The organism is Runella sp. CRIBMP (assembly GCF_009905605.1).
Classification (GTDB): domain Bacteria; phylum Bacteroidota; class Bacteroidia; order Cytophagales; family Spirosomataceae; genus Runella.
The window spans coordinates 864,325-921,995 of the sequence record NZ_JAAAKZ010000002.1 but is presented as its reverse complement, the minus strand read 5'-3'; the positions used below and the strand labels follow the sequence as shown (position 1 = coordinate 921,995).

Genomic DNA, 57,671 nt, shown 5'->3' with positions numbered 1-57,671 from the left:
TGCTAGATTTGGGGTACCAACCCAACGTAACCCTCGACCGCTGGCGATTGTACATTGACGGTGAAGTTGAAAATCCTGTTGTTTTAAAATGGGAAGATTTCATGGCGTTGCCCCAAACCGAAGATACCTCTGATTTTCATTGTGTAACCACTTGGTCAAAACTCGATATGTCGTGGGTGGGGGTTCGTTTATTAGATTTGGCGGCGCTGGTGCAGCCCAAAGAAACCGCTACCCACCTGATGTGTTATGGATATGATACGTATACCACCAACGTGTCGCTAGAAGAAGCCCTCAAACCTGATGTATTATTGGCGCATACGGTGTATGGGGAGCCTTTGCCCAAAGAGCACGGTGGCCCCGTTCGGATGATTACACCGCAGCTATATGCGTGGAAAGGTTCAAAATGGATTAAAAGAATCGAGTTCTTGGATAAAAATAAACGCGGTTTTTGGGAAGAACGCGGATACTCAAATACGGCCTATCCTTGGAGAAATGACCGTTACAGCTAGAGATATGAATAATTGATTCAATATTGTTTATGGAAATTCAAATTGTTGGTATGCTTCATCCCGAAACCGAAGCGATTATTTATTTATTTCGTCAAAGTGATGATTTAGGCGACCGATTAAACATCTTTTCGAACGCTATTTTCCTGAAAGAAGATTTTAAAGCGGAAGCCAAACAAGTGGTAACGATTTACGAAAATGGTCGAAAAGTATATTTAGTAGGGTTAGGTAAAACACCGAAAGAGACCGATTTTATTAAAGCGCTTCGTTCGTTTATTTATAAACAAAAAAGGAACCTGCCCAACGTCATTGCGATTGAACTCCAAACTGGCGGAATTGAGAATGAGTGGGTAGAGGTGATTGCAAATGGCTGTATTTTAGGTGATTATGATTTGGATTTGTACAAAACGAAAAAGAAAGAGGGGCTGACAATCTTTGATAAAGCCGCTAAATTGCAAATCATTGTTGCCGAAGATGCCATCGAATCGGCTACCCAACAAGCGCAGCGAGGTGAAGCAATTGCACAGACTCAAATCCGAATCATGGATCTGATGAATGCGCCTTCCAATAAAAAATCACCCCAAAGTTTGGCCGAGTGGGCCGTTGAGTCTGGTCAGAGATACGGTTATTCTGTCACCGTTTGGGATGAAAAGCAGTGTGAAGAAGAAGGATTTCAAGCACTTTTAGCCGTGAGTCTGGGCAGTAAAAATCCGCCCAGATTTATATTATTGGAATACAAACACCCGCAGGTAACTGAAAAAATAGGTCTGGTTGGCAAAGGTGTTACTTTCGATACGGGAGGAATATCGCTGAAGCAATCGACCAATATGCACTACATGAAATCCGACATGGGCGGGGCGGCGGCGGTATTGGGTACGATTGAAGCCGCTGCTAAACTAAAACTCCCCGTTCATTTGATAGGAGCAATTCCCGCCACCGAAAACAGCATCGACGGATTGGCCACAAAGCCTGGTGATGTGGTGGGAAGTTATTCGGGCAAAACCATTGAAATTATTGATACCGATGCCGAAGGACGGGTTATTTTGGCCGATGCGCTCAGTTATCTTGTGCGAATCGCAAAGCCAGATGCCATGATTGATTTGGCAACGTTGACGGGGAGTTGTATTGCCACCTTAGGTTATTCGGCGGCGGGATTGTTTACCAACAACGAGCAGCTTGCCAAAGATTTGTACGATTCGGGGCAACAAACGGGCGAAAAGCTATGGCGTTTGCCGCTCTGGGACGATTATAAAGAAGAGTTGACTTCTGATGTAGCCGATGTCAAAAACTTTCATGGGAAGCCTTTTGCGGGAGCGATTGTTGCGGCAAAATTTTTAGAAGTATTCACAGAAGAGCATCCGCGCTGGGCACATCTGGATATTGCAGGAACAGCTTTTGCGGACTCTGAATTTGGCACCATGAAATCGGCTACTGCATACGGTGTTAGATTGTTGTTGCGATGGCTGCAAGGAAAACGCGGATGATTTATCCAGTGGACGTTTGGTAATTCAGCCGTGTTCTATTAGCTTTAAGCCTTGATTTTACCCATTAAAAAAGCCATTAAGCTACCTTTTCAATTTAATTTGACGAATTTCTATGAAGCTAACTGTACGATTTGCGCTTATGGCCATGTTAGTGGTTGTCGGCCCAGCTTATAGTCAACAGGTTTACAAACGGTGGGAACTAGGCGCTGGAGTGGGCTGGTCTGGGTATCTGGGCGACCTCAATAAATCTGATTTTTTTTCACAGGAGCCTAAAATGAGCGGTGGCTTTTTGGGCCGCTATCATATCAGTCGCAACTGGGCATTGCGGGGCGCTTTGACGTTTGGTACTTTATCTGGCAACGATGCCAATTTCGAAGACCGGAAAGTCAGAGGCTTCAAAACGCGCTCATCGCTTACCGATTTGTCGGCGATTGTGGAATATGATTTCTTGGGTAAAAACCGTTTTAAATACGATTCTACAGCCTTTCAAGTGCGCTTTAAACGCAAGTTATCTCCTTATTTATTTACGGGAGCAGGGGTTGGATTCACCAATCCTAAACCTGATTTTACGGGTACAGCATCCACTCCCGCTAATTTTCGTCAGGGAGCAATTGCCGATCAGGCCGCCGATTATTCTAAATCCAACTTTGTCATTCCTTTTGGAATTGGGGTTCGATACGATTTGTCTGAAAAGTGGGTAGTGAGTGCCGAAGCTGGTTTCCGGTTAGCTTTTTCTGATTATTTGGATGGGATAAGCCAAGGCGCTAATCCCAATCGTGACGACCGTTATAAGCTTTCAACGCTTGCCATAACATACCGCTTTGATCATCAAGATAAAGACCGTGACGGTATTCCTGATGAAAAAGATGCGTGCCCTAATGAGCCTGGTTCGGTTAGAATGAAAGGATGCCCAGATAAAGACAACGACGGCGTTGCCGATAAAGACGATGATTGTCCAGACGTAGCAGGTTTGCAATCCATGAAAGGGTGCCCTGATACCGATGGTGATGGAATCCGTGATAAAGACGATAGCTGTCCTACCGAAGCGGGTATTGCGTCATTGCAAGGCTGCCCTGACAAAGATAAAGATGGTATTGCCGACAAAGACGACGCTTGTCCAGATGTGGCTGGTTTGGCCAATCTAAAAGGTTGTCCTGACCGTGATAAAGATGGTATTACCGACAAAGACGATACCTGCCCCGACGCCGCTGGTTTGGCCCAATTTGGTGGTTGTCCTGATACGGATGGAGATGGTATTCCTGACAAAGATGATACCTGTCCAAATGTTGCTGGTAAAGCAGATTTGAAAGGCTGCCCCGATGCAGACAACGACGGCGTGGCCGACAAAGATGATGCCTGTCCGACGGTGGCTGGAGTAGCTCAATTCAACGGTTGCCCAGATACGGATGGCGACGGTGTCGAAGATTCCAAAGATCGTTGCCCAGAGGTAGCTGGTAAGCCTGAGTTTGAAGGTTGCGTTGATGCCAAAGCGTTGCAGGTTGTTATCAAAGCGGCTGAGAAAAAAGCCCGCTTAGAAGCTGAATTGGCTAAAAAACAAAAAGTAGCTATTGACCCTGCAAAACTAGTGGTTGACTTCAAAGTGGAGTCGATTCTCTTTTCGACCAACAGCGCGGTGATACAAGACAAATACAAATCAATTCTTGATGGTTTGGTGGATGTACTTGCTAAGAATCCATCGTACATGCTGCGTTTGTCGGGACACGCCGACAGTAGAGGCTCCAAAGCTTATAACGAAAAGCTGTCAGAAGCGAGAGCGAAGGCTTGTTTGGAGTATTTATTGCTGAAAGGAGTAAGTGCTCCACGGATTGTGATTCAAGGCTTGGGTGAAAGCTTACCTGCGGCTGAGAATACCAACGAGGCAGGCCGCAAAATAAATCGCCGGGTGGAAGTGGAAGCATTTCGACAATAACCAAAATTGATAAATCGTTTTCTAAGCCGAGCAGGAGATTAACTTCTTGTTCGGCTTTTTTTGTACGGCTAAAATACAGTAACTGGCATTTGTAAATGCGCTATTTATACGTCCGTTTTTTATTGCTGCTTTTTATCAACTCGTTCATTGTTAACGCACAAGACCGATTTGAAGTTGGGGTATTTGGAGGTAGCTCAGGGTATTTGGGGGATTTAAACAAGTCAGATATTTTTTCCAAAGAGCCAAAGCCTTCGTTTGGGGTGATAGGCCGCTATAATTTTTCTGATTATATCGCACTTAAAGCTGGTTTGAGCAACGGTAGGCTTTCGGGCAAAGACAGTCATTATCCCGACCGTGCCTTTCGTAATTTTACAACGACCACGCCATTGACGGAGGTTTCTGCCCAATTTGAGTGGCACCCTTGGCCGCTAACCCAACCGCGATTGAGATACAGGTTTTCACCGTCATTTTCTCCCTTTCTCTTTGCAGGCCTTGGATTTGTGCGAACAAAACCCAAGGCTGATTTAGAAAATATGATTGTTGAAAAGCCCCAATTTGTGCAAGGAGCTGCCATTGACCGTAGCGCGGTGTATAAGTCAATTCACGGGGTTGTTCCTTTCGGGCTAGGGGTTAAGTACCGATTCCATCCGCAATGGACCCTCGCCGCTGAGGCAGGTTTCCGCATTACTTTTTCTGACTATTTGGACGGAATCAGTTTTGCGGGTAACCCTGCAAAAACGGATAGGTACATCATTTCGGGAATAAGTGTTGTCTATCGCTTCAATAAAAGACCCTTTGGGTTTAAGATTCGTAACCCAACCAAGTGTGATTTTGTGCAAGAATGAGTACTTTTAGCTTCTATTTTCACAACTTTGCATGAAAAACATTCTCCTTCATCTTCGAATTCCGTTTTCTTTTTTCTTACTACCCATTTTTTTGTTTGCGCTCAGTCAGTCGCCGCATCCCGATACCGCTAAAGGTTGGTGGGTATTTTTTATCCTGCATTTTTTGCTCTTTCCAGCAAGCAACGCCTACAATAGCTATTACGATAAAGATGAAGGGAGTATTGGTTTGCTTGAAACGCCTCCGCCCGTCACTAAAGAGTTGTATTACGTCGCGTGGGTGTGTGATATTCTGGCGTTGGTACTGGGATGGTTGTTTGTAGGAGAACTATTTACGGGGTATTTGCTGATTTATGGTTTAATTTCAAAGGCATACAGTCACCCGTTGGTTCGGTTGAAGAAGTACCCGATTTTAAGTTGGGTTATAGTCACCATTTTTCAGGGTGCGCTTACGTACTTGGCCGTGTTTCAATCCATCAATAACCTACAAACCTTTGCGTCACTTATTCCGCAATTACTACCCGCATTGGTTTGTACATCCAATTTGTTGGCTATTTATCCGCTTACGCAAGTGTACCAACACGAAGAAGATGCCAAACGCGGCGATATGACCATGAGCCGACTGCTGGGAATTAAGGGAACATTTCTCAATGCTTGTTTTTGGCTTCTGCTGTCGGGGGGAGGGTATTTGGGTTATTTTGGGTTTACGTTACCGTTATTGCTTTTGGTCATTTTGCTCTTTCCGTTGTTGGCCTTTTTTGGATGGTGGACTTGGAAGACGTGGGATGACGAACATAATGCCAATTTTAGAAATACTATGAGGTTAAACCTATTGGCGAGCGTATGCCTCAATATTTTTTTTGGAATTCTCTGTTTTCTATAATGGTCCTAACATTCTGATAATCATGTATACAGGTTAAAATGGGCTTTTTATTTAAAAAAAAAGCCCATTTTTTTTGAATAAAAACTTGCATCATATACACCAAAAGACTACTTTTGCACCACCAAATCACGGTAAAACATACGCGAAAGTAGCTCAGCTGGTAGAGCGCGACCTTGCCAAGGTCGAGGTCGCGGGTTCGAACCCCGTCTTTCGCTCCACAAAGTCCCGTTCACGCGGGACTTTTTTTATTTTGGGCCACAAAAAAATCCCCCAACTAACTGAATCGGGGGATTTTTGTGATAGTTGTGCGTGATTATTTGATCACTATATCATACGGTAGGCGGGCTTGCGTTCCTTGCATTTGTTGCAGTTTCTTTAAGACTTTGAGGTAAGGAGCAAAATCACCTAATTTTTGTTGCATCAATTGCTCTTCGGCGTTACCTGTAAGTTTATTGATGAACTGTTCTACCATATTTTTCTCCGCAGGGTATTTGATACGGTAATCGCCTTCTTTCAATTTAGCGGCTTTGGCGGCTACCTGAATGGCTTTATCCAACCCACCAAATTCGTCAATTAACCCATTTTCTTTTGCTTCTTTACCCGACCAAACCCGACCTGAAGCCAAAGCTTGAAGTTTTGCAAGGGGCATTTTGCGCCCTTCGGCGGCTTTGCGCGTAAAAGTGGCGTAAATGTTTTCGGTACTCTTTTGCAGACGATTGTTCTCGAAAGGAGTCATGTCGCGGGTTACCGAAGGCCAATCGGCGTGGGCGTTGGTGTTGACGCGGTCGAACGTAATGCCCAATTTATTGCGGAAGGTATCTTCAAAGTTGAACAGCACGCTGAACACCCCGATAGAGCCAGTAATCGTGTTGGGTTGAGCTACAATTTTATCGCAGCCCATCGCCATGTAATAGCCACCAGAGGCTGCTACGTCCGACATGGAAGCAATCACGGGTTTTTCCTTGCGGGTCAGCTGCACTTCGCGCCACATAACATCAGAAGCCAAGGCGCTGCCTCCTGGAGAGTTGATTCTGAGGACTACCGCTTTTACTTTTTTGTCTTTGCGCGCTTTGCGAAGTTCCTCCATGATGGTTTCAGAGCCAATATTTCCGTCGTTGCTTTTGCCTGACATGATGGCGCCTTCTCCTATAATGACCGCAATTCTGCGGTCAGATGGCCCGTCTTTAATGAGCTTATCGGCTTTGATGTATTTGCCAAGGCCAACAAATTTGATTTTATCGTCCTCTTTCAGTTTTAGCTCGTTTTTCAGGGAATTTTCTACTTCGTCATAATAACCTACGTGGGTGATGAGCTTATATTTGAGGGCATCTTGAGGGGCATCTATGGATAAAGAATCGGCCAAGTTTTTGAGCTGGGCGGCAGAAATGCCTCGCGATTTTGCAATATTTTCAACGGCATGATTAAAAATGGTGTTAATCAAAACCTGATTCTGCAACTTACTGGCGTCGCTCATATTTTCGCGGAAGAAAGGCTCCACGGCACTTTTATATTCACCCACCCGAAACACCAACGGCTTTATCTCAAGTTTGTCAAGGGTTCCTTTATAGAAATCATATTCGGCACTGAGACCGTTCCATTCCATTCCTCCAGCGGGGTTGAGGTATATTTTGTCGGCAACAGATGCCAAGTAATAGGCTTTCTCGGTCATTACCTCCCCGTAGGCGTACACAAATTTCTTGGATTTCTTGAAATCAATGATTGCATCGCGAATTTCTTCGGCCGAGGCCCAGCCCACCATCGGGTATTGAACGTCCAAGTAAACACCCTTGATGTTGGGGTCGAGTTTTGCATTGGCCAAGGCAGATTTTATATCAAGCAGGCCAATGACATCTCCCTGTCCGCCAGTGAACTCTGCAAAAGGGTTGTCAACGGAAACTTCCTGAATGGAATTGTTTAAATTTAATTTAAGAACGGAGTTTTTCTCAACGTTGGTTTTTTCTTCCGATGAGCCGAGCGCCGCTGCTAAACCGATAAACAAAAAGAAGCCCAGTAACGAGAAAAGAAATAAACCGACGATGGTTGCGAAAACATATTTAATGAACTGCCACATAAACGATTGGGTAATTAAGTGATTTTGAGATTAAAGGGGTAAAGTCAGAGAGAACCTGTGGTTTTTGCTTCTGCTTATAATACGACTTGGTAACTTGATTTGGTTGGTTAAATAACAAACAAAAGTACGGTTTTGATGGCCGAGGCGGAGGTGTTTATGTTAAATGGCGGTATCGGTTTACGAAAGGGAATATGTTTACACGAATTTTAGGAACCAAAATTCTTAAAGTTTCTTAACGTGCTCACAACGTGTCAGACTGCTTGTTAGCTTGCCGAAAATTCAATTTTATGCTTTCCGTTGTTTGGCTTTTTTATCGTCAGTTTTGGTTTTTTACGAATGCCGTTTCGTGGGGAGGATGGCTGGTGGCTCAAGTGCCTTTGGGCGACGACTTGTGGCTGCTATTTGGGCCGCTTTTCTGGCTTAAATTCGCCTCATTTGGCGTTATTTGGTATTTTATGCATACTTTTTCGCGTCAAAAATATCTTTTTTACCAAAACATGGGGCATTCCATTCCACGACTTTTTGTGGGCGCTTTTGGTCTTGATATGTTGTTGTTTTTCGGGGGATTGGCACTCATCAATTGGTTAATTCAGGTATGAAATTTTTTAAATGTTTGGAGGCTGATAGCATTGAACTTGCTTATGGTGAGCGAAAAATTCTGCAAAGCATTTACCTGAAAATGCCTTTGGGCGAAGTTACGGCTATTTTAGGGAGAAATGGTTGTGGAAAATCAAGTTTGCTTCAAATCATTTTCGGGACCTTGAAGCCAGTATTTAAGTCGGTGCGCTGGGACGGGCGTTTTGTTGAATTTCCTTATCGGGAGAATGACCTTGTGCGGTATTTGCCCCAACATCCCCTCACGCCGCCCTCGCTGCGTGTACAGGAAGCGTTTAAATGGTATGATTCTGTGGTCGATGATTCCTTCGGTGAAAGATGGCAAATGGTTAAAAATAAGCGTTTTGGTGAGCTGTCAGGCGGGGAGAGGCGGTTTTGGGAAACGTTATTGATTCTTTTCTCCCCCGTTCAATATGTTTTGTTGGATGAGCCTTTTTCGCACCTTGCACCCATTTATGTGGAGGAGTTGAAATGGCTGATTAGGTCCCAAAAGGCTCAAAAAGGAATTCTTATCACCGATCACCTATACCGAGACGTTTTGGACATTGCCGATCAAACCTATTTTTTGCAAAATGGCACGACCTATTTGTTAACTAATCCACTCCGTGATTTGATGGATAGGGGGTATATTCCTGAGTGATAAAATGAAGGCTATTTGCGCAAAAATTCGTTACTTTGTCGCTTGGTTCTGGTTAAGAAAAAAGAGGGAAGGATTGAGAGAATTGAGCCTGACTTTTTACCTCTTAGCCCCTAACTCTAAAACAAGAAAATGGCAAACGGAATTTTACAAGGGAAACGCGGCATCATTTCGGGTGCGCTTGATGAAAACTCAATCGCGTGGAAAGTAGCAATGAAAGCGAAAGCCGAAGGTGCAACTTTTACGCTGACAAACGCCCCTATTGCAATGCGGATGGGCGAAATCAATAAATTGGCAGATGCCTGTGAGGCCGAAATTATCCCCGCAGATGCTACCTCCATTGAAGAAATCGAAAACCTTTACAGCAAATCTATTGATGTATTGGGAGGTAAAGTTGACTTTGTGCTTCATTCCATCGGTATGTCGCCAAACATCCGTAAGGGCCGCCCGTATGGAGATTTGAATTACGATTGGTTTTTGAAAAGTATTGATGTATCGGCGTTATCGTTTCATAAATTTTTGCAGGTAGCCGAAAAAATGGATGCCATCAACGAATGGGGTAGTGTGGTGGCTTTGTCGTACATGGCAGCACAACGGACTTTTCCTTTTTATACCGATATGGCGGAGGCAAAAGCGATGCTTGAGTCGATTGCCCGCAGCTACGGGTACCGTTATGGTAAAGCTAAAAATGTACGGGTCAATACCGTTTCTCAATCACCTACCAAAACTACGGCAGGGTCAGGAATCGGCGGCTTTGATAAATTTTATGATTTCGCAGAAAAAATGTCTCCACTTGGCAACGCTTCGGCCGACGATTGCGCCAATTATGTGGTGATGATGTTTTCTGATTATACCCGCATGGTGACCATGCAAAATCTCTTCCACGACGGCGGTTTCTCCATGATTGGCGTTTCGGAAGAGTTGCTTCAGGGATAAAAAATAAGTCCATCGTTTATAGTTTTCACTACGAACGATGGACTCTTTTTTTGCCGCGTCAAATTCCTACAACTCGCGAATACGAATATTACGGAACCACACTTTATCGCCGTGGTCTTGAATCGCTATTTTTCCTTTCGCAAACTTGGCGAAACCTTCCCAAGTTTTGAATTTGCTATTGGCTACGAGTTTATCCCATTCTGGTCCTTTGGTGGGGAATGTTACCATCTGTTTACCGTTCAACCAGAAAGTGCCTTGACCTTTGTCAATCTTCATTTTAGCTTTGTTCCATTCACCCGCAGGTTTTACGGCTGTAAGGTCAGCTGGAGGAATCATGTCGTACAATGAACCTGCCTTGTGGTTGCCATTTTTACCTGCAAATGAGTCTGGGTGTTTGGCGTCGTCGAGTACCTGCATTTCAGGGCCAGTACTGTAAGGACAGCAGTATTTTTTATCTTCTACCACGCCCCACATCACGCCGCTGTTGCCTTTTTCGGAGATTTTCCACTCCATTTCCAACTCAAAATTCTCGAATTCAGCATCTGTGACAAGGTCGCCGCCACCTTTTCCAGTCAAGACCATGGCACCGTCTTCAATTTGCCATTTGTCAGAAATAGGTTGTCCTTGCTTGTTATAAGCGTGCCAGCCGCTGAAATCCTTACCGTTGAAAAGGCTCTGCCATTTGCCTTTTTTCTGTACGAAGCCACAAGTCAATATCAGCGTAACGGCTGCTAAAACGAGTGAAAACTTTACTTTTTGCATAATAGTGGAAAAATGATGATTGAGAGAAACAAAAAAATGAGCAGTAGATATATCTACCACTCATCAAAGAATATCTGCCCAAAACTATACTGTACTTTCAAGAATTGCAAACACTGTATACATCCTATTTTTTACTAACGTAGGGGGCGAGATTGTACTTATTCTTCACTTGAATCGTCTGGGCAATCTTCATAAAGACCACCTTGGGTACTTCAATGTTGTGCTCGGTCAAGGCCACTTCAAAATCGGTCGTAAGCCCGATTGAACCTTGAGCAATGGTGATTTTACCTTTAAATGTGCGTGGTTTAGATACCCCGTGGAGGTTGAAATCACCAGTGGCGGAGATGTCGTAGGTGCCGTTTTTGGTGAAATCAATTTTTTCGTTGATTTTGCCCTTAAAAACCGCCTTGGGGTATTTGGCAGATTCGATGTAGTTTTCATTGAAGTGCTCTTGCATGAGTTTGTTCGGAAAATCAAACTGTTTCATGTTCATTTGAACCACAATGTCGTTGGTGGACGTGTTCAGAATTGCTTGCCCGAATTTGTTAACTGCCGCAATATTTTCAACGGGTGTTTCCGAAAAAAAACTCGTTTCCCCGTTGCTTGTTGAATACAGATTCTGAGCATTTAGGTAGCCAAGCGACGCGAAAGAAACGAATAAAAAGATGATGATTGTTTTCATGGCATAGTAAGTTTAACCCATTAAGTAAAGAAAAAAGGCTATTTCATCATTCCTTTGGCGCGTTTGTCAAAACTGAATGTTCTAGAAACGTTGAAACCCCAACGAATGTCTCCTTTGCCCCAACTACCCGAAGTATCACCGATAAATTGCTTTTCGACCATACCCGAAGAATTGGTGAAATGAAGTTGAAACACATGGCCACCCGTCTCAATGTCTACACCGATTGCGAGCGAATTGCCGTACGGGTCACCAAGGGCATTTTCAAGGTCTTTTTCACGAAATGCCCAATAATATTCAGCATTCAATGACAAACGTTTGTTCAGCTTCATTCGCCCGCCAAATCCTAAAGCAAAAAGGGCCCGTTCTTGCGCGGCAGTCGCCACGCGGTTGCGGTACAAAAACGTGGGATTGAGTTGCAACGACAAGCGCTCACTGAACTTACGGGCAATCAGAAGTTGAGTGCAATAAGCCGTTTTGTCTTGGGTCGAAAGGTCTTTATCCAGCGTTTCAATGACCGTACTCGCAAATGCCGTTACGGAGAAGGGCATGTTGCGAGTGCCCGTCGACTGCCGTAGAAGCTTGGCTTTGGCCAAAAAATCAAAGGTTTTTTGAACACTGCTACGCCCAAAACCAATCGTTACGTTGTCGGTCAAACCGTATTCAAATCCCAAACGAATGGTGGAATAATCAAGTCCGAAAAGATTGTATGCCCCTGAGTTCAGACGGTCAAAACGGTGATGAATGATAAAGTCCAAGTGATTTTTCTTGACTGTTTCCACAGAATGCCCATTGATGATACGCGTCCCTTTGAAAGTGGCCGTTGTATAATCCGTCGTTTTGGGCTCGTTTTCTTCGAGCATTTTTGTTAAATCTTCCTGCGCTTTTACGTCAATTGAACTTATCAACAACAACGCGGCAACTACTGAAGCAAGTGCTTTCATACAAATTTAGTTAGGGTCTTCTTGTTTTTGGGGAACGCACTGTTAGAATAAACTAATTAGGCCGTAACGGTCAAGGTATTGCCGTCGGTGCTCAACTTGGCCGTATAAACCGTCAAAGCTTTGGTGGCGGGGCCCATTTCTACGGCACCCGTTGTGCTAAATTCTGACCCATGATTGCTGCAAAAGAAGTCGTTTTGTGCCGAGCGATAACCTACCGTTGTTCCCTGATGGGTACAGGCTTTTGACAGGGCAACCATGGTTCCTTTGGCATTGGCTACGATGACGCTGCCTACCGTTACAAAGTTACCTACTGTTTTGAGGGTGGCGAAGTCGGTGCTTGTCAAGTTTAAGGTGAAATTAATCGCCCCATTACTCAAATCAGCATTGCCAGTCAAGCCAGTAGAGGTTGTTGGGGTAGTAGGAGTTGGAGTAGGGTCATCACTGCCCGAAGAGCAGGCGGTCATGGTGGTGCCTAAGCAATAAAAAGCCATCAGTGCACTACTGCTAAGCCCTAATTCACGCAGGAATTGTCCTCTTTTCATGGTTGTCTGTTTCATGATAACGCAAAAGTTTGTTTTGTGATAAAAATATGTTTGTACAGGCATTTACGAGTTTAAATCGTTTCTGGTTGCGTGGAGTACGCTTTTTTTTACACGGAGGAGTATAAAGGCTTTGTAAATAGCAAAATCAGGCTTGAGTTATACTTAAAAAAGCGAACCTTGGACTACTTTGGGGCGGATATGAGGAGGTTGCAGCGATAGCCCGCAATGCAGATTAAGTTGTTCGATCCAGTACTTGCTCAATTCGGGAGCGTTGATGTTTTCGCCGCAGTGGACAAAAATATAGGCTGTTTGGAGGCCTTGGGCGTACCAGTCCTTTAGCCGCTGTACCCAGGCATCCACCCGCGTAAAATCAGTTGGGTGTAGTTCATTACCCACAAAACGCAGGGTCAGGGTGGGAGAAGTAAGGCTCATGTGCAACACATCCCGACGGCCCGCCACGTCCGACATCACGGTGCCCATGCCCAGTTTGTGGAGCATTTCGAGGGTTTTTTGCCAAATTGATTCATTGGAAAACCAATCTGGATGGCGAAACTCAACCGCGATGGGGAAATTGGGCGGAAGCTGCTTCAAAAAAGCCGACAAAGTATGAAATTGGGAGGTATCAAAAGCGGGCCCAAGCTGCAAAAAGGTCGTACCAAGATGCTCTCCCAGTTCTAAAACAGAGGAAGTAAACTCCTGACTCAAGTGTTCACAACCTTTGAGTTGGTATTCATGACTGATGCTTTGGGGCCATTTGGGACAAAAACAAAACCCGGGAACGGCCGCATCTATCCAACGCTGAATCGTGGTTTCTGAGGGAATTTGGTAATGTGTAACGTTTAGCTCAATGGTATTGAACTGACGGGTATAATGGTATAAAAAATCTTTTTCCTTTGCCGTCGTAGGATATATTTTCCCGACCCAATCTTTATTGGCCCAAATGGGAGGGCCTACAAAACAACGTGGTGGTTCAGATGTTTTAAAAGAAGAAAGCACCTGACCAGTAAAGGGATGGTCAGGTGGTAAGTTGAAATTAACTTTTGAAATGTCGTCTACTTTCCCAAAATCCATGATTAACGTATAATCTGTCGCAAATTAAGAAAATACGTAGGAAGAAAATAGCACATTATTTTACCCGCGCATCTTCTGAATAAACGCCCGCCTCTCGTCGTCCGTCGCGGTGATAAAAAGCGCCTTGGCCGTTGCGTTTGCCATTTTCGTAAATTCCTACAAAACGATCGCCATCGGCGTAGTAGTAAGTACCTTTGCCGTGGGGAAGGTTGTTTTGAAACAACCCTACGTATTTATCACCGTTGGGAAAATAGTAGGCTCCGTATCCTGTGCGTTGGTCGGTTCGAAAATCCCCCTTGTATTTCATTTTACCTTCTGGATAATACTGAACGCCCGTTCCGTGGCGTTTGCCGTACCGAAAGTCTCCTTCGTACCGTTCGCCGCTTTCGTGTACATAAATTCCCAGACCATTGTCACAATTTCCAGCCACGCATCCTACATTTTCATCTTCGGGCTCTTCAGGAGCGGATGAAACTACCACAGGGCGGGAGGGTGTAGAAGGAACCGTAGACTGCGGAGTACGATTCGAAACTTGCGGGCCAGAAGCCGTCGGTTTTGGAGCGTTTGAGAGTATCCCAGCGGCATCCACCCATCCTTGGCGAATGGCTTCTACGCGGGTTGCTTTGGCGGGGTGAGAATACGTTGGCTTGTCGTCGCCGAGAGTTTTGATGGCTACCAAAGCCTCTTCAAGCGACGCCCCAAGGCGCTGCATGACAAAGCCAGAGAAGCGGTCGGCTTCTAATTCTTTCTGAGGGCGACTGCCTTTGCCGTCGATGGTATGCCCCTGCAAATGGTGCCCAATTTCGTGGGCCACAATACTAATAGCCGACCAGTCGGTTTGCGTAACATTCTCGACGCGTTTCATAAAAGCACCATCGTAAACAATGTAGCGCTGCCCATCAACCACCGTAGCAAAGCAGTTTTCGGTATTTGGGCACTCTACCACCACAAAGTTACGCAGCAGGCCTACTTGCCTCAAAATCTGATCCACCACCTGCTCGGCGTGTTGATTAGAACGAAAGCTAAGGTAATTGCAAATTTCTTTGGGTGTTTGGAGTTGTTTGTAGCCGAAATAATGGCATACAAAATCGTCGTCCTCTTCCTCCTTCGCGGGCGAAGTTTGGGCGTGAGCGTAAGAAAAAGTTGAAAGGGCTGTTAATAGGCAGAATAAGCTTTTCATGAAGTGTGCAGTTAGCGGTAAAGGCGGATTGCATTTCTTGATTAAATAACGCCTATCCTGAAAAAATAGTACGTTTTAAACAAACAAAACCCCGCTCAATAAGGAACGGGGTTTTGTAGAGGTACGAAATGTGCTTTTTGAAACAATTATTTTACGGCAGCCAATGTCAAATCAATGGCGAAATCGTCGTAGATAGCTTTGTCGCCGATGTTAGGGATGAATGATTTTGAACCATAACGAATATCCCATTTTGTGCGGTCAAGCGTAATTTTTGCGTTCGCAGTTACACCTTTAGCATCAGCTTTTACGGTAGCAGGGAAAGAGATGCTTTTGGTAATTCCTTTGATGGTCATGTCGCCAGTCAAAGTGTAGTTAGTGCCTGAACCTTCTACTTTGGTGATTTTGAAGGTTGCCTTGGGGTGTTTTTCTGCCGAGAAGAAATCATCAGACTTAAGGTGTCCTACCAATTTAGCGTTATAACCAGCATCGGTAAGGTCTTCACATTTGATGCTTGTCATGTCGATTTCAAAAGAACCTCCGGTGATTTTAGTGCCATCAACGGTCAAGGCGCCATTAGCCAGGTTTACGGTTCCGTTGTGCTCACCGGTTACTTTTTTAGCGTGCCATTTTACTACGCTTTTAGAAGCGTCTACTTTGTACGAAACTGCTTTTTTGGAGGCTGTTTTTTCAGTTGCAACTGCCGAATTAATCATCATCATACCGGCTACTAATACACTTGCAAACATTTTGATCGTTTTCATTTTACTTCGTGGTATTTAAAAGTTTAAAAAATTAAATTAAAAGACGTTTGTGTTGATGGATTTTATATAGTTTTAATAAAATACTTTAATGACAGCACTGTTTTAGGAAATTAAACAGAACCGCGGAGCTTATCCAAAATGTCACTTAGCAGATTTGCTTCTTCTTCTGTAACATTCAGAAGGGTTTTTTCCCAATCTCCCTGTATGGCGTCCAATTCGGCCAAGATTTTCATTCCATCGTCGGTGATGACCACATCAACGGCACGACGGTCACGCGGGCATTCAGTGCGTTTTACCAATCCTTTGGCCAGAAGTTTGTCCACTAAACGTGAAGCGTTTGACATTTTGTCAAGCATCCGCTCGATAATATCATTTACTCTGACTGGATTTGGGTGTTGACCTCTTAAAATGCGCAATACATTGTACTGTTGCGTCGTTAAATCATACGGTTTCAAGAGTGCAGCCTGACCATTGCTCAACCAACTCGTCGTGTAAATCAAGTTGAGTGCCATTTTGTGGTAAGCGTTTCTGAACTTACTCTGTTTGATGTCGGTTTCAATAGACATAAATCCCTTTTTCAAATTTGACATTGCAAATATAAATGTATTTACATTATATGTCAATACATTTATTGAAAAAAAAATTATCTAAAAGGAATTATTTCAGGTGCAGAAATGTCAAAATCTTTAAGTCGAAGCGGGGTAACTCCCTCAAAACCAGCTCTGAATGGCTGTCCAATGTCGGGGATGCCTGAATAAATACTTAGCCGAACTTGAAAGGTATTAAACGTAAGATTTTCGTTTCGGAATCTGAAACCGATGCCATATCCGTGAAAAGGACGGGCATTGAGTAGGGGTTCTCCTTTAAATGAAGTCCAACCAAGATTTGAAAATACGAAGGGTGCCATCCGAAATCCTAAGAAATTAATAGGACTAAAAAATACACTTTCGACACCAACGACCAATTTGCGGGTGCCCCGCAGCTCGTCGCTGGTTATTCCCTGAATTCCTTCATTTCCACTGATATTAAAATATTCATTTTGGAACCGATTGAAGCCCCACCCAAATTTTACATTTAGAAAATGCCGGGCGTACCAACGTTGCCCTAAGTTGTGTAACGGCGTAAAGTAATTGTTTTCGGTGCTGAACACGCCCTGCTCGGTGGTGCCGCCCTTAAAATAGGTGCCCAGATTAACCAAACTGTACAAATAACCCGCCTTCATGTACCGCGCCTTGGAAAATTTCAGGCCAACGTACTTTCGGGTGCCTAACTCAGCGGGGTCGCTGCCGTAGATAAGCGCTGCCATTGCGCCCAGTGGTACGTCTTCAGTTCGGCCAAAGCCATAAATGAGCAAATCCCGTTTGTAGCGGCGGTTGGAAAATCCAAAACTGAATAGGGTAGGGCGCGTATTCTGGAAAAGTTGGTTGGTACTGTCGGTGACGGCCTTACCTCGGTTGTAAAATGTTTGGCGCGAATGCCGCAATGCTACCACAAATCGCGCGCGTTCGCGGAGTTGGTCGTCGCCAAAAAAAATCTTAAACGAACGCCCAATCCACGCGTCAAATAAAACATATTGCGACCAGAAGTAATTCCTTACCGAACGTCCCGTGAGGGAGTCGGTGGTGAATTCAAAAAGGCGTAAATCGTTGTATCCGACTTCGATTGAGCCAGCGTATTTCATTTCGGGGGTCAAAAAAGGCCTGAACACTTTAAAACCAAGTTGTTTTTGGTCGCGCTGGAGGTTCAGGATTCCCTGACCCGTAATGAATGTTTTTCGGTAGGAGGGAATGAGGTATCTGCCTGTATATTCCCATCTTTGGCGGGGGTCGTTGGCATTATAAGCAATCGAATTTTTTAATGAATGCCCTAGTCCCTGAAAATTGCGTTGTTCTAAGCCGATAGAAAAATTATTCAGCCCCGATGCCGAACCATCGGGTAGGAGCGACCAAACATCTTGGGTATACACGTGGACTTCGACGGCGTCTTTGGCATTTTTATAGGGGACAATGACGATACGAACGTCATGAAAAATGCCCTGCTGCCGTAAGTACCGTTCGTTGTCCTTGATTTTTTCGGGGTCAATGAGGTCTCCTTCTTCAAAAAACAGAAAATTGTCTCGGATGACCCATTCGCGGGTACTGCGATGAAATCGGTTTCCAGTGCGGTCGAGCCAATTGTCGGGCCCGCGAAGTGTATCATAGACGCTGTAACCAAATACATCGGCACTGTGTACATAAATCTTCCGAATCCAGCGTCCTTCAAATACTTTGTGAGGGTTTTCTTCAATTTCGCTGATGGTATTTCCTGAAGTTGTACTGTTATAAATATCCCGAAACAAAAAATTGTAGATAGTTTTGGGAACTACTTTTTTTGCCTTGATGCCGAAAGCGGTGTCTTTGGCGGTGGGAGCATCAATGCGAATTTTTGAAATACTATCCAATGGAACTCTCTGCCCCACTGCTTCTAACAAAATGAGGCTAAGTACAAGCGTTGATAATATGTTTTTTCCGCAGTAAATCATCGGAATACGTACGAGAATTCCCTATTCTTTTGTTCAATTTTAACTAAATAAATGAAAAATAAGTTATCGCATAGACAACTCTATTAAAAATACCCATGAAATACCGTAAAATGCTCCTCATCATTGGCTCCTTGTATGTGTTGGCGGTGGTTACGTCGTCTTGTCTTACTGGTCGAATGAATGACAAGGAGATGAATAGCTATTTTTCGAAAAGCCCTTATCAGCCCAAACGACGTTTTTATCAGGCATTGGGACGGGAATTACACTATATTGAGGTGGGTGATTCATCGCGACAGCCGATTTTATTTGTTCATGGTTCACCAGGTTCTTGGGACAACTTTAAAGCTTTTTTGAAAGATAACTTTTTATTGGCCCATTACCATTTATTGGCGGTAGATAGGCCCGGATTTGGGGAGTCACAAGCAGAAGGGGCAGAAGATGAATTATCAAATCAAGCGGAAGCGTTGTTGCCCATCTTAAAACGTCAATCGCAACCCGTTATTTTAGTAGGCCATTCGTACGGTGGGCCAGTAATCGCAGAAGCCGCCATACAGTATCCGCAGTTCATCAAATCGCTAGTTATTGTGGCGGGCTCGGTCGACCCCGCCTTGGAGCCTTCCAACTGGTACCGGTATCCGTTGAGATATACGCCTTTGCGCTGGGCAATGCCGTCTTTTTTTAGAAGCAGCAATGATGAATTGTTGCCCTTAGAAAGTGAACTAAAAAAAATGTCCCCTCATTGGGGAAAAATTCGTTGTCCAGTAGTGGTCGTACAAGGGGGAAAGGATGTGCTAGTGGCGCCAGATAATGCAAAGTTTATCAAGCGTAAGCTGCCGCACGTGAAAGTGACCACGATTTGGAAAGAAAACATGAATCACTTTGTGCCTTGGAGCGACCCCGATTTGATTGTTGAAGGAATCAAAAGAGCGACTGATTAAATAAAAGCAGGACTCGTAGCGTAATCCTTTCAGCCCTTTTTTGTAAAAACACCCGATTTGCCTGATATTTGCCGAAAAGGTTTTGCCTCAACCCGAATGTCTCTTTACTTAATTTTACTGCTTGTTTTCCCTTTTCTTGGTTTTATTGGTTTGTTCTCTTTTCGAAAACGGGCCAATAATTGGGCTGGATACGTTGGCATCGCCCTCACTCTTACGGGTTTAGGTGGTTCGTTGGTGATGCTTAATCAAGCACTCAATCAATCTCAGGTTTATTTGGTCGAATGGTTTTCAATGAATGGTAAGCCCATCATGCTTTCCTTTTTGGTAGACAATCAAACCCTTATGATGCTGGTTGTGGTGCATTTTGTCGCGGTTTTAGTTCAATTGTTCTCAATAAGTTATTTGCACGATGAGCCAGCGCGTTGGAGGTACTTTGCTTTTTTACAACTGTTTGTTTTTTCAATGTTGGGGATAGTGTTGGCGGGTAGTCTGTTGTTAATGTACGTATTTTGGGAGTTGGTAGGTCTTTCTTCATATTTACTGATTGGTTTTTGGTACGAGCGACCACGGGCGGTTTGGGCGGCCAAAAAAGCATTTTTGTTGAACCGTATCGGTGATGCGGGTTTTTTAATCGGTATTTTGTTGGTATTTTGGCAATTTGGCACAACAGAATTCTCGGTTTTGACCCATCAGGATGGCGTTCTTTCTGGAGAATCTTCCGTACTTTTTACCTTCATTGGGGTTTGTTTATTCTGTGGGGCCATTGGCAAATCAGCCCAATTTCCGCTTTCTGATTGGTTGCCAGACGCAATGGAGGGGCCCACGCCCGTCTCGGCCCTGATTCATGCCGCTACGATGGTGGCCGCTGGTATTTTTTTACTCGGACGCATTCATCCGTTCCTGACGCCCGACGCTCTGATTGTGGTGGTCATCATCGGCACCATAACCATGCTTTTAGGCGCTTATAAGGCTATTTTTCAGACCGATATTAAGAAACTGTTGGCGTATTCAACGGTTTCTCAACTGGGCCTGATGGTGATGGGAATGGGCGTGGGAGCCCAAGAAGCCGCTTTGTTTCATTTATTGACCCATGCTTTTTTTAAGGCTGGCTTGTTTTTGTGCGCTGGCATAATCATCCATGCCGTTCATACTCAAGACACCCGCCAAATGGGTGGGCTTCGACAAAAAATGCCTGTTACTTTTTGGGCCTACACGATTTGTGCCGCTGCACTAGCAGGTTTGCCGTTTTTTTCAGGATTTCTTTCCAAAGATGCCATTTTGATTGGGGCCTTTGAGTGGGCCAAATATACAGGGGGCATTGCTTATGTTATTCCAGTTATAGGCTTAATTTCGGCAGGTATTACCGCTTTTTACGTTATCAGGCAATGGAAACAGGTTTTCTTGGGCGAAAACCAAGGAGGATACCGCCACGAACAAATCTTTCATGATGCGGATACTTTTATGAAAGTGCCCGTTATTCTTCTAGCAATTCTGTCTTTTTTTATTTGGTTTTCGTTCAATCCAGTCGATGCCGCCCACGGGTGGTTTTTTCGGATGTTTCCTGTTGAGGGGGCCGAAACTGAGCATGGAATGGTGGCTATACTGTCAGTTTTGGTCGTTGCCATTGGGCTGTTAGGCGGCTTTTATTCCACGGCTACAGGGCCATTACCTTCCCCCATTACGTTGCTTCAAGGAGTTCATGATGCTTTTGCAAAGTTGTTTGTTTCTTTATTTGGGAAAATACGGAACGGATTGAAATGGTTGAATGAACATGCTGATGAAACGGATCGGCATGTTTTTCTGATTGCGCCTTTACAGAAAATAGCGTACTGGACGAATAGGATAGACCAACGGATGATTGATGTAGTGGTCAATAGCGTAGGTTATGTCACCGTGATTGGTGCCCATGCCATTGGGCGATTTGATAAATTGGTCGTGGATGGCGTAGTAAACGCGTTGGCTTGGCTGGCGGGTTTTGTCGGAAACAGGATTCGAAATTTGCAAAATGGGCGGGTTCAGTCCTATTTTGTGGTAATGCTTTTGGGTGTTTTACTAATGATTTTTTTGTTTTTTTAAGGCCATCGGCAACAAATATCGCTTTTGGGTTTTGGCTAACGTACTATTATGATTCCTCATCTACTCTCGTTTCTTACTTTTCATCCGCTCGTTGGGTCGGTGGTGATTGCATTGCTCCCCAACTCCCAAAAAGAGGCCTTCAAATGGATTGCCGTTTTTTTCTGTGCGTGTCAAGTGGTGGTTTCAGCCGTCGTTTATTACTTTTTTTCAACCCAAACTGCCGATTTTCAAATGGTGGAAAAAGCCGACTGGATTACGCTGTCGATGGGAAGTTTGGGGACGGTCTCTATTGATTTTATTTTAGGCGTTGACGGCATCAGTCTGCCCCTAATTATGCTTTCATCGGTGGTGATGATGGTGGGCGTTTTTTCTTCATTTTCAATCGCCAAACGCGAAAAAGCCTATTATTCGTTGTACTTGTTGCTGACTACGAGTATCATGGGGTGCTTTTTGGCACTGGATTTCTTTTTGTTTTTTCTGTTTTTTGAATTCATGCTTTTACCCATGTATTTCCTGATTGGATTGTGGGGAGGGCCGCGTCGTGAATACGCTTCCATCAAGTTTTTCCTTTATACGCTTGTGGGTTCGCTGTTGATACTGATTGTCATGATTGGCCTCTATATTTCGGTGATTGACCCGTATGAGTCAGAACTTGCTAAAACGATGGTGCATACGTTTGATTTACGATTAATGACCGACGGACGTAATTATTTGCCCGACAGCATCCTTACTCCGAGTGGTGAAATTACGCTGTTGGGGATGCCTTCTCGGATGCTTGCTTTTTGGTTGCTGTTTATTGGCTTTGCCATTAAGCTGCCGATTGTTCCACTGCATACTTGGTTGCCTGATGCGCACGTTGAAGCGCCCACGCCTGTTTCGGTGGTGTTGGCGGGTGTCCTCTTAAAAATCGGTGGCTATGGCTTACTGCGAATTGCTTATCCCATTTTTCCCGATGCCGCCGCCGAATATGCCTTTACGTTAGCCGTATTGGGGGTGCTTTCCATTGTTTATGGGGGCTTTAATGCCTTAGCCCAAAATGACTTGAAGAAGATGATTGCCTATTCTTCAGTGTCGCACATGGGCTTTGTGGTGTTGGGGATTGCCTCGCTCACGGCCGAAGGACTCAACGGCGCGGTATACCAAATGGTGAGCCACGGAATCCTTTCGTCACTGTTGTTTTTATTGGTTGGGGTTTTGTACGACCGCACCCACAACCGCCTCATTGACAACTACCGTGGGTTGATTTCATATATGCCTTTATATACCATTATTACGGGTATTACTTTTTTTGCTTCCCTCGGTTTACCTGGCTTTTCGGGCTTTATCGGTGAGCTATTTACGCTGATGGGTGGTTTTCAGTCAGATAGGCTGCCCGTGTGGTTGACTGCCTTGGGAACATTGGGCATAATACTGGCCGCCGCGTATTTTCTTTGGACATTTCAGCGGATGTTTTTTGGGAAACCGTGGGCTAAGAATCCGACCGAATTGCCTTTTCTTTCGGACTTGAACCGATTGGAAAAATGGATGCTGATTCCGTTGGTGCTTATGTCATTTGCATTAGGGATTTTTCCAGGATGGTTGTTTAACTTATCGGATAAGACTGTTTCACATTTGCTTAAGATATTTGAATAATACCTACCTATACTATACGCTGTAAAAAAGGATTGAAATATCTCAACCGAGGGTTTTACAAAAACATAAACGCCTCCCAAGTGAAGGACATCGGTCTACTTGGGAGGCGTTTATATATTCTGCTTAAAGAAGTTACTGTGCCAAATAGCTGATTTCAGCAATGAATTGTCGGCCGCCGGGAGAAAGTTTTTCCTGCGCACGGGCCGAGAGTTTGATGATAATGCGGTTGTTTGCGCTGATGTCTGGCAATTTGCCAATCACTTTTACCCAAATGCTTTGGCTGTTGTTCATGTTCTTGACTTGAATCAATGAGCCAACGGGCGCCGTACGGTGAAGGGCGAGGTATTTATTGTTGCTATCCATTCCCTCCAAAACCTCAGCTACTCCTGTTTCCAAAATACGCTTGCCAGTATTGGCAATTTTAGGTTCGGGTAGGTTTGAGTTGGTGGGGTCTTCGGGACGAACAACTGGAACTGGGTTTTTTTCGGCGTTTGACTTCTTCGCATCCGCCAATTTAACCGAATCCAATTTATTTTTTTTCAAATAATCCTGAAAGGCCTGTTCGGCCACAATCAATTCCTGACCAGAACGAAGTTGGTCAGACGTCAGACTGTTCCAGCGACGAATATCGGCCATCAAAACGCCATATTTAACCGCAATTCCGTACAACGACTGTCCGCCTTCTACTTTATGAAGTCCTGTTTTAGAGATAGTTGCAACAGGTTTGGCGTTGCTTATATCCTCTGGTTTTTTCTCGGCTGCCACTTCCGCAGGTTTGGCTTCTTCCTCCACCTTAGGGGTTTCTGGTTTTGGCTTATCCTCTTCTGATTTTATGGTTACGGTCGACTCCGTTTTGGGTTTTATCTCGTAATCAAGCACTAATTTATCCTTTTCGGGCGCTTTTTCGGGTTCTTTCGTGGCCGTTTTAGGCGCTGATGAGCGAGCTTGTGAGGGTACGCGTAATACTTGCCCCGTTATCAAATTATCTTTCATTCCGGGGTTGGCATCCTTTATCGCTTTTAGGGTTGTTTTGTACTTCCGCATCACGGCGTACAATGTTTGTCCAGGGTCTACTTTATGAATCACAAAAGATTGACCGTTTTTGGTCTCGCTACCAGTAGAATCGGGCAAAGAAGAGCGGGAAGGTGTTGCGTGGGTCGTTTTTCCCCACAATAATCCTAACACTACAAGGCAAAATCCGACGCGCTTTATCATGGTCTGGGCAATTTTATTACGGTAATTTCGTCAACTTTTTTTAATAAAACAATATGGTGGTTATCATACAAATAATCGCCGAAAGCGGCACTCTCCACGTCCGAGGGCATCGTTTCGTGCAGGAGAACTGTTTTCGTCGAATTTACTACCAATATAGACCGGGATAATGAAACAGCGTTAGTGGGGTAAAAGTAGTAAAAAAACAATAGATGTCCAGAGATTTCACCATAATTTATTGCTTTTTTAAGGATATTTCCTGTTATTTTTTCAATGAATTGAGCCATTATTCCGTAATAAGGGTTGGTTTCTTCGTATGTAACAGGAGCTCGCCACTGGGGTGAGACAGTTTGGGCTGAAGCACAGGGTAACTCAAGGATTTCTCCCGTGCTAAGGGCCCTGTTTTCCAGAATTGGGGCACTTTCAGGACCCATTCTGGAGGTTTTGAGGTTTGTTCCATCGGTATGTTCAAATTTACATCCTTCCCAAACCCAAGCCAGTCGGCCAGTTAACGCCTCTATCGCTATGAGTTTTTTGGGAGCGGGCTGTTCACTCCCTGCATATTCGTGAAGCAAAAGTATGCCCGAATAAAAGCCGATGGCACTGGTCCACCAAGTGGTTTGTGGAAAAGATTGTTCCCAACAAACCCTCCCTGTTTCGCAATCAAATGCAGCCCATTTTAACTGGTTTTTATCGCGTAGCTCAAAGATTAAAAGTGGGGAGGTTTTCTCATTAGGAAGGGTGTCGTATAAAATACGCCAAACCGGAAGCGAAAAGGAGAAATGTTGAGGTGTGAGCAAAATTGGCCTGAATAAAGTTGTTCCTATAATTGGCCAAAAGTAACAAAAGCAGAAAAGTTTATCAAACCTTTCTGCTTTTGGCTCGAGTTTAATACAACTTGGAACGGCTGGATAAATATGCCCATATCAGTGCTAAAATGGCTACCAAACCGATAGCAAACGATAGATTGAGGGCGCTGGATACCAAGCCAATGATAGCAGGGCCAGCTAAGAATCCTGCCAAACTGAACGTATTCATGGCTGCAAGGCCCGCACCTTTGGCCATTCCAGGTACTCGGGCTGCGCTGCCGTAGAGGATAGGTGCTCCGCAAGAAACCCCCGCTCCAACCATTCCAAAGCCAAGAATGGCAGTAGAGGTATGGGGCAAAAGCACCGCAATCATGATGCCGATTGCGGCCAAAATTCCGCCCGATACCAGTATTTTTCGACTTCCGAAACGAGGAATGAGCGAATCGCCGATAAACCTCCCAGAGGCCATAAATAACGCATAAAAGGCAAATCCCCAGCCAATATAAAAGTCGTTTGACTTCACAATATCGCGCATGTACACGGCGGTCCAGTCGGCCATTGTGCCTTCGGTGACGTTGGTGCAAAATGAAATGGCAATCATGCCCATTAATATACGATTGGGCCACGCGAATTTAGGAACTTCCGTGGTTGTGCGTTTTTCTTCGTGAATACTCATAACAATAGGGCGCGCAATAAACGCAACCGAAATAATGAGTACCGATACGCCCGCAATGTGCAGGGCAGGGGAGACTTTAAGCCCCATCAAAATACTTGCCAGTGCCGAGCCAATCATGCCACCCGCGCTGAACATCCCGTGCGAGGTTGACATAATGTAGATGCCATCCTGACGCTCAATGGACGTAACGCAGGTATTCATGGCCACGTTGGTAAAGGCGATGCCGATACCCATCAGACCTAATCCAATGGAGGTCATCCAGAGGTAAGGCACATTGACGGGCAATGAATACGCAAGTGCCATACCCGTAAGTCCCCAAATAGTGGTTGCACGCATTCCGAATCGGTTGAGAATGAGTGCAGATAAAGGATTGGTGAGCGTGGAGGCAAGAGGCATACTTAGTAAAAGCAGGCCCAATTGGGCATCGCTCAGGGCAAATTTCTGCTTTACGTAAGGAATCCAAGTAACCCAGTTGCCAAACAGAAATCCCACCGACGCAAATATTGCGCCAATGGCTAAACTCCTGCTGTGGGTAAAATAGGTTTTTAAATGGGTTGTCATTTTTAGCTGAAAGAGGCTCAAATTCGGATAACACCGCGCCCTTTATTTTGAATGTGTATTTTTTTGAAAACTAAGTGCCTTTCGACGTCCATGACTCAATCATATCGTTGGTGAAACAAAGCACGTACTCCCTTAAACTCAATTCGTAATTTCAATTCTGTTTTGTTCAGGGTCAAATACGACGCTTTCGTAATAACCATCTCCCGTCCAGCGAGGCTCACCGACCACTTCGTAACCAGCACTGCGAAGACGCTCTGTGAATTCATTTACTTTTTCTTCACTTCCCACCGAAACGGCAAAATGAATCAGGCCCGTAAATTGCGCATATACATCGTTTGAATGCGCGGGTATACCAGTCATTTGCATGATTTCTAGCCGTGGACCTTGCTCAAACGAGAGAAAATAAGACTCAAATTGCTTTTTGGCGTTTACGTATTTTTTGTTGGAAACCGCCCCAAAATACAATTCATAAAATGTGCGCATCCGCTCCAAATCACGGCACCAAAGCGCTAGATGTTCGATGTACATGGAGGTAGATTATAACGTTGCGTTAATTAATTGTAGAACAGTCGAATACGACATGTCTAGGTAGTCGTTGATGTAAGCGCTGCACGGTGGGAGTTCGTCGGATGAATGAGACGTGGTGACGCCAATTACTTTCATCCCAGCGGCTAATCCCGCACTGACACCCGAAACCGAATCTTCAAAAACAACGCACTGTGAAGGCGAAACACCCAGTCGTTCGGCACTTTTGAGATACACTTCTGGGTTAGGTTTATGCTTCGTGACGTCCTTTTCGGAAAGCATAGAGCTCATTACTTCGTTTAGCAACGGGATTTGCCCCACCATCATTTCCAAGTTTTCGACTGGTGCTGAGGTTGCAATGCCTAGTTTGGCACCATTTTGTTTCAGATCAGCCAAAAATGGCAACAATCCAGGCAATGGTTCAACAATACTCGTGTATAATTCTCTGAACAGGGCTTCTTTTTCAAATTGCAATTGCAGCAGTTCTTCGGCCATTAATTCCCGTTTTAAAAAATAATTGAGAATATAGCTGTTGTGCTTGCCGTACATGTGGTTTTGAAGGTCATCTTCGGTGGGCACTATTTCATAACGGTCGAGAAATTTACGCCAGGCTACGTTGTGGGTGGGGTTGGTATCGGCAATGACGCCGTCCATGTCAAATATTACTGCAAGTTGCGACATAATAGAATAAGAAATGGGATATTATTGAGATACAAAAACATCCATTATCGATGAATGAGTTAATGATGGTACAAATTTACGGCCAATTTTCGGTTCAACTCTACGATTTTGTTTGCCACTTACAACACTCCATTGACTTTTTTTTGTAATTATGTGTCAAAATAAGCAAAATGGCACGTTTAGAATTTGAAAAAATACAGCCGACCGTCGGAAATTCCTTTCGGCTCTATCATGCCACCGACGAAGAAAGCTGCCGGGTATACTGGCACCATCATCCCGAATACGAAATCGTTTATATCCCCGCCGGAAAAGGACGTCGGCAGATTGGTCGGCATTTGTCGCGATACGAAGACGGCGAATTGGTTTTTATCGGTCCCAATATCCCCCATCTAAATTTTGCTTACGGACAAAGCAGTGATTTTGAGGAGTTTGTCATTCAATTGCGGGAGGATTTCTTAGGCAAAGAGTTTTTGAAAAACGTGGAGATGGAATCAATTCAATTGCTTTTTGAAAAGTCAAAACGGGGATTGGCCTTTGGGAGGGATACCAAGCGAAAAGTGGGAGAGAAAATCCAACAGATGCCCACGCAAACGGGATTCGAGCGCATGATGACGTTGCTGTGGGTGTTGCATGAAATGGCCTTGGCGGTCGACGTTGAATTGCTGCACTCGGAAGCCAATAGCCCCGACGTTCCGCCCAAGGAAACGGAACGCTTGCGTCGAATCTATTCGTTTGTCGAGACGCATTTCCAAACTGAAATAAACCCCCATGATGTGGCCGAAACCGTCAATCTAAGCTTGCCCGCTTTTTGTCGGTATTTCAAAAAAATGACCCACCAAACGTTTACAGAATTCGTCAACGACTACCGTATCAACCATGCCCGCGTGATGCTTCTGCAAAACATAAATGTGGCCGAGGTCGCGTATGAATGCGGATTTAATAATCTATCCCATTTTAACCGCACCTTTCGAAAACTCACTCATCAAAGCCCGGGCGAGTATCGGCGGCAGTTTTCAACGGCGCTTTATCCGTTATCTTAACATCATTAGTAGTATGCGTTAAAGCGGCTTATGGATGGGAAAGTTTTTTGATTATTTTTGAGAATTAAAATAATTTTTCCTATGATGAAATTTGCTAAGTGCTTGATTGTAAGCCTTCTGTTGGCTTCAGTAAATGCTGTGTTGGTAGCGCAAACGCTCGAAATTCAGCGTATTCACCCCACGAATTGGTGGATAGGGATGAAAAACCCGAATGTGCAGCTGCTCATTTATGGCAAAAATATCCACAAAGCAGCCGTGAGCGTAAACTATGCTGGGGTGCGTGTTCTCAAAACGCATACCGTTGAAAATCCCAATTATTTGTTTGTGGATTTGTCCATTTCCAAAGCGACAAAACCCGGAACCATGTCGTTGGTATTTACCCAAGGAGGCGCCAAAACCACTCAAAAATACGTTTTAAGCACCAAACGCCACCAACCTGTACCTATTAATTCTTCAGATTTTGTGTATTTACTTATGCCCGACCGCTTTGCCAACGGCGACGAGTCAAACGACCGTTTTGAAGATATGCTCGATACTAAAGCCGACAAAAATGTACCTTTCCTTCGTCACGGTGGCGACTTTCAGGGCATTATAAATCACTTGGATTATTTACAGGAATTGGGAGTAACCACGCTGTGGAATACGCCCGTCATTGAAAATGATACCAAACTCAAAAAAGAGTTACACGGCAATTTACAGGCGGCTTACCACGGTTATCATTTCAGCGATCATTATAAAATTGACCGACGTTTTGGCGGCAATGAAGGCTATAAGAAGCTTTCGACGGCCTTGCATCAGCGCGGCATGAAACTGATTCAGGATGCGGTCTATAACCACGTTTCGGAAGACCATTGGATGTACCTTGACCCTCCCACCAAAGATTGGTTTAATACGTGGCCTTCCTACACTGGCACCACCCACAAAGAACAAGCGATTACTGACCCTAACGGGGCCAATATTGACCGAAAATACCTTACCGATGGCTGGTTTACGCCTTTTTTGCCAGATGTCAACCAACGCAGTCCTTTTTTTGCCAACTATTTAATTCAACACGCCATTTGGAGTACCGAAGAATTTGGGTTGGATGGATGGCGCATCGACACGTACAAGTACAACGATATGCCTTTCATGAATCGCTGCAATCAGGCGTTGATGGATGAATATCCAAACCTGTTGATTTTTGGAGAAACTTGGGTAACCAACCCTGCGTTGTTGTCGTATTATGTACGAAACAATGTAAAGTTTCCTTTTGCCTGTAATCAGCCTGGTACTTGTGATTTTCCAAGCTTTCAAGCCATCAACGACGGGCTAAAAGAATCGTTTGGGTGGGATGGTGGAATCAACAGAGTGTATCATGCCTTGGCGCAGGATTTCCTTTATTATGACCCTTCCAAAATGGTTACATTTTTGGAGAACCACGATACCGACCGCTTCTTTTCGGTCATCGGGGAGGATTTCAACAAATACAAGTTGGGCGTTGCGTGGCTGCTGACTACGCGCGGGATTCCGCACTTTTATTACGGAACGGAAGTCTTGATGAAAAACTTCAAAAATCCTACTGATGCCGAAGTACGTCGGGATTTTTCGGGAGGATGGAAAACCGATACCCAAAATAAATTTGTGGCTTCGGGACGGACGGCCCGTGAGAACGAAGCCTTTGAGTTTGTCAAAAAATTGGCTAATTACCGCAAAAACACGCCTGCATTGCACAGCGGAAAATTCACGCAGTTTATTCCCCAAAACGGCTTTTACGTGTACTTTCGTCACAACGCGCAGAAGACCATTATGGTAGTAATGAATACGAACGCTGAGGCCGCTACGCTCGAAACGGCCCGTTTTTCCGAACGGATGCAGGGCTTTACCACGGCAAAAAATGCATTGACGGAAGAAACGATTTCTTCTTTGGCTTCCTTAAAAGTGCCCGCCATGACGGCGTGGGTATTGGAGTTGAAATAAAATAAGAAAGGTGCGGAAGCCCCTTTCTTATTTTCTGTATTGTTCAATTAATTTGAATAATGCCTTCTGTTTTTCCAGTTCTGGAAAGAAATCATACAGTTGCTCGTGGGCTTCGTAATCAAGGGTAAGCGCCACTTCAAGGTTGAGAATAGCTTCTCGATAATCGCCCGCGTGCAGGAGATAGGCCGTAGCTCGATAGTAGAGGCTTGCGTTGTCGGGAATGTCGTCGATGCCTTGCTGGATGATTTCGTAGGCGCGTTCAAATTGTCCTTGGTCAAACAACACCAATGACCATTTGAGCCACACATCTTCAAAATCAGGCTCTAGTTCAGCCGCTTTCTCAAAGGCTTCATTGCTGGATACTAAATTGCCGATTTTATATTCCAAGTCGGCTTGAATCAGCCAATAGTCCGCAACGTGTTCGTTTAGTTTAATGGCTTTTTGAATACAGTTGAGGGCTTCAATCCACTTCCCTTCCACGGCCAAACACACACTCACCCCAAACCAACCTTCGTCCCATTCCTTATCGAGTTTTAGGGCTTCGCGGTAATTGGCGAGGGCATTGCCGAAATCTTTGAGTTTCTCGTAGCTTGCTCCCAAGTGGCAATACAAATCAGCCGAAGGAGGCTCATGTTTCAACGTGAGCAGATAAGCCTCTTTAGCTTCTTCGAAGCGCTCCAGATTCATGTATGCATTGGCCATATTGAAATATGCCGATGCAAAATCCTCCTTGATCACCGTGGCGTAGTCGTAAGCGTTTAAGGCTTCGTCATAGCGGCCGAGTTTGCTGTAAACAATGCCAAGGTTGTACCATGCATTGGAAGAGTAAGGGTCACGATCAATGAGCTCATTGTAATAGTCGATGCTATTCTCCATTTGGCCTGTGATTTCCAGACAAAAAGCGAGTTCATAAAGCGCATTTTCATTTTCAAGATTGTGTTCAAGCGCTTTTTTATACCTTTCGATGGCTTCTTCGTATTTGCCGCCGTTTTGGTATGCTTGGCCAATCTGAAATAAAATATCGTCTTTTTCTTCTTCTTCAATGAAATTGAGCATCTGTTCATACACCTCTACCGACTGCTCGTATTCGCCCATCATGTTGTAAACTCCCCCCTGCATAAACAGCACATCTAAATCGTGGGGGTTGAAGAGTGCGGCCCGTTCGAGCAGGTTAATCGACTCATCAAATCGTTGATTTTGCGCCAGCAGGTGGGCTTTGTCAAGCATTAGTTCAAGCGAATAAGGGAAGTGCTCAAGGCCGAATTCACAGGCTTGAAGGGCGCGTTCCCAGTTCCCTTCCCCAATGTAATGCTCCACGATATGTTCGTAGGCATCTAAATCAAAAAATTGGCGTTCGTGGTTTTTAAGCATTACCTCAAATCGCTGTACTGAGTCCCGCCAATCTGGTTGTCTTTCCTCGAATTCTGGTTGCATATCCTGAATGTATGGGTAAGGTCTTATTCGAAAGATAGGAAAAAATCTTTTGTTGTCAAATTTTTAACAAAATATCCTGTAACTAAATTCAGCAACCTATTTTGGAGGAATTTGATGTAATTGATTGTCAGATGATTTATTTTTTCATGACATCTTCAATCACTTTTCCGATGTTTCCGCTGGGCTCTAAAATTTTAAGTAATGCCGCCAACGTAGGGGCGGTGTCGGCTACTGAAGTTCGCCCAAAGGTTTCTCCGGGCTTAATTCCCCAGCCATAAAACAACAACGGAATATGCGTGTCATAATTGTACGGGGCCCCGTGCGTAGCGGTTGAAGAGCCCGACATCCAGCCTGGTTCAATAACCATCTGAATGTCGCCACTGCGTTTTACGTGCGTGCCGTTTTTGTACAAGGTGAGCAAATATTCATTGATATTGGCATTGCCCAAATCATGCAGATTGAGCACATCGGCAATTCCGTCAAAATCAAGGAGTCTTTTACGAATCACTTTGCAGACATCGGCTACCTCCAGCTTTTTGGCTTCCAAGGTGGCATGGTTGAGGTAGATTTGGTAGTTTTCGGAGATGGTAATAAAATCGCCTTCGCCGAATTTTTCTTTCAGTGCGGCTTTGGCAGCGGCTACAATTTGTCCGATGTTGAGGCGACCTGCGGGCAAGCGGTTTTGCTTCCAGAGTTCTACCACATCCATCACGGCGTGGTCGGCAGAAATGAAAAATAGATAGTTGCCTTTACCCACCTGCTTGTCAAGCGAGGTCAGGATTTCAGCAATGTCGCGGTCAAGGCGTAGGTAAATATCCTGCTCCTCTACGGAGTTAGGGCCGAAAGCGTGACCTACGTAGTCGGGGGTAGAAAAGCTGATGGCTAAAAAATCGGTGGCCGTTCCTTTGCCGAGGTTTTCGTTTTTGATGGCTTCAAGCGCAATTTCTTTGGTGATGGTATTGCCGTGCGGTGTACTTGCCAGAATGCCGTAGGCGTCGCCTGCTATTCCTGCCAAATCGTACGGGAAAACGGATTTTTTGGCACCCGCAATTTTTGCTTCGTAGGGTTTGTCGTCGGCGGTACTTTCGGTGTATTGTTCAATGGGCAACAGTGTATTCCAGTTTTGCTTCATCAGTTCTGATGGGCGTTTTCTGGCGTTATAATCTTTGACCCACTGTGGCAAATCGTTCATGTAAAACGTACTCGTAATCCAGTTGCCAGTACGGCTGTCAAACCAATAGGCACCGTTGGCGGTATGACCAGCGGGAAGAATCGCGCCTCGGTCTTTGATGGCAACGCCGATGGTTTTTCCCTGAAAATTGTTTCCGATGCGCAGTTGGTCGGTGATGGTGCTGACCAATAAATTCTTGGGAGACATTTTGCCCGCCGAGTTGCTTGTGCCGACGGATTGAACCGTGCTGTCGGCTACACAGTACATTCCTTTGCCTAGTTTTTGGTCGTACCAGTCATTGCCTACAATACCGTGAATAGCGGGCGTGGAGCCTGTATACACCGAGGCGTGGCCGGCGGCGGTTACGGTAAGTGCATAATGGTAATGATGGTTGCGGCAGTTGAATCCTTCGCGTAAGAGGCGCTTAAAACCGCCTTCGCTGTATTTATCAAAATAACGGTACCAATAGTCGTAGCGCATTTGGTCTACTACTACGCCCACTACGAGTTTAGGGCGGGCCAGCTTTTCAGGCGATGAAGTTGATTTTTTTGTTTGGGCAAATAGGGTAGTTGTACACAGGATTGCCAATGAAAGTTTAAGATAGTGCATTATATCAGGTGTAGTTTGGAAAGAGAAATCGGGACGAATTTACGGCAAGTTTTTAAAAATACTTAAAAATGCCAAACCATTCTCTCGGAATGGTTTTTTTATGCAGGAGGGTTGGGCTCGTTTAAGCGCTTCTTGAGTTCCTTAACCCTTGCCCGTTGCATTACAAACTCTGTTTTGCTATCATTAAGTCTGACGATGTATTTGTCATTTTTTAAAAATGTGTAGGTTTTTAGAAAACTGAGGTTTAAAATCACCGATCGATTGATGCGATAAAACTGCTGAGGGTTGAGTTCGGCCTCCAGTTCAGACAAATTTTTGCGAATGTTATAGGTTCGCCCCTTTGTATACGCAAAATAGTTATTGGACTCTACTTCAATGTAAATAATATCCTGTAAGGACAAAATGGTCTCCCCCAAATCGTCCCACGCTTCAATGGCTTTGATGTATAATGGCAGAGGCTGGCCTGGGGCATCTGTGTTTTGAAGGTTTTTTTGCTTCCACTCGTTATAGTCTAGCAATAGGTTAGAATTCAGGTATATATACCCAAAAGGTAGCAAGACGTTTAAGTACGCTATAAACATATTCGGCTGAAAAAAATAGGTCGGAAAATACGTTTCCCATGAGTAGAAAGGATAGAAAAGAAATAAATACCTAATGCCGTTGGTGAGGGGGCTGAAGATAACAATGGAACCTAAAATGCAGGGGAGAAAGAGGAGTTCATACATCAACACACTTTTAAGGTTGAGTTTGAGGTGCGTGATTCGGAACAGACGAAGATACCTCGGGGCCACCTGCATAAAAATCAGAAAAGACACTACTTCAAACAGGGCGTTGAAGAATAAGGTCACTTTCAAGTAGTTGCCAATTCCACCTTGAAAAAGCGATGAAGCACCGCTTCGGTAGTCGTTAAATAGGGTGATTGACCAAAATAGCCCCACACCCATAATAAGGCTTATAATGAGAAAAAGAGGGTGTTTAAAAGCACGTAAAGTAACAGGCATCAAGGTAGGGTGCTTCATGGTTGAACGAAGTTGGCGTCTTTTGATAGTATAACGCTATAAACAGCCCACATTTCAACCCTAAAAATGCATTGTGTTGTCTTGTATGGGGTGCTTATTCACAGGAAAAGGATGATACTTGAATACCATCCTTTTCAAACTAAATTATATTTACTGTCTCCAAAAGATACAAAATCGTTACAACTAACTATGTTATTTGGACTATTCGTTTTTATTTTTTCATCACTATTCTGTTTTATTTTTTATAGCAATCCTTTGAAAAGTGGACACTGGGCTTTTTAAGGAGTTTGATTTTGCCTTTTGTGCTTGCAAATAATGGGCTACTTCTTCTATATTTGGACGTAAAATCACTGTAATGAAATGAAAAAAATTGGTGTTCTTTTGCACGGAAATGGCGTTTTTGACGGTTCCGAAATCCATGAATCCGTCTTTGCACTTTTAGCGATTGCAGAAGTTGGAGCTGAGGCGGTATGTTTTGCCCCAAACATAAATCAGCATCATGTTTTGAACCACATGACAGGGCAAGAAATGCCCGAAACCCGTAATGTGCTGATTGAATCGGCCCGTATTGCACGTGGAAATATCAAAGACATTGTAGATGTAAACACTAGTGAGTTGGACGGATTGGTAATGCCGGGCGGATTTGGTACGGCCAAAAACATCACCAAATGGGCTTTTGAAGGTCCGTCTGGCCCAATCTTGGAGTCGGTCAAAACGTTAATTGTGGCTTTGGTGCGTCAGGGCAAACCTATTGCGGGTTTGTGCATGAGCCCAACCACGATTGCCAAGGCGCTGGAAGGAACCGAATTTCATGCCCACTTGAGTGTTGGGACCACCGCAGAAGCATCTCCGTACGACATTGCCGCGATTTCGGCGGGAATGGAGTCCATTGGTCAGGTAGCCGAAATGGCGTCGGTGCGTGAGGTAGCGGTCGATAAAGACCTGAAAATCATTACGGCTCCGTGCTATATGATGGAAGCAAACATCGTAGAAGTACGCGAAAACATTAGACTGGCGATAGAAAAGTTAATTTCTTTGGCTTAAAACTTGCGAATTAATTTTCATACAACTACTTTTGCAACCCCAAACAAAGGAAATGGCGAAGTGGTGGAATTGGTAGACACGCTACTTTGAGGGGGTAGTGGGCGTTAGCCTGTAGGAGTTCGAGTCTCCTCTTCGTCACAAAAAAAACCGCTTTACGGCAACGTAAAGCGGTTTTTTGCATTTTGTCAGTTCCAATATCAGGAAATCTTTTAAAATCTTCTCCAAGGGGTATTTTAGGAATGAGCTGCCGTTTGGTCCAAACATCTATTGATTTCTTCGCTGAATTCACTGTCGGTCAATTCGCCTTTTTCGTGGCGAAGCGAAAGGCTTCTAAGCCAGCCCTCGCGGGTCTTTTCCATCACTTCAGGGGCTGGTTTTAAAAAGTACACCGCTAGGTCATCCGACATAAATGCAGGCATTCCATTAGTATCAACGGTACTAAGACGGCTTTTGCGCTCGATGTAGACTTCTGCTTCTTGATGGGATTCGGTTTCTGAATGGACGTCAAAGCGGTGAGGGCCTGGCCATTCTCCAAAAATCAAGCATATTGCTAAGGCGGTAAAGATCAAAGCTAACAGCATAACCTTACAGTTTAAGAGAAAGGCAGAAAAACAAAAAGGTCAATAACCACGAACACCCGATTAGTTGTAATTGCAAAAGTCATTTAAGATGCTTTACAAAAATAGCAGAAAATTGGCAAAGTTATACTCCACTTCTAACATTATCAATGAGTCTGATTAGATTGATAATCAGCCATAAGACTGAGCCATGTTCCAAACTGCTGTTTTAACAAACTAAGTTTTACTTCAGACTGATATTAGCATCCGTTTTGCGTTTTTTTATCTGCCTTGATTATTTCTGGACAGAAGAACTACTGCTTTATTTCAAACAGCTTTATCAAAAAACTGTCTAACGTTTCAGCTCGTTTGGGGGGATTTTCAATAAACCTTCCGTCGCTTTTTAACAGACAGTTTTCGAGGGGTGCTTCTTTATTTAGGGCTGATTCAATGATTTCACTGACGGCCACTACGTATCCTTCGTACAAAATATCAACTCTAAATCGGGCTTTGACAATGGACGAAGCGTGAGGATTGATGAGCCATCCGCTCACAATTTCGTGTTGTTGAAGGGTGTCAAAACGAACGTATTCTTTGCCTCTCAATTGCTCTTTGACGGCATCAACGATGATAGGCTCATCCATGTCTTTAATTTCAAATTTCTCGGTCCATACAACGGCGTGATTTCGGGCAACAAATCGGCCATACGAAAAAGTTTGGGCGTAGGAAACGAGTGGAAAAAGACAAAAGAACAGCAATCGAATAGGCATATTTATTGGGATGGGATTGATGGCAAAAGAATGACGTGCAACTGGGTTACTCTTTAACGTAAACGATTTTCAAAAGGATAAGTTATTTCTTCAAAAACGTAAATTAGCGTCATAAAAACCGTTTTTACCTTTGACTAGCGTAAAGTTATTGGGTGTTTGGGCGGCATTTACTGCAAAATTACGGGAGTTTTGTAATTTGCAGAAGAATGGGAAGTTCTGGAAGTAGATTCTATATTATGAAAAGTACAGTCACCGAGCGTGATATTTTGATCAAGCAGATTCGTCGTATAAACCAATACGACGCAGTTCGGCGCTTTTTTAAGTTGTTGAAGGAGATGATTGACAGCTTAGACCTGCCTCCCAACTCGTCTCAAATTGCGTTTACCGTCAGTGAAAAGCACCCCCGAATTACGGCAAATCTAAATAACCACACCTGCTTGCAGATTTCAGGAAAAAAGGAAAATGTAGGAGTTGGGTTATTATTTAAAAAAGAGCTTTTGAACAAAGCCCCGTTGAAGAATAGTAAGATCGTTTTTGAGGATAAAAGTACATCTGATTATACACTGGGTTGGATTAAATACGCCGATAAGCATTTGTGGCAAAACGAAAGTATTGTGCAGCATTGGATTGATTCGTTGCAGGATTTAAAACAAATTGCCACCTCGACCAACCACCGCGAGTTACACAATAATGCGGTTTATCATGCTGCCGAAGACGATGCCTTTAACGCAGAAGTGTTGGGATTAGCAGAAAAAAGATATGAGATAACGAGTGGAAAAACGACGCTTAAAGACTCGGAAGAAGTGTATAAAGTACCCGTTGAAAAACCTCTAATTCCTCTTAATTACGTTTTGTATGGCCCGCCAGGAACGGGCAAAACCTACGAAGTTCAGCAGCTTTGTCGAGTGTATTCACACAAATTTATCACTTTCCATCAATCCTTTAGTTATGAGGAGTTTGTGGAAGGAATCCGCCCCGAAACCATCGGTGATAAAATTAGCTATCGGGTAAGGAAAGGGGTTTTTTATGAGGCCTGTTTGGAGGCGCTTCGGAAAGCAGATTACCAAAGTTTTGAAGGTTGCATCACGGATGCAGCCGAAACCCGAAAAGCAAGATTTGACCGCTCAGAGCCCGTTTTTATGGTTATTGACGAAATCAACCGTGCCAATATCTCCAAGGTGCTGGGCGAGCTCATCACGCTCATTGAACCGTCTAAGCGGTTGGGGGCTGAAAATGAGCTGTGGGTTACGTTGCCGTATTCGCAGGAGCGTTTTGGAGTGCCGCCCAATTTGTACATTCTAGGTACAATGAACTCTGCCGACCGTTCCATCGCCCTGTTGGATACGGCCCTGCGCCGACGGTTTCATTTTGCCGAGCGTCAACCCAACGAAACGCTGCTCGAAGGCAGGGTTATTGAAACTACTGATTTAGGGCGACTGTTGCGCACGCTCAACGAACGCATCGAATTTTTGCACGACCGTGACCACGTTATAGGGCACGCGTATTTGATGAACATTGATACATTTGAGCAACTTTGCAAGGCCATGCGAGACCAGATTATTCCGTTGTTGCAGGAGTATTTTTATGATGATTGGCGTAAGATTCAGCTGGTATTGGCCGACAATGACCGTTGGGGTAAACCCACTGATTGTAAGCTAATTCAGGTGAAAAAACAATACACGTCATCTCTTGAACGGGAACTTTTTGGCGAAGACCTCGAAAACGCCGAAAATGTAATAACTTATGAACCGAATCCTGCCTTAGCAGAAGGCCGTTTTGAAGACTTGCCTAAGGACATTTTCAAGTGGATTTATGAGAAATAACCTCATCGCCCGACAAACTTCTCTCTCTGGGCACATAGTGGCCTTTAGCCGTTTTTTGCGGGCGAGTGGTATGCCCGTTGGGCCAGACCGTGAGGCAGATGCGCTCAAAGCACTGGCCGAAATCAACGTGGGCGACGAAGTACAGTTTTATCTGGCATTGCGCAGTATTTATCCCCAAAACCGCAAACAACTTCGGGAGTTTGACGAGCTGTATGTAAAGTATTGGAAAGAACTTGCCAAAGCCGATGATTCCAAAATAAAAGAAGACGCCGAAGAGAGCAAATCGAAAAAAAAGAAAAATAACCAAAACGGTGAAGCGTCGTTTGAAGCCCTGAAAAACTGGCTCAGTGGTAACCGTCAACCCGAGCAGGAGGAACTTGCCTCGTATAGTTTGGGCGAGCCGCTTTCACAAAAAGATTTTGGTTCGTATACCGACGAAGATTTGTACGAAGCGCGGAAAATCATCCGGACTTTGGTGCAGCGAATGGCCAAAACCATGAGCCGCCGCTACGAAGCGGCTCGTAGCGGTGGTCAGTTGGATTTGCGGCGCGTACTGCGCAACAACTTTCGGAAAGGTGATGAAATCATTGATTTATTTTACCGCCGTCCCGCCCGCAATAAAATTCGGTTGGTGCTCCTCTGCGACGTGAGCAAATCCATGGAGCTTTACAGCCGTTTTTGGGTGCAGTTTATGTTTGCGTTTCAGAATTTGTACCAATCCATCGAAACCTTCGTGTTTAGCACGCACCTGTGCCGTATTACCGAAGATTTAAAAGAAATGGAGTACACCAAGGCCCTCGAAAATCTTACCGAACGTGTGCCACATTGGTCGGGGGGGACTGATATTGGAGCCGTTTTGCGTGAGTTTGTACAAGAATACGCCATGCGTAAGCTCAATTCTCGCACCATTGTGCTCATCATCAGCGATGGCATGGATACGGGTGAAGGCGACGATTTGGCGCTGAATATGGAGCGCATTCGTCGGAAAGCCCGCCGGGTTATTTGGCTAAATCCGCTGGCGGGTTCGCCTGATTATCGCCCCGAAGTGAAGGCGCTTAAAGCGGTGTTGCCGCACTTGGATTTGCACGCGCCCGCCCACAATTTGGAGAGCCTCAAACGGGTGGTGGAGCAGTTGCGATGAATGTTTTTAAAAGGATAAATGTTGAGAAACTATACAAATTTTAGTTAGTACAAATGAACCTTAAAATACTATCCTTCGGGATTGCCAAAGAAATAATCGGTCAGCTCGAATTGCCCGTACAGTTGTCTGACTCAGCAACCGTAGCCGATTTGAAGCAGTTTTTGATTGCTCAATTTCCTGATTTTCAGAAGTTAACTTCGCTACGGGTAGCCGTCAATACCGAATACGCCGACGATTCGACCCTGTTGCATTCCAACGACGAAATCGTGCTCATTCCGCCCGTCAGCGGAGGCTAAATTGTTTTTACACCTTGATTGAATTTTTTCATTATTTACCAATACACTGTGAAACTCATTGAATGTCCACGGGATGCCATGCAGGGGCTGACCGATTTTGTTCCCACGGAAACAAAAATAAATTACTTAAATCGTCTGTTGCAGGTAGGTTTCGACACGCTTGACTTTGGCAGTTTTGTTTCGCCCAAAGCCATTCCGCAGATGCGCGATACGGCGGAGGTGGTCGAAAAATTGGATATGTCTGCTACAAAAACCAAGTTGCTCGCCATCGTCGCCAATCTAAGGGGGGCGCAGGATGCGGCTATATTTGAGCAGATTACGTATTTAGGTTTTCCATTATCCATCTCCGAAACATTTCAACACAAAAACACAAATAAGACCATTGCGCAAGCGTTTGAGGAAGTGAGCGAAATTCAAAACCTGTGTTTGAACGCCAACAAACAATTGGTCGTGTATCTTTCGATGGGTTTTGGGAATCATTATGGCGACCCGTACAGCCCCGAGCTGGTGGAGCAATTTTCGGAGCGTTTGGTGGGAATGGGCATCAACATCATCGCCCCTTCAGACACCATCGGAACGAGTACTACCGATGACATTAAAACGTTGTACGGACATTTGCTCAAAAAATTCCCAAATGTTGAATTTGGAGCGCATCTTCATGCTAAATCGAGCCACGTGGCCAAGAAAGTAAGAGCCGCCTACAAAACGGGCGTCAGGCGCATTGATTGTGCGGTTCGGGGTTTTGGAGGTTGCCCACTGGCCGAAGATAAACTGGTAGGAAATTTGGCTACGGAATTGGTTGTGAGCGAGTTGAATCAGTTAGAAGCAAAACTGACCATCGACGAGCAACAACTGGCGCAGGCGATGTTGGCCTCTCAGTATGTTTTTGGATAAAAAAGGTCAGAAAATTTGTCGTAAGAACGCCTTTCTGACCTTTTTCTGGCTAAGCATTGACCGCTTCTTGCGTATTTTTTGGCCGCTTGTAAAGAGGTACGGTGCTGCATGGCTCACCAAACATAAGTGTTTGGGCCACAGGCTGTAATTTGCGTGTTATTTCTACATATGCCGCGGTAGGTACGGGGTGTTTGCTGCACCCTTTTACCACGACGCGGGCATCCCGATAGTCTTCGGGATTGATGTGGTTGATGGCATCAAAATAAAGCTTTTCTTCCAAGTCATTCAGGTTTCCAAAAACCACCGAATTGGCATAAGGCTCTAGATGTAGGGCTAGCAACATATACGCCCATGTGGGGATGATGGCATCCTCTGTACAGGTGATGGCAACGTTTTGGCCCTTGTATTGCGACCAATCGTGGCTCTTCAAAAATTCTCGAAAATCCTTCTCTTTCAGAATCATTCCCATGAAGAGATTCTCTTTCAAGTCGTAAAGTACGCGTGCCCCAGGGTGGTAATAATCTTCTAAATCTAACGTAACGAGGCCGCTTTTGGCAACGCGGTTGATGATTTCTTCCATTTTACTAAATAGTATGCTTTGCACTTAATGCAACACACATTACTGGTCGAAAGTTTGTGAACGCCGGGCATAAATAGCAAATTTGTTGTTCGACAAATGCTACCTTTGCAGCTTATAAAGTTTGGAAGAATGAATTTTAGTGAAGTCTTAGATAAACATTCTATTTTTAACGTTGTCGCTCAATCTGCCAAAGACCTTGGAGTAGACGCCTATGTGATAGGAGGTTATGTACGTGATTTAATTTTAAAGCGTCCTTCCAAAGACATCGATATTGTATCAATCGGGAGTGGCATTGCGTTGGCGGAGGCGGTTGCCAAAAAGCTTGGCGTACACGTGAATGTATTTAAGAATTTTGGCACTGCGCAGTTTCGGGTGGATGATTTAGACATTGAATTTGTGGGTGCACGGCGCGAATCTTACCGTACAGAATCCCGCAAACCAATTGTGGAAGACGGTACCCTGCACGACGACCAAAATCGGCGAGATTTTACCATCAATGCCATGGGTATCAGCCTAAATGCTGACAACTATGGCGAGTTGATTGACCCTTTCAACGGCATCGATGATTTGCGCAGAAAACTCATTCGCACACCGCTTGACCCCGAAATTACCTTCTCTGACGACCCGTTGCGCATGATGCGGGCGGTGCGTTTTGCGACTCAACTGAATTTTGACATTGAACCCGATACCTTTGATGGTCTGGTCAAAACCGCCGAGCGCATTGATATTATTTCCAAAGAGAGAATCAACGACGAACTTAACAAAATCATCTTGTCGGCGGTGCCTTCCTACGGCTTTAAATTGTTGCACCAAGCAGGTATTTTAAAGCGAATATTTCCAGAATTTGTAGAATTGCAAGGGGCTGAGTATCAGGACGGAAAAGGCCATAAGGATAATTTTTATCATACATTACAGGTATTGGATAATATTTCCAAACATACCGACGACCTTTGGTTGCGTTGGGCAGCCATCATGCACGATATAGCCAAACCCGCCACCAAGCGTTTTGATAAAAAAGTGGGCTGGACCTTCCACGGTCACGAAGATTTGGGCGCGCGCTTTACACCGCGCATTTTTCGTCAAATGAAATTGCCTATGAACGAAAACATGCGCTTTGTTCAAAAACTCGTTCGGCTTCACTTGCGGCCCATCGCCCTGTCGAAAGAGACCATTTCTGATTCCGCATTGCGGCGGTTATTGTTTGATGCAGGTGCCGATTTGGAGGCGTTGATGACCCTTTGTCGGGCCGATATAACTTCCAAAAACCCCGAAAAAGTCAAAAAACACCTGTCGAATTTCGACAAAGTTGAACAAAAACTCTACGACCTCGAAGCCCGAGACCAAATACGAAATTTTCAGCCCGTCATCACTGGGGAGGTTATCATGGAAGCCTTTGGCCTGAAACCTTCTGCAGAAGTCGGAGTCATTAAAACGGCGGTACGTGAGGCGATTTTGGATGGGATTATCCCCAATGTTTTCGAGCCTGCCTATGCTTTTATGCTCGAAGAAGGAAAAAAAATGGGATTGACACCCGTGGTTTCTTAACCATTTATCTTGATTTTACGATGGGCATTTCGTCGATGCCCAAAGTAGACAGAGTGGGGTTTAATGTATAGGGCGTAATGGTTATTTTGAATACTTTATGGCCAGCCACGTCGAAATCACATGTGTATTTTCCTTTGGCCTGCAAACTCCGATACACCGCTGAATAATTGATTTTGAGCGGCCAGCCATTTAGGGCTAATTGCGACGATATATTTTCAATGGTTTTCTTCAGATTTGAAAAATAGGTAACAAACGGTTCGCGCTGGCGTAAATTATTGAGCGAACCGATGTAGGTGATGCGCACTTCGTAAATGGTTTGTTGGAGCATTTTCCGTGATTTTTTGCCAAAAATTTGAGTTGAATCAAGTTTTTGCAATTTTATGAAAAACTATTTGATTATTTTTCAAGGGCTAAACTTTTTTACCTGCTTCGTCGTTTTAACTATAATTGCATAAAAAAGAAAAAAGCCGTTGGTCTCTCAGCGGCTTTTTCATTGTATCAAACTTCCTTTTTCTCTCTTAGATTTTTCTCTTTCCATTTCGGCATCCTTCATTTCTGACATGCCTATGACTTAGTTTTTTTATATCCAGTCCCAACCTTTTCGATATTCGCGTGACAATAAATCATTGGCTTCGCCGTCGTGACGGAATTTTTCCTTTTTTGGGTTCCAGTGTAACTCCCGCCCCAGACGCCACGAAATAAGTCCAAGGTGCATAGGTAGTGTCATTTGACGGGCGTATTCGAGGTTAGATTCGGGCTGAGTACGGGTCTTTACGGCGTTTACAAAATTTTGCTGATGCCCAGGCGACCGCTGAATGCTGAGGGGAACGGTTTCGACATCGTTCATGAGCATTCCGCCGATGTTAATTTCGCGGGTGTTATAATCACAGAGAAGCGTGCCTTTATCCCCTTCAAAATAGGCACCAATGCCTCGATTGGCTGCTCCTGGCACGTTGGGTGGGGTGGTAGTCCAGTAAATTTTGAGATTGTCGAACTGATAATCTATATCAATCCATTTGGGGGTGTCGCCAATACCCTCTCCAACTTCTCCTTTGGCGCTGACGGTAGTAAGATTTTGGGGATTGATGGCCCACCAGACCACATCGGCAATGTGACTCCAAAAATCCTGATACACCCCTCCTGAATAATCCAGAAAATAGCGATAATTGAAATGACACCGCTCGGGCGTGTATTTTGAATAAGGGGCTGGCCCGAGCCAAAAATCCCAATTGAGCGTAGACGGTGGTTCCTGATAGTTGGCTGGTCCAAGTACTGGCGGTGCTCCAGGTTTCCAAAGGCGCACGGTATGAACGTTTCCAATGGCTCCCGAACGAATGATTTCAACGACGCGGTGGTAGTTGTCTCCTGCGTGGATTTGGGTGCCCAACTGAAAAATTCGGTCGTGGCGTTTGAGCGATTTAAGCATTTTTTGCCCTTCATGCACGCTGTAAGACAGCGGTTTTTCGCCGTACACATCTTTTCCCGCTTCAAACGCCAAGATTGCTACTTGGGCGTGCCAATGGTCGGGCGTGGCGCAGGTGATGGCGTCAATGTCTTTGCGTTCTAATATTCGACGAAAATCGCTGTATAATTGGACTTTTGCGTCGGGTTGTAAACCCAACAAGGTTTTTTGAGCGGCGGCTAAATGCGTTTCGTCTAAGTCGCACAGCGCCGCTACTTCTACTTCTGGCAACCCTGCAAACCATTTCAGGTGTTGCGTTCCCATACCACCCAATCCGATGTGGGCTACCCGCAAGCGGTCGCTGGGGGCTACTTTACGCGTAAAACCTGTCAGAAATGGAAGGCTGAGGGCGGCAGCACTGCTCTGTTTTATAAAACGGCGTCGATTCAGAAGGTGGCTCATACGTTGGATGAAAGTTTATTTCAAAAGCGTAAAATGCGCTGATTCTCACCGTAAACTGATAAGAAGAAAAAAGTTCTAAGCCTCCGAATAAGAAAGTCAGAGGGCTTATTTGAATTGCGGAAGCCTAAAAAAAACACCCTTTAACCCTAAATTAACCCTTTTTTATTCAAAAGTCAGTACCTAACTTGCGTATATATTATGAATTAACCCAAACGTCTGAACGATATGCCACAAAAGTTATCTCCGATTAGTAAGCCATCCGAATTGGTCGCGTCAGTACAGGAAAAAAATCTGGTTATTGTGGACGCACGGGCAGGAGCTGGAGCAAAAGAAAGATACGCCGCCGGCCATTTAGAAGGAGCATTGTTTGTTGATTTGGAAAAACAATTGGCCAATGTGCCAGCAGATGCCTCAAAAGGAGGCCGCCATCCATTGCCTGACCTTACGCAATTTGCGCAAGTGTTGACCCAACTTGGCATCGGGCCCGACACGCACGTTGTAGTGTACGATGACAAAAACGGGGGAAATGCAGCCGCTCGTTTTTGGTGGATGCTGAAAGCCATCGGCCACGAAAATGTACAAGTGCTCGACGGCGGGTTGGATGCGGCCGTAAAGGCTGGATTCCCTGTCAGCTCAGGAGAAGAGACGCCTGCTACTCCCGAAAAAACCTATGAAATACTGCAATGGATGTTGCCGTTGTCGGACATCAACGAAGTGGAAAAAGTAGCCAATGATGCTGATTATCTGGTGATTGATGTGCGTGATAAAGACCGTTTTGACGGAAAAGTTGAACCCATTGATTTGATTGCGGGGCACATTCCGGGTGCGGCCAATATCCCTTTTACGAGCAATTTGGACGCGAATGGATTTTTTCTTTCACCCGCCGAACTGAAAGAAAAATACACAGAAGCCTTGAATGGAAGAGACGCCCAGCATGTCATCGTTCATTGCGGTTCGGGCGTGACCGCCTGTCATACGTTGCTTGCCATGGCCTATGCTGAAATGGAGATTCCCAAACTCTACGTGGGTTCGTGGAGCGAATGGTCAAGAACCGACCGTCCGATGTTTACTTTGTCGAAAGATTAGACACAGGTATAATAAAAACTAACATCCCTCTTTTGGTAAGACTACCAAAAGAGGGATGTTATATGTCACAAATCAGACGTATTATTCCCAAACTATCTCAATTACTTCGCTTTTTAGGTCAATGGTGGTGTGAGTTTCACCTTCCTGCCGTTGAATCGTCAGTTGGCTGTCGCGGAGGCGTACTACCTCCTGTGTTAGCACATGCATTGAATTCTTTTTGTGGAAAACGGAAACCATATCGCTGGTTCCGGGCAGTTTGAGGGTGTGCGATGTGCCAGATGCTTTTATTTCCCGCGCGTAGGTGGTGCCAGATTCGGCAGGATTTTGGAGCAACGCCAATGCCCGCGAAGCCAACGGGACCCCGTAACCGACAAAATTATTTCCGTAGGGATACAAATGCGCTGATTTCTCAATGAGATTGATGAGTTGTTTGTTGGTCAATGTTGGATTGGCCTGCATCAAACACGCCGCAAAGCCCGTAATAACGGGTGCCGACAATGACGTGCCGTATAAAGAAAAACAGGAAACATTGGGCTTTAGATAAGGCAAAAACTCTGGTCCGATGCTGCTATAACCAATGCGGTTCCAATATCGCTGATTGGTAGCGCCGATGGCCAACACGCCTTGCGCGTCGGCGGGAGTGGAAATGATGCGCCAGCTTGGGTCGTCGCCTTCATTACCAGCGGATACGATTACTAAGATACCTTTTTTGTCGGCCGCCATTTGCGCCGCCTGACTGATGATGCTCGTTTTGCCATCCATTTGGTTGATTTGATAATTCTCGTTGGGATCGGTAAACCCTTGGGCGTAGCCCAATGAGGTATTAATCAAACGTACGCCAAGGCTGTCCATCCACTCCATTGCGGCTACCCAGTTGTCTTCCTCGCCGCGAAATTCGCGGGTTCCGTGGTCGGTGCGGGCAAGGTAAAATTGGGATTCGGTCGCTAAGCCGTTTTGGGCGCTTTCGGAACGATTGGCCCCCGAAATGGCGCTCATCACTTCGGTTCCGTGAAAGTCAGAGAAGGTTTCGGCAGTGGTGTAAAATTTATCAGAATACGTTAACGGTGGGTTAACATAGTCACGCTTATCCAAGATGGCTTTGCGGTCAAAAATGTGTTTTAGGAGATTATTGGTGGGAGCTTCCAGAAATCCCGCGTCAATGACGCCGATGGTGATTCCTTTTCCGTTCAGGCCCGCTTTTTTAAATTCGTCGGCTTGGACCTGCGTCATGACGGGGGCCATCGCAGAGCGGCGATTGGCCTGGGTTTTGGCAATGTAAAATTGGCCGTTGATGGGTTGTATTTTGCTGACAAAGGGAAGCGACTTAACGGCTTGCAATTGTTCAGCAGTAAGGCGAGCCGAAACAGCATTGAACCAGCGAGAAATGTTTATTGGTTGACAATCAGTTGTTTGTAGCTGATGAAGATATTCTTTCTTTATGGGCAAATCCGTTTCATCAAATAAAGTAAGCCCTTGCTGGAGACGATTTTGCAGCGTTTTTGGTGAAATTGCTGGCGCATCGGTCGTATTTTTATCTTTCAGAAAAATCCAGTACTTTGTCTGCGCCAAACAGCTATATGAAAAAGACAGCATCGCCACCGCCGCTATCGTCGTCCAAATTTTTTTCATCTTAAGTAAGTTAAGAAAACGTATGATTCCCTAAAATTGCTAAAAAATCACACAAAGTTCACAATTTTTTCACAAAAGAATACAAATGTTTTCAACTAATACCTACGCTTCGCGCCGCGCTAAACTCAAAAATCAGGTTTCAAGCGGTCTATTATTATTTTTAGGAAATGAAGAATCGGGGATGAATTATACCGATAATACCTATCATTTTCGACAAGACAGCACCTTTCTGTACTACTTTGGATTGGATAAAGTTGGACTGGCGGCCATTATCGACGCTGACTCGGGCGAGGAATGGATTGTGGGGGATGAAATTACGATGGATGAGGTGATTTGGGCGGGGCCGCAGCCTTCTTTGCAAGAACAGGCAGGGAGGGTAGGCGTGGCCAAAACTCTTCCGAAATCTGCCCTTGAAGCTACCCTCAAAGGCGCGCTAAGCGCGGGCCGTGCAGTACATTTTCTGCCGCCGTATCGTCCTGAGCATACCCTGAAACTTCATCACTTGACGGGCTGGTCGCTGGCCGAAATTCCCCAAAAAGCGTCATTGGAATTTATTATGGCGGTCATCAACCAACGTTCCTATAAAACGGATCACGAAATCATTGAGATGGATAAAGCCGTCAACATTTCGGGACAGATGCACCTAAATGCGATTCGCGCTACCCGTATTGGCAAATACGAATACGAGGTAGTAGGCACGGTACATGGCACGGCGAGGAGCGGGGGTGGGGATTTGGCATACCCCATTATTTTGTCGGTAGATGGGCAAACGCTCCACAATCATTATCATGGCAATCGCCTCGAAAGCGGCCGACTTGTGTTGGGTGATTTTGGGGCCGAAACGGCCACGTATTACGCAGGCGACATTACGCGCACGTGGCCCGTTGACAAAACATTTACCGAAAAACAAAAAGAAATTTATCAGATTGTACTGGACGCTAATATGAACGTTATCAATGCGTTGCGTCCAGGTGTGAAGTACCTTGATTGTCATTTGATTTCTTGGCGGACGGTGACTGAAGGTTTAAAAAACCTTGGTTTGCTGGAAGGAGATGTAGACGAAATGGTAGCGTTGGGCGTGCCAGCTCTTTTTATGCCCCATGGCGTTGGGCACATGATTGGGATGGATGTTCACGATATGGAAAATCTGGGCGAAAACTATATAGGTTACCGTGAGGGACTAGAACGTAGCAATTTGCTTGGTTTGAAGTCATTACGATTGGCCAAAGAACTCGAAGCGGGATTTGCGCTGACGATTGAGCCAGGTACTTATTTTATACCAGAACTGATTCAATTGTGGGAAAGCCAAGGGAAATTTAAGGAGTTCATCAAGTACGATAAGCTGAAATCCTATTTTGATTTTGGCGGGGTGCGAATTGAGGACAATTATGTGATTACGGCCGATGGTGCAAAATTGATTGGTGAGCCCATCCCCAAAACAATCGCCGAAATTGAAGGGTTAAGGTGTTAAAATTTAGTCTCTGTGAACTTCCTTTCCTCTGTGGTTAAATTAATTAAAACCACAGGAACACCTGCTGCAGAGGAACGAAGGTACACAGAGGAAATAAGCTATAAAAGAATGCGTTACGAACCGATAGATGTTCAGCTATTCATTCAAAATCGCCAACGTCTTTATAAGTTGTTGAAGCCCAAAAGCTTGGTGATTTTGAATGCCAATGACCCCATGCCAACCAATGCCGACGGAACCATGGGTTTTAAGCAAAATTCGGATTTGTTTTATCTATCAGGAATTGATCAAGAAGAAACCCTTCTGGTATTATTTCCCGATCACCCCGATCCTAAATTTCGAGAATTGCTTTTTTTGCGCGAAACAAATGAGCTTATTGCCGTGTGGGAAGGTGAAAAACTAACCAAAGCACAGGCAACGCAAGTGTCAGGTATTCAGCGGATTTATTGGACTCACCAGTTTGAATTGATATTTAGTCAGTTGATTTTTGAGGCCGACAATGTATACCTCAACACCAACGAACACGCCCGTAGCGACGCACAAGTTCAAACGCGGGATGCGCGCTACATTCGGGATTTTAAGGAAAGATATCCTTTGCACCGATTGGAACGGTTGGCGCCGCTGACTTATTATTTGCGCGCCGTGAAGCAACCGCAGGAGATTAATCAACTTCAAAAAGCCATTGACATCACCCGCGATGGATTTTTAAGGGTCTTGAATTTTGTCAAACCTGAGGTGTGGGAATACGAGATTGAGGCCGAGTTTATTCATGAATTTACCCGAAAGCGTTCTAAAGGCTTTGCGTACAGTCCCATCATTGCCTCGGGAAAAAATGCGTGCGTGCTACATTACATTGAAAACAATCGACAATGCAAAGCGGGAGATATTTTGCTGTTGGATGTAGCGGCCGAATACGCCAATTACAATGCCGATTTGACGCGTTCTATTCCCGTTAATGGTCGTTTTACACCGCGTCAGCGGGAGGTATACGATGCGGTATTGCGGGTAATGAAAGCTGCGCGGGGGATGCTCGTGACGGGTACAATGCCCGATGCGTATCAGGCAGAAGTGGCCAAAATCATGGAAAGTGAGTTGTTGGGCTTGGGGTTGTTGACCAAGCAGGACATTGAGAAACAAGACCCCGATTGGCCAGCTTACAAGAAGTATTTTATGCACGGAACTTCCCATTTGTTGGGGTTGGATGTTCACGATGTGGGGAGTCGCTACCGTGCTTTTGCGCCTGGCATGGTTTTTACGTGTGAACCCGGTATTTACATCAAAGAAGAGGGATTGGGGATTCGGCTCGAAAACAATATTTTGATTACTGCCGACGGAAACATTGACCTGATGGCACACATACCTATTGAAGCTGAGGAAATTGAAGAATTAATGAATCAATAAATTGGGGTAAATAATGATTTAAGAGGTACATAACTGATTATGAGGGAAAACCTCACATGAAAATGAGCTTTTTTTTTACTGAAGATATTATAAGACTATTGATTGCAGCGGGGTTAGGCGCGCTGATTGGGTTAGAACGTGAATACCATAGCAAATCGGCGGGGTTGCGAACAATGATGTTGATTGCCATTGGTTCGACGCTTTTTACGGTCATTTCAACCAAATTAGGGGGAGATGCGGGACGGATAGCCTCCAACATTGTAACGGGCATTGGCTTTATCGGCGGCGGCATTATCTTCCGGGAGAGCAACCGTGTTTCGGGTATTACAACGGCCGCCACGGCTTGGGCTACGGCGGCGTTGGGAATGTGCGTGGGTATCGGTTACTATGAAATCGCCTTGGCCTCGTCTATATTGGTACTTTTTGTGTTGTACGCGCTCGTTCCGATTCAAGACATCATAAATCGTCATAATCAGCTTCGTACCTACCGCATTGTTTGTAAGTATCAACAAAAAACGTTGAAAAATTACGAAAGCCTTTTCAAAGAATTGGGGCTAGATGCAAAACGCGGGGTGCAAAATCGGGTTGGTAACACCATCAGTGGGACATGGGCGATTCAGGGACCAGAGCGTAAACACGACAAACTAACCAAGCTTTTACTGAATGACGAAGAAGTATTAGAATTTGATTTCTAGGTCATGCACCGTTTAATAAATTATTGGGAGGATGCTTTTACAACTCCCTTTTTTTTTGCATTTTACTTCAATTGTTACCATAGGAATAAAATATAAACGCAAAGAATTTAGATAATTGACACGAATCCATATTAAATAGTAATAAAGAGAGTTGGTCAGATACAGCCTAATTATCGTCAGGAATGCCTAAACATTTATACAATGATGACCTCCGAAAAACGTAGTGCGTTAGTAATTGGAGCTACAGGTTTGGTAGGAGCGAAGGTGGTAGCAAAGCTATTGGCTTCTGAAAAATACAGTCATGTCAAAGTGCTGACACGTAAGCCTTTTACGGGTAGCCATCCCAAATTGGAAAGTATCATTTTTGATTTTGACCATCCAGATGCGGCACTTGTTGAAGCAGATGATATTTTTTGTTGTCTTGGGACCACCATGAAAAAAGCGGGGTCGAAAGAAGCTTTTTATCTGGTAGACTATACCTATCCCATTGAAGTCGCAAAAATAGCCTTGGCCAATGGTGCCAAACGTTTTGCCATTATTACGGCCATGGGCGCAGACTATACTTCTTTGTTTTATTACAATCAGGTCAAAGGAAAAGTGGAGGAATCGCTGCGAAAATTGGGTTATGAAACGCTACTTATTTTCCGCCCTTCCCTGTTGGTGGGTTCGCGTCAAGAGAGCCGTTTTGGCGAAAAAGCGGGCGAGTGGCTCTCAAAACTGTTTCAATTCATTATCCCTGCCAAATACCGAGCCATTGACGCAGATAAGGTGGCGGAAGCGATGGTTTCCATTACCTCCAGCAACGTCAAAGGAACGCTGGTGTATGAGTCTGACCTGATGCAAGAGTTTTGATGTAATCATAGATTCACTTTTATTTTACCGTTGTGTCTGCCACCATTAACATTCAACGAGCCGTCGAAAGCGACGTTATTACTGTCTACAATTTCCTTTGTGAGTTGGAAGAAGAGAAATTGGATTTTAACGCATTTCTCGAAATCTTCAACAGAAACCTAAAAAGCCCTGATTGTCATTATTTTATGGCTTTTGATAAGGCCAAATGCGTGGGTTACGCGAGTGTTCATACGCAGTGGTTACTCCATCATTGTGGTAAAGTAGGAGAGATTCAGGAAATGTTTGTGGTGGACAATTACCGCTCCAAAGGCGTAGGAAGTCTGCTGATTCAGGAATTAATGAACGTGGCTGAACGTGAAAATTTCAAAATTCTGGAAGTAACCGCCAATAAAAAACGGGTAGATACGCATCGTTTCTACGAAAGTAAAGGCTTGGAACCGACCCATTTTAAGTTTGTGAAAAAGTATGGGTAAACGCAAGGCTCTACGCATCTTTACACAAAAAAGTAAGTTGCTGATGAGACTATTGCTAACCGTCCTCTTTTTGCCTTTTTGTGCTATTGCTCAATGGCAGCCATCATTTGTAGAAAATCGTTTTTTACGCCTTGAGCAGTTGAAAACAAGCGATTCTACCATTCGTGCGTATCAATCGCTTCCGTTGTTTTCTTACGTCTTAAATGACAAATACGCTACGACTGAGCGCACGGTTTTTCAATCTGAAAACGAAAAACTGAATTTTGTCTTGGAGAATAAGCTAAATGTAACCTACCAAATCAAACCGTCAGATGGGTATACGGTGATTACCTTTACAAATACGTCAACCGACACATTAAGGCTTCGGAATGTCGTGCCACTCGGAGAGTCTAAATCACACGTATATATCACGGGGTTGGGAAATCATTCGTTGTCGCGGGCGCATTTGTTTCGACCTGGTTTTGCACCCGTCAATGTAATCTTGCCCGATAATGCGTGGGAGTTGGGATTTTCGGCCGTAAACATGGTCGACAAAAATACGTGTGCATTGATGCGGCGTGTCAAATGGGAAAATGCTACCCGCCGCCGTTTTGAGACCATTCTGCCGCCCAAAGGGAGCGTTACGTACCATCTTTGGCTAGAAACCTATACGGGAGATTGGCAGGAAGGACTACGGCAGATGTTCCAAAAAAGAAAGCTGTTTGACGTGGCTCAGTTTGATAATTATCTTTTTCAACGGCCTGATTTACAGTGGATTCGTAAGAGTTATGTCATTCATTTGATGATGGCTTGGGACCAGCGTTTTTCGTTGGGGGTAAAATGGGGGCAAGGAATCAACGATTTTATCAAACGCGGTAAAGTCCTCTACGGCGGCGACGATGTGCTTGGCATTTGGCCTACCTGGCCCACGCTAGGCTTAGACCAGCGGAATCAATTTGATTTGTTCAGCGACTTGCCTGGCGGGTTGCCGAACATTAAAAAAATGGGAAATGAGTTGCGGGCGCAAGGCACAAAATTGTTTTTGTGTTATAATCCGTGGGATGAATCTACCCGCGATGCCAACAATCCCAAAGCGCATCTGAAGGGACTTTCGGACCTCATCGCAGCTACTCAGGCCGACGGTGTGGTGCTCGACACGCGCGGTAGCAGCAGTAAAGAATTGCAAGAAGCCGCCGACCAAGTCAAAAAGGGCGTGGTGATGTACAGCGAAGGTATGGCGATACCGAAAGACATGCCAGGTATTGTGGCGGGGCGCGTTCATAATGCATTGTATTACCCGCCAATGCTGAATCTCAATAAATTTATCAAACCCGAATTTGCGATTTTTCGCGTAGCCGAGCAGTACAAAGAGCGTATTCGTCGAGAATTTGCCACGAGTTTTTTCAACGGCTATGGCACGGAATTGAACGTTTTTCAGGCGGGCACACCCGACTGGGTCGAAGAAGATTACCGCTTTTTAGGTCAAACCACCCGTATTTTGCGGGAAAACAGCTCGGTATTTTTAAACACTAATTACACGCCGCTTATCCCAACAACCCGCGACGGAATTTTTGTAAATAAATGGCAGGATTCTACCAAAATACTTTACACGATTTTTAGCCTAATTCCCGAAGGGTTTAGAGGGCCATTGTTTGAAGTACAACCCCGAAAAGGCTATCATTTTGTGGATTTATGGAATCATCGCGAACTAACCCCCGTATTTCAGGGCGGCAAATGGTATGTCGAAGTCGAAACAGAGCCCTTTCATAAAAAATATTTGGGAACAAATAATGAAGGTGCAGTAGGGTGTGTGGCAGAAATGAAGGAAGCATTTGGTTTGACAAATGACTTGTGGTGTTCTGGTGAACTTCTTCCAAATTATAATGTAACAATATGGAAAGGAAATCCCATGTACGTTAAAAAGCCAATTGTAACAAATTATGGTTGTGTTCTTAGTGATTTAGAAGAACTAAGGTACTATGAGGGTAAAATTGTTGTGCAGGTTTTTGATAAAAATAAGCAGGAACTCATAGAAGAATCCATTTTGGAGCTACAGGCTGGCAGTGTTAGGGTTGATGCAAAAAAAATAAAGTTTTTACCTCCTAGTGCCCATCATGAAGCAAAATCTATTCTAAGTGGCACTCCAAACAACGAGCTTCAAATCCCTGCGGGCCGCTATCGTCACATTACTACGCACGGAGATGTGTTTTTGCCCTATCCTGAAAAGGACACCACAATGCATGAAATCAGCGCTTTTTTGATGGATAAAAAATTAGTTTCTAACACCGATTTTAAGAAATTTCTGACCTCCACTCGCTACAAGCCCAAAGATGCCGCCAACTTCCTGAAGCACTGGAAAAACGGGCAAATCCCCAAAGGTGAAGAAAACAAACCGGTGGTGTATGTATCTCTCGAAGATGCCAGAGCATATGCAAAATGGGCAGGTAAGCGCCTACCCACGGAGAAAGAATGGCAATATGCGGCAGAAAAAGATTCGTTGGCAAAAACGTCGGCAAGGTTTCAAACCGTAGACAGGTCCGCCGGTGCGGCTCAGTCCCTGCCGGCTGGTCCGCCAGTGGGGTTAAAAGATTTACAAGGCGTAGTTTGGCAATTAACCAACGATGAATATCAAGCAGGCCAATACCGCTACATCATGCTTAAAGGGGGGAGTTATTTTAAGCCTGAGTCGAGTTGGTGGTATGTGCAGGGCGGCCCGCAACCGTTTACGCATCAGCAGATTTTACTGCGGGTTTCCGAGGGTTTTGAGCGCAATGCGACCGTGGGTTTTCGGTGCGTGAGGGATTAATTCTTTCCCGTCTCAGCACGCCGCATCGGCATCGAATCAATGAGTCCGAAAAGCTGCTCTGGCTTCACGGGCTTATTGCTGACGAGTTTGATTTCGCCATCTTTGCCAATCAACCAAAAACAAAAATGGTTGGGTGTGTACTTAAACCTTTCTTTCAAATGAAGGGCATCGTCGGCCGATAAATTGGCTTCGACGCAGTCAATCACACGTAAATCACGCTCCATAACCTCCTTACCAACCTCGCTCAGCCACTTTTTTTGCAGTTTAAATTCGGCATCCGAAGCCTTGGGACAGTACACTACCACGACACGATTTTTCCACACCATTTTTTCCAATTGTTTTTCGAGGGAGTCTTGGAAATTGAAACAAACAGCACAGATGATGAGAATTAATGCGTTCATTTTTGAAGATTTTATGGTTTACGAATCATTTTTTACGCTTTACATGGCGCAGTTTTTTCTAGGGCGGCCAACTTACAATGAAAACAAAAAAGAAATAATGAGAAAACTTGCTTTGCCTAACATAGAACTCAACACGCTGTGTCTTTTATAAGTGCAAATAAACCAATAAGCTGTTATGTTTAAACAAATTCTTTCCATTATGCTTCTTTTTGCCGCTACGTTGACGGCCACTGCCCAGGATACCCGCTGCTATGAAACCCGCATTTATTACACCCACCCGGGCCGATTAGAGGCATTATTGACCCGTTTTCGTGACCATACAACCAAAATTTTTGAAAAACACGGCATGACAAACGTAGGGTATTGGGTGCCTTTACACGAGGAAAACAAACTTATTTATGTGCTGTCTTACCCCGACCGCGCCGCTCGCGATGCTTCATGGAAGGCTTTCGGTTCAGACCCTGAATGGAAAAAAGTACAATCTGAATCGGAAGTAAGCGGAAAAATTGTGGCCAAAGTAGAAAGTATTTTTATGGACGCAACCGATTTTTCACCCAAAATCAAGTCATCTAAGAGTAAAAAAGAGCGGGTGTTTGAGTTGCGGACTTACACTACCAACACGGGTAAATTGCCCGATTTGTTGACCCGTTTTCGTGACCATACTCTCAAATTGTTTAAAAAACACGGCATGACCAACGTCGCTTACTGGACGGTAACTGGAAAAGACGATACGCTGATTTACATTTTGGCGCATCCTAGCGAAGAAGCTGGTAAAAAAGCGTTTGATGCTTTTCGTGCTGACCCAGTATGGATAAAGGCCCGCGACGAATCAGAGAAAAATGGAAAACTTGCCGCCAAGGTGGAGTCTGTCTATATGAAGGCAACAGACTTCTCTACGATAAAATAATTGTGTCGTTGAGGGTGCTGTTGGGCCTGAGTACCCAACGCTTCGGTTTCTCAAAAACTTGTGTGCTTTCGGTTTCGAGAAACCGAAGCGACAGTTTTGAGAAACCGTCGTCACACTGTGCCACCAAAACCCATACATTCAATGAAAACTATACTCGCTGCTTTGGGATTAGGGATTGCTTTTGTAAGTTGTACCCATTCTCAAACATCTGATAATCAATCTAAAACTCTAGATTCAACGGCGGTAGATAGTGTGGTTGTTTTAGCCCCCCCAAAAGATTCTTTGAGTGTATATTTGCCCGACATTAAAGTCTCTTTGCCCGAAGCCCAAACGGTGGTAGTGAAGGAAGATCCCGTGTTTTTCAAATCAAAATCGTATAAAGCGATTCCCCTGCAGGTGGTATTGGATAAATTCATTCCCGCTTATAAGCGTTTAGACCTCAAGCAGACGCAAATTGTGTTTGAATGCGAAGATGGGTATAATCCTTCGATGTCGTTGGAGAAAGTGTTGCAAAAAAAGTCGTATTTGGCCATTTCTGATGTGGAAGCGCCTGCGGGTCAAGACTGGATAAATCCCAAAAAAGGCGACCATGAAATGAAAATAGCCCCGTTTTACGTGGTTTATACCGATGTACCTGCCAAAGATGTGACTTACAAATGGCCTTATAATTTGGTCAAAATAAGCTTGTCGGCGGCTTCCAAAGAATTGGCGGTACTGTTTCCCAAAGACGACGACACGCAGGTAAAAGGGTTTGAAT

At 44.7% G+C, this 57,671-nt stretch carries 53 protein-coding genes and 2 tRNA genes (2 of these 55 only partly in view); 30 read left to right on the top strand and 25 right to left on the bottom strand.

Annotated elements, in window-relative coordinates:
- The 6 genes from GVN20_RS08985 to GVN20_RS08960 form a co-directional block, all read left to right on the top strand.
- Positions 1-509, top strand: the 3' portion of a protein-coding gene (locus tag GVN20_RS08985; protein ID WP_166557982.1) for a sulfite oxidase-like oxidoreductase. Its footprint begins 184 nt before the window's first position; the window shows 509 of its 693 coding nt (coding positions 185-693); the start codon falls outside the window, past its left edge; the stop codon is at positions 507-509.
- 29 nt (positions 510-538) lie between these two features.
- Positions 539-1,990, top strand: coding sequence for a leucyl aminopeptidase (locus GVN20_RS08980; protein ID WP_166557981.1), 1,452 nt, complete (start codon positions 539-541; stop codon positions 1,988-1,990).
- 112 nt (positions 1,991-2,102) lie between these two features.
- On the top strand, positions 2,103-3,920 hold the full coding sequence (locus GVN20_RS08975) for a DUF6089 family protein (RefSeq protein WP_166557980.1): 1,818 nt from the start codon (positions 2,103-2,105) through the stop codon (positions 3,918-3,920).
- Between the two features lie 95 nt (positions 3,921-4,015).
- Complete coding sequence (locus tag GVN20_RS08970) at positions 4,016-4,765, top strand: DUF6089 family protein (RefSeq protein WP_166557979.1); 750 nt, start codon at positions 4,016-4,018, stop codon at positions 4,763-4,765.
- Between the two features lie 31 nt (positions 4,766-4,796).
- A complete protein-coding gene (locus GVN20_RS08965; protein WP_166557978.1) occupies positions 4,797-5,645 on the top strand; it encodes a UbiA family prenyltransferase in 849 nt (282 codons plus the stop codon).
- A gap of 142 nt (positions 5,646-5,787) precedes the next feature.
- A tRNA-Gly gene (locus tag GVN20_RS08960) sits at positions 5,788-5,863 on the top strand.
- Positions 5,864-5,958: 95 nt separating this feature from the next.
- On the opposite strand, the gene sppA is transcribed toward GVN20_RS08960, so the two are convergent.
- Positions 5,959-7,716 carry a signal peptide peptidase SppA gene (gene sppA / locus GVN20_RS08955; protein WP_166557977.1) on the bottom strand — a complete coding sequence of 586 codons (1,758 nt, stop codon included), beginning with the start codon at positions 7,714-7,716 and terminating at the stop codon, positions 5,959-5,961.
- 287 nt (positions 7,717-8,003) lie between these two features.
- On the opposite strand from sppA, the gene GVN20_RS08950 reads away from it, so the two are divergent.
- The 3 genes from GVN20_RS08950 (at position 8,004) to GVN20_RS08940 (ending at position 9,904) form a co-directional block, all read left to right on the top strand.
- Positions 8,004-8,315 carry a hypothetical protein gene (locus GVN20_RS08950; protein WP_166557976.1) on the top strand — a complete coding sequence of 104 codons (312 nt, stop codon included), beginning with the start codon at positions 8,004-8,006 and terminating at the stop codon, positions 8,313-8,315.
- Positions 8,312-8,971 carry an ABC transporter ATP-binding protein gene (locus GVN20_RS08945; RefSeq protein ID WP_166557975.1) on the top strand — a complete coding sequence of 220 codons (660 nt, stop codon included), beginning with the start codon at positions 8,312-8,314 and terminating at the stop codon, positions 8,969-8,971. Before GVN20_RS08950 ends, GVN20_RS08945 begins: the two co-directional genes overlap by 4 nt.
- Positions 8,972-9,100: 129 nt before the next feature.
- Positions 9,101-9,904 carry an enoyl-ACP reductase gene (locus GVN20_RS08940; protein WP_166557974.1) on the top strand — a complete coding sequence of 268 codons (804 nt, stop codon included), beginning with the start codon at positions 9,101-9,103 and terminating at the stop codon, positions 9,902-9,904.
- Positions 9,905-9,970: 66 nt separating this feature from the next.
- On the opposite strand, the gene GVN20_RS08935 is transcribed toward GVN20_RS08940, so the two are convergent.
- The 9 genes from GVN20_RS08935 to GVN20_RS08895 form a co-directional block, all read right to left on the bottom strand.
- Positions 9,971-10,666: a DUF1080 domain-containing protein gene (locus tag GVN20_RS08935; RefSeq protein WP_166557973.1), complete on the bottom strand. Its 696-nt coding sequence runs from the start codon at positions 10,664-10,666 to the stop codon at positions 9,971-9,973.
- Positions 10,667-10,790: 124 nt separating this feature from the next.
- Positions 10,791-11,348 (bottom strand): YceI family protein, encoded by a 558-nt coding sequence (locus GVN20_RS08930; protein WP_166557972.1) that lies wholly within the window; start codon positions 11,346-11,348, stop codon positions 10,791-10,793.
- A 38-nt stretch (positions 11,349-11,386) separates the two neighbouring features.
- Complete coding sequence (locus GVN20_RS08925) at positions 11,387-12,289, bottom strand: DUF5777 family beta-barrel protein (protein WP_166557971.1); 903 nt, start codon at positions 12,287-12,289, stop codon at positions 11,387-11,389.
- Positions 12,290-12,345: 56 nt separating this feature from the next.
- Positions 12,346-12,846: a ubiquinol-cytochrome c reductase iron-sulfur subunit gene (locus tag GVN20_RS08920; protein WP_166557970.1), complete on the bottom strand. Its 501-nt coding sequence runs from the start codon at positions 12,844-12,846 to the stop codon at positions 12,346-12,348.
- Between the two features lie 147 nt (positions 12,847-12,993).
- The gene (locus GVN20_RS08915; RefSeq protein ID WP_166557969.1) at positions 12,994-13,902 is read right to left on the bottom strand and encodes a DUF72 domain-containing protein; all 909 of its coding nucleotides are present in this window, start codon (positions 13,900-13,902) and stop codon (positions 12,994-12,996) included.
- A gap of 55 nt (positions 13,903-13,957) precedes the next feature.
- Positions 13,958-15,082, bottom strand: a complete 1,125-nt coding sequence (locus GVN20_RS08910; RefSeq protein WP_166557968.1) for a hypothetical protein — start codon at positions 15,080-15,082, stop codon at positions 13,958-13,960.
- Positions 15,083-15,228: 146 nt separating this feature from the next.
- A complete protein-coding gene (locus GVN20_RS08905) occupies positions 15,229-15,843 on the bottom strand; it encodes a YceI family protein (RefSeq protein WP_166557967.1) in 615 nt (204 codons plus the stop codon).
- Between the two features lie 110 nt (positions 15,844-15,953).
- Positions 15,954-16,409: a MarR family winged helix-turn-helix transcriptional regulator gene (locus GVN20_RS08900; protein WP_166558186.1), complete on the bottom strand. Its 456-nt coding sequence runs from the start codon at positions 16,407-16,409 to the stop codon at positions 15,954-15,956.
- 77 nt (positions 16,410-16,486) lie between these two features.
- Positions 16,487-18,301, bottom strand: a complete 1,815-nt coding sequence (locus GVN20_RS08895) for a hypothetical protein (protein ID WP_166557966.1) — start codon at positions 18,299-18,301, stop codon at positions 16,487-16,489.
- Between the two features lie 158 nt (positions 18,302-18,459).
- Between GVN20_RS08895 and GVN20_RS08890 the strand changes: the two genes are divergently transcribed.
- From GVN20_RS08890 to GVN20_RS08880, 3 genes are all read left to right on the top strand, one after another.
- The gene (locus tag GVN20_RS08890; RefSeq protein ID WP_166557965.1) at positions 18,460-19,302 is read left to right on the top strand and encodes an alpha/beta fold hydrolase; all 843 of its coding nucleotides are present in this window, start codon (positions 18,460-18,462) and stop codon (positions 19,300-19,302) included.
- Between the two features lie 96 nt (positions 19,303-19,398).
- Entirely contained in the window at positions 19,399-21,378 is a 1,980-nt protein-coding gene (gene nuoL, locus GVN20_RS08885; RefSeq protein WP_166557964.1) for an NADH-quinone oxidoreductase subunit L, read from the top strand.
- Between the two features lie 48 nt (positions 21,379-21,426).
- A complete protein-coding gene (locus tag GVN20_RS08880; RefSeq protein WP_166557963.1) occupies positions 21,427-23,010 on the top strand; it encodes a NuoM family protein in 1,584 nt (527 codons plus the stop codon).
- Positions 23,011-23,142: 132 nt separating this feature from the next.
- On the opposite strand, the gene GVN20_RS08875 is transcribed toward GVN20_RS08880, so the two are convergent.
- From GVN20_RS08875 to GVN20_RS08855, 5 genes are all read right to left on the bottom strand, one after another.
- A complete protein-coding gene (locus GVN20_RS08875) occupies positions 23,143-24,225 on the bottom strand; it encodes a LysM peptidoglycan-binding domain-containing protein (RefSeq protein ID WP_166557962.1) in 1,083 nt (360 codons plus the stop codon).
- Positions 24,222-25,022 carry a DUF4905 domain-containing protein gene (locus GVN20_RS08870; protein ID WP_166557961.1) on the bottom strand — a complete coding sequence of 267 codons (801 nt, stop codon included), beginning with the start codon at positions 25,020-25,022 and terminating at the stop codon, positions 24,222-24,224. The genes GVN20_RS08875 and GVN20_RS08870 overlap by 4 nt, the downstream gene beginning before the upstream one ends.
- 88 nt (positions 25,023-25,110) lie before the next feature.
- Entirely contained in the window at positions 25,111-26,268 is a 1,158-nt protein-coding gene (locus tag GVN20_RS08865; protein ID WP_166557960.1) for an MFS transporter, read from the bottom strand.
- A gap of 138 nt (positions 26,269-26,406) precedes the next feature.
- On the bottom strand, positions 26,407-26,796 hold the full coding sequence (locus GVN20_RS08860; RefSeq protein WP_166557959.1) for a VOC family protein: 390 nt from the start codon (positions 26,794-26,796) through the stop codon (positions 26,407-26,409).
- Positions 26,797-26,805: 9 nt separating this feature from the next.
- On the bottom strand, positions 26,806-27,474 hold the full coding sequence (locus tag GVN20_RS08855; RefSeq protein WP_166557958.1) for an HAD family phosphatase: 669 nt from the start codon (positions 27,472-27,474) through the stop codon (positions 26,806-26,808).
- Positions 27,475-27,644: 170 nt separating this feature from the next.
- Between GVN20_RS08855 and GVN20_RS08850 the strand changes: the two genes are divergently transcribed.
- Together GVN20_RS08850 and GVN20_RS08845 are read left to right on the top strand one after the other, a co-directional pair.
- Positions 27,645-28,514: an AraC family transcriptional regulator gene (locus tag GVN20_RS08850; protein WP_166557957.1), complete on the top strand. Its 870-nt coding sequence runs from the start codon at positions 27,645-27,647 to the stop codon at positions 28,512-28,514.
- Between the two features lie 81 nt (positions 28,515-28,595).
- A complete protein-coding gene (locus tag GVN20_RS08845) occupies positions 28,596-30,470 on the top strand; it encodes a glycoside hydrolase family 13 protein (RefSeq protein WP_166557956.1) in 1,875 nt (624 codons plus the stop codon).
- Positions 30,471-30,497: 27 nt separating this feature from the next.
- Here the strand turns inward: GVN20_RS08845 and GVN20_RS08840 are convergent, their stop codons facing one another.
- The 3 genes from GVN20_RS08840 to GVN20_RS08830 all read right to left on the bottom strand — a co-directional run bounded on the left by GVN20_RS08840 (position 30,498) and on the right by GVN20_RS08830 (position 34,703).
- A complete protein-coding gene (locus tag GVN20_RS08840; protein ID WP_166557955.1) occupies positions 30,498-31,904 on the bottom strand; it encodes a tetratricopeptide repeat protein in 1,407 nt (468 codons plus the stop codon).
- A gap of 136 nt (positions 31,905-32,040) precedes the next feature.
- A complete protein-coding gene (pafA, locus tag GVN20_RS08835; protein ID WP_166557954.1) occupies positions 32,041-33,684 on the bottom strand; it encodes an alkaline phosphatase PafA in 1,644 nt (547 codons plus the stop codon).
- Positions 33,685-33,782: 98 nt separating this feature from the next.
- Positions 33,783-34,703 carry a LytTR family DNA-binding domain-containing protein gene (locus tag GVN20_RS08830; protein WP_166557953.1) on the bottom strand — a complete coding sequence of 307 codons (921 nt, stop codon included), beginning with the start codon at positions 34,701-34,703 and terminating at the stop codon, positions 33,783-33,785.
- A 360-nt stretch (positions 34,704-35,063) separates the two neighbouring features.
- On the opposite strand from GVN20_RS08830, the gene elbB reads away from it, so the two are divergent.
- Both elbB and GVN20_RS08820 read left to right on the top strand, forming a co-directional pair.
- Positions 35,064-35,747 (top strand): isoprenoid biosynthesis glyoxalase ElbB, encoded by a 684-nt coding sequence (gene elbB / locus GVN20_RS08825; protein WP_166557952.1) that lies wholly within the window; start codon positions 35,064-35,066, stop codon positions 35,745-35,747.
- Between the two features lie 54 nt (positions 35,748-35,801).
- A tRNA-Leu gene (locus GVN20_RS08820) sits at positions 35,802-35,885 on the top strand.
- Positions 35,886-35,980: 95 nt separating this feature from the next.
- Here the strand turns inward: GVN20_RS08820 and GVN20_RS08815 are convergent.
- A complete protein-coding gene (locus GVN20_RS08815; RefSeq protein WP_166557951.1) occupies positions 35,981-36,328 on the bottom strand; it encodes a hypothetical protein in 348 nt (115 codons plus the stop codon).
- A 290-nt stretch (positions 36,329-36,618) separates the two neighbouring features.
- On the bottom strand, positions 36,619-37,074 hold the full coding sequence (locus GVN20_RS08810) for a hypothetical protein (protein WP_166557950.1): 456 nt from the start codon (positions 37,072-37,074) through the stop codon (positions 36,619-36,621).
- A 236-nt stretch (positions 37,075-37,310) separates the two neighbouring features.
- On the opposite strand from GVN20_RS08810, the gene GVN20_RS08805 reads away from it, so the two are divergent.
- From GVN20_RS08805 to GVN20_RS08790, 4 genes are read left to right on the top strand one after another with little or no spacing between them, the layout of a single operon-like run.
- Complete coding sequence (locus GVN20_RS08805) at positions 37,311-38,897, top strand: McrB family protein (protein WP_166557949.1); 1,587 nt, start codon at positions 37,311-37,313, stop codon at positions 38,895-38,897.
- Positions 38,887-40,038 carry a VWA domain-containing protein gene (locus tag GVN20_RS08800; RefSeq protein ID WP_166557948.1) on the top strand — a complete coding sequence of 384 codons (1,152 nt, stop codon included), beginning with the start codon at positions 38,887-38,889 and terminating at the stop codon, positions 40,036-40,038. Before GVN20_RS08805 ends, GVN20_RS08800 begins: the two co-directional genes overlap by 11 nt.
- Positions 40,039-40,091: 53 nt before the next feature.
- A complete protein-coding gene (locus GVN20_RS08795; RefSeq protein ID WP_166557947.1) occupies positions 40,092-40,334 on the top strand; it encodes a MoaD/ThiS family protein in 243 nt (80 codons plus the stop codon).
- Positions 40,335-40,382: 48 nt separating this feature from the next.
- Complete coding sequence (locus GVN20_RS08790; protein WP_166557946.1) at positions 40,383-41,228, top strand: hydroxymethylglutaryl-CoA lyase; 846 nt, start codon at positions 40,383-40,385, stop codon at positions 41,226-41,228.
- A 49-nt stretch (positions 41,229-41,277) separates the two neighbouring features.
- Here the strand turns inward: GVN20_RS08790 and GVN20_RS08785 are convergent, their stop codons facing one another.
- Positions 41,278-41,808 (bottom strand): DUF2480 family protein, encoded by a 531-nt coding sequence (locus GVN20_RS08785; RefSeq protein WP_166557945.1) that lies wholly within the window; start codon positions 41,806-41,808, stop codon positions 41,278-41,280.
- 129 nt (positions 41,809-41,937) lie between these two features.
- Between GVN20_RS08785 and GVN20_RS08780 the strand changes: the two genes are divergently transcribed.
- On the top strand, positions 41,938-43,353 hold the full coding sequence (locus tag GVN20_RS08780) for a CCA tRNA nucleotidyltransferase (protein WP_166557944.1): 1,416 nt from the start codon (positions 41,938-41,940) through the stop codon (positions 43,351-43,353).
- 4 nt (positions 43,354-43,357) lie between these two features.
- On the opposite strand, the gene GVN20_RS08775 is transcribed toward GVN20_RS08780, so the two are convergent.
- Complete coding sequence (locus tag GVN20_RS08775) at positions 43,358-43,681, bottom strand: hypothetical protein (protein WP_166557943.1); 324 nt, start codon at positions 43,679-43,681, stop codon at positions 43,358-43,360.
- Positions 43,682-43,933: 252 nt separating this feature from the next.
- Positions 43,934-45,217 (bottom strand): Gfo/Idh/MocA family protein, encoded by a 1,284-nt coding sequence (locus tag GVN20_RS08770; protein WP_166557942.1) that lies wholly within the window; start codon positions 45,215-45,217, stop codon positions 43,934-43,936.
- 225 nt (positions 45,218-45,442) lie between these two features.
- Between GVN20_RS08770 and GVN20_RS08765 the strand changes: the two genes are divergently transcribed.
- Positions 45,443-46,303, top strand: a complete 861-nt coding sequence (locus tag GVN20_RS08765) for a sulfurtransferase (RefSeq protein WP_166557941.1) — start codon at positions 45,443-45,445, stop codon at positions 46,301-46,303.
- Positions 46,304-46,384: 81 nt separating this feature from the next.
- Here the strand turns inward: GVN20_RS08765 and GVN20_RS08760 are convergent, their stop codons facing one another.
- Positions 46,385-47,932 (bottom strand): S8 family serine peptidase, encoded by a 1,548-nt coding sequence (locus GVN20_RS08760; protein WP_166557940.1) that lies wholly within the window; start codon positions 47,930-47,932, stop codon positions 46,385-46,387.
- Between the two features lie 85 nt (positions 47,933-48,017).
- Between GVN20_RS08760 and GVN20_RS08755 the strand changes: the two genes are divergently transcribed.
- From GVN20_RS08755 to GVN20_RS08730, 6 genes are all read left to right on the top strand, one after another.
- Positions 48,018-49,403 (top strand): aminopeptidase P family protein, encoded by a 1,386-nt coding sequence (locus GVN20_RS08755; protein ID WP_166557939.1) that lies wholly within the window; start codon positions 48,018-48,020, stop codon positions 49,401-49,403.
- 108 nt (positions 49,404-49,511) lie between these two features.
- The gene (locus tag GVN20_RS08750) at positions 49,512-50,801 is read left to right on the top strand and encodes an aminopeptidase P family protein (RefSeq protein ID WP_166557938.1); all 1,290 of its coding nucleotides are present in this window, start codon (positions 49,512-49,514) and stop codon (positions 50,799-50,801) included.
- Positions 50,802-50,863: 62 nt separating this feature from the next.
- Positions 50,864-51,496, top strand: coding sequence for an MgtC/SapB family protein (locus GVN20_RS08745; RefSeq protein WP_114065111.1), 633 nt, complete (start codon positions 50,864-50,866; stop codon positions 51,494-51,496).
- A 201-nt stretch (positions 51,497-51,697) separates the two neighbouring features.
- Complete coding sequence (locus GVN20_RS08740; RefSeq protein ID WP_229599006.1) at positions 51,698-52,348, top strand: NAD(P)H-binding protein; 651 nt, start codon at positions 51,698-51,700, stop codon at positions 52,346-52,348.
- A 32-nt stretch (positions 52,349-52,380) separates the two neighbouring features.
- Positions 52,381-52,821 (top strand): GNAT family N-acetyltransferase, encoded by a 441-nt coding sequence (locus GVN20_RS08735; RefSeq protein ID WP_166557937.1) that lies wholly within the window; start codon positions 52,381-52,383, stop codon positions 52,819-52,821.
- Positions 52,822-52,864: 43 nt separating this feature from the next.
- A complete protein-coding gene (locus GVN20_RS08730; protein ID WP_166557936.1) occupies positions 52,865-55,606 on the top strand; it encodes an SUMF1/EgtB/PvdO family nonheme iron enzyme in 2,742 nt (913 codons plus the stop codon).
- On the opposite strand, the gene GVN20_RS08725 is transcribed toward GVN20_RS08730, so the two are convergent.
- Positions 55,603-56,007: a DUF4174 domain-containing protein gene (locus GVN20_RS08725; RefSeq protein WP_166557935.1), complete on the bottom strand. Its 405-nt coding sequence runs from the start codon at positions 56,005-56,007 to the stop codon at positions 55,603-55,605. The two genes, GVN20_RS08730 and GVN20_RS08725, sit on opposite strands and share 4 nt — an antisense overlap.
- 175 nt (positions 56,008-56,182) lie before the next feature.
- Between GVN20_RS08725 and GVN20_RS08720 the strand changes: the two genes are divergently transcribed.
- On the top strand, positions 56,183-56,914 hold the full coding sequence (locus GVN20_RS08720; protein WP_166557934.1) for an NIPSNAP family protein: 732 nt from the start codon (positions 56,183-56,185) through the stop codon (positions 56,912-56,914).
- Positions 56,915-57,055: 141 nt separating this feature from the next.
- A protein-coding gene (locus tag GVN20_RS08715) for a cytochrome c (RefSeq protein WP_166557933.1) crosses the window boundary here: on the top strand, positions 57,056-57,671 show its 5' portion. The gene runs 248 nt beyond the window's last position; only the first 616 of its 864 coding nucleotides appear in the window; it begins with the start codon at positions 57,056-57,058; its stop codon lies off the right edge, out of view.

Bases quoted from the DNA above. Each gene is read 5' to 3' on its own strand.
- GVN20_RS08890 (WP_166557965.1), top strand. From the start codon at position 18,460: ATGAAATACCGTAAAATGCTCCTCATCATTGGCTCCTTGTATGTGTTG.
- GVN20_RS08905 (WP_166557967.1), bottom strand. From the start codon at position 15,843: ATGAAAACGATCAAAATGTTTGCAAGTGTATTAGTAGCCGGTATGATG.
- GVN20_RS08940 (WP_166557974.1), top strand. From the start codon at position 9,101: ATGGCAAACGGAATTTTACAAGGGAAACGCGGCATCATTTCGGGTGCG.
- GVN20_RS08725 (WP_166557935.1), bottom strand. From the start codon at position 56,007: ATGAACGCATTAATTCTCATCATCTGTGCTGTTTGTTTCAATTTCCAA.
- GVN20_RS08720 (WP_166557934.1), top strand. From the start codon at position 56,183: ATGTTTAAACAAATTCTTTCCATTATGCTTCTTTTTGCCGCTACGTTG.
- GVN20_RS08945 (WP_166557975.1), top strand. From the start codon at position 8,312: ATGAAATTTTTTAAATGTTTGGAGGCTGATAGCATTGAACTTGCTTAT.
- GVN20_RS08850 (WP_166557957.1), top strand. From the start codon at position 27,645: ATGGCACGTTTAGAATTTGAAAAAATACAGCCGACCGTCGGAAATTCC.
- GVN20_RS08860 (WP_166557959.1), bottom strand. From the start codon at position 26,796: ATGTACATCGAACATCTAGCGCTTTGGTGCCGTGATTTGGAGCGGATG.
- GVN20_RS08875 (WP_166557962.1), bottom strand. From the start codon at position 24,225: ATGATAAAGCGCGTCGGATTTTGCCTTGTAGTGTTAGGATTATTGTGG.
- GVN20_RS08855 (WP_166557958.1), bottom strand. From the start codon at position 27,474: ATGTCGCAACTTGCAGTAATATTTGACATGGACGGCGTCATTGCCGAT.
- GVN20_RS08900 (WP_166558186.1), bottom strand. From the start codon at position 16,409: ATGTCTATTGAAACCGACATCAAACAGAGTAAGTTCAGAAACGCTTAC.
- GVN20_RS08830 (WP_166557953.1), bottom strand. From the start codon at position 34,703: ATGAAGCACCCTACCTTGATGCCTGTTACTTTACGTGCTTTTAAACAC.
- GVN20_RS08910 (WP_166557968.1), bottom strand. From the start codon at position 15,082: ATGAAAAGCTTATTCTGCCTATTAACAGCCCTTTCAACTTTTTCTTAC.
- GVN20_RS08880 (WP_166557963.1), top strand. From the start codon at position 21,427: ATGATTCCTCATCTACTCTCGTTTCTTACTTTTCATCCGCTCGTTGGG.
- GVN20_RS08920 (WP_166557970.1), bottom strand. From the start codon at position 12,846: ATGAAACAGACAACCATGAAAAGAGGACAATTCCTGCGTGAATTAGGG.
- GVN20_RS08785 (WP_166557945.1), bottom strand. From the start codon at position 41,808: ATGGAAGAAATCATCAACCGCGTTGCCAAAAGCGGCCTCGTTACGTTA.
- GVN20_RS08845 (WP_166557956.1), top strand. From the start codon at position 28,596: ATGATGAAATTTGCTAAGTGCTTGATTGTAAGCCTTCTGTTGGCTTCA.
- GVN20_RS08915 (WP_166557969.1), bottom strand. From the start codon at position 13,902: ATGGATTTTGGGAAAGTAGACGACATTTCAAAAGTTAATTTCAACTTA.
- GVN20_RS08950 (WP_166557976.1), top strand. From the start codon at position 8,004: ATGCTTTCCGTTGTTTGGCTTTTTTATCGTCAGTTTTGGTTTTTTACG.
- GVN20_RS08755 (WP_166557939.1), top strand. From the start codon at position 48,018: ATGTTTTCAACTAATACCTACGCTTCGCGCCGCGCTAAACTCAAAAAT.
- GVN20_RS08745 (WP_114065111.1), top strand. From the start codon at position 50,864: ATGAGCTTTTTTTTTACTGAAGATATTATAAGACTATTGATTGCAGCG.
- GVN20_RS08780 (WP_166557944.1), top strand. From the start codon at position 41,938: ATGAATTTTAGTGAAGTCTTAGATAAACATTCTATTTTTAACGTTGTC.
- GVN20_RS08775 (WP_166557943.1), bottom strand. From the start codon at position 43,681: ATGCTCCAACAAACCATTTACGAAGTGCGCATCACCTACATCGGTTCG.
- GVN20_RS08730 (WP_166557936.1), top strand. From the start codon at position 52,865: ATGAGACTATTGCTAACCGTCCTCTTTTTGCCTTTTTGTGCTATTGCT.
- GVN20_RS08980 (WP_166557981.1), top strand. From the start codon at position 539: ATGGAAATTCAAATTGTTGGTATGCTTCATCCCGAAACCGAAGCGATT.
- GVN20_RS08925 (WP_166557971.1), bottom strand. From the start codon at position 12,289: ATGAAAGCACTTGCTTCAGTAGTTGCCGCGTTGTTGTTGATAAGTTCA.
- GVN20_RS08800 (WP_166557948.1), top strand. From the start codon at position 38,887: ATGAGAAATAACCTCATCGCCCGACAAACTTCTCTCTCTGGGCACATA.
- GVN20_RS08750 (WP_166557938.1), top strand. From the start codon at position 49,512: ATGCGTTACGAACCGATAGATGTTCAGCTATTCATTCAAAATCGCCAA.
- GVN20_RS08765 (WP_166557941.1), top strand. From the start codon at position 45,443: ATGCCACAAAAGTTATCTCCGATTAGTAAGCCATCCGAATTGGTCGCG.
- sppA (WP_166557977.1), bottom strand. From the start codon at position 7,716: ATGTGGCAGTTCATTAAATATGTTTTCGCAACCATCGTCGGTTTATTT.
- GVN20_RS08865 (WP_166557960.1), bottom strand. From the start codon at position 26,268: ATGACAACCCATTTAAAAACCTATTTTACCCACAGCAGGAGTTTAGCC.
- pafA (WP_166557954.1), bottom strand. From the start codon at position 33,684: ATGCACTATCTTAAACTTTCATTGGCAATCCTGTGTACAACTACCCTA.
- GVN20_RS08975 (WP_166557980.1), top strand. From the start codon at position 2,103: ATGAAGCTAACTGTACGATTTGCGCTTATGGCCATGTTAGTGGTTGTC.
- GVN20_RS08970 (WP_166557979.1), top strand. From the start codon at position 4,016: ATGCGCTATTTATACGTCCGTTTTTTATTGCTGCTTTTTATCAACTCG.
- GVN20_RS08815 (WP_166557951.1), bottom strand. From the start codon at position 36,328: ATGCTGTTAGCTTTGATCTTTACCGCCTTAGCAATATGCTTGATTTTT.
- GVN20_RS08965 (WP_166557978.1), top strand. From the start codon at position 4,797: ATGAAAAACATTCTCCTTCATCTTCGAATTCCGTTTTCTTTTTTCTTA.
- nuoL (WP_166557964.1), top strand. From the start codon at position 19,399: ATGTCTCTTTACTTAATTTTACTGCTTGTTTTCCCTTTTCTTGGTTTT.
- GVN20_RS08935 (WP_166557973.1), bottom strand. From the start codon at position 10,666: ATGCAAAAAGTAAAGTTTTCACTCGTTTTAGCAGCCGTTACGCTGATA.
- elbB (WP_166557952.1), top strand. From the start codon at position 35,064: ATGAAAAAAATTGGTGTTCTTTTGCACGGAAATGGCGTTTTTGACGGT.
- GVN20_RS08760 (WP_166557940.1), bottom strand. From the start codon at position 47,932: ATGAAAAAAATTTGGACGACGATAGCGGCGGTGGCGATGCTGTCTTTT.
- GVN20_RS08740 (WP_229599006.1), top strand. From the start codon at position 51,698: ATGATGACCTCCGAAAAACGTAGTGCGTTAGTAATTGGAGCTACAGGT.
- GVN20_RS08840 (WP_166557955.1), bottom strand. From the start codon at position 31,904: ATGCAACCAGAATTCGAGGAAAGACAACCAGATTGGCGGGACTCAGTA.
- GVN20_RS08795 (WP_166557947.1), top strand. From the start codon at position 40,092: ATGAACCTTAAAATACTATCCTTCGGGATTGCCAAAGAAATAATCGGT.
- GVN20_RS08770 (WP_166557942.1), bottom strand. From the start codon at position 45,217: ATGAGCCACCTTCTGAATCGACGCCGTTTTATAAAACAGAGCAGTGCT.
- GVN20_RS08810 (WP_166557950.1), bottom strand. From the start codon at position 37,074: ATGCCTATTCGATTGCTGTTCTTTTGTCTTTTTCCACTCGTTTCCTAC.
- GVN20_RS08930 (WP_166557972.1), bottom strand. From the start codon at position 11,348: ATGAAAACAATCATCATCTTTTTATTCGTTTCTTTCGCGTCGCTTGGC.
- GVN20_RS08805 (WP_166557949.1), top strand. From the start codon at position 37,311: ATGAAAAGTACAGTCACCGAGCGTGATATTTTGATCAAGCAGATTCGT.